Source organism: Pseudarthrobacter sp. O4 (genome assembly GCF_050157025.1).
Lineage (GTDB): Bacteria > Actinomycetota > Actinomycetes > Actinomycetales > Micrococcaceae > Arthrobacter.
The window spans coordinates 3,565,026-3,622,696 of sequence record NZ_CP189591.1; the positions used below are offsets into that span (position 1 = coordinate 3,565,026).

The window sequence follows — 57,671 nt, forward strand, 5'->3', positions numbered from 1 at the left end:
CACCCCAAGTTTGAGCCGGCCGACGCCGAAGTCCGCCAACCTGAGCTGAAGGCCGTCGTCGCGCATCTCGAACGCGCCGCAGGCGACCCTGAGCACCGCGTCCAGCTAGAAGGCGATGCGCGAAGCATCCGGCGCGTGGCCAACGCGCTCCGCGTCGGCGAAGCCACGGAGACGCACTTCCTCTTCGGTGACGACCGCTTCGGCGACTGGGGCCCGACGCTGGTACGCGGTCTGTCCCGAAACAGCGTGAATGAAGACGGCCCGGTAACTGTGGCGCAGCTCCGCGCGGTCATCGATGCCGTGGAACCAGCCCAGGGACTGCGACCGGAAGTTGCTGACCTGGTGATTCTGGGGTGGGGGCTGCTCCGCCAGCGTGCCTGGTTCAACTTCGGGGCACCACAGTCCGGGCTGCCGGTGCCTGGCACACTGCAGCCGGGGATGGAGCTGCGACCTCAGCCAATGCCGACGGCTGAGGAATGGAACAAGGCGCGCAAGCGTGCAGCCACGATCTTTGGTGTTGCCGACCGTCCTTACCTGACGCCGTCGGCGGTTGCTGCGCTGTCCGGCGATGTTCAGGAGCGCGCTAAGGCACTGTACGAACCATCACAGACTCTGGTCTCGGGCCTCGAAGGCGCCTATTCCCGGCTCGAGATCTCAACCGGAGACCGCCTCGAGATGGCGCGCCGCACATCTGTACTGGTCGGCGTGCTGCGAGACCAAAGCGGCGTCGTCCTTATCCGGCATCTGGCTGGACTCGAGCTGCCAGGCCAAGACGAAGAGGCAGCCAAATCCCTGTCATCGGCGAGTCTTGTTGCCCAAAGGCTACGGGACTTCCAATGGGAGCGACTCGGGCCACTGAGGCAGGGCAGCGCGGGTGCGGACGAGCGGTCAGCTCGGGCGCGCCGCATCCTGGACGACCTTCGGGATTCTCTGCGGGCGAACGAACAGGCGGACCGGGCTACTGCGGCTCTTGAGAAGGCTGACAGAGACGGTTTTGCTTGGGTTGCAGGAGCAGTGACACCACCAGGTCCAGGTGGGGGCGGCACAGGCGGCTCGAACGGAGGAAAGGACGGCCGAGTTGGCCACTGGGAGAAGACAGTTCTCGAGCCTGGAGATGCTTTGAGCTTGTTGGAAGTTCAACTACAGGAGATACTCTCGTCCGGCGTCAAGTCCGTTGAGGTTCAGTGGAGAGTGATCGAATGATTGCGCAGGCGACTGCGGCTGTTTCCGTCACCCCGGCCGCAATTCAAGCTATGGTCGCTAAGGCCCGCGGGACCGATGGGCGGCGCAAGGGCGGCGTTATTGGTATCCGTGCGGTCCCTGATCCGGACGGCGCCGCAACGCTCGTAGACAAAGGGCAACGAGTCGACGTTGTGCACTGCGTCTCCTCGTTGGCGATTCGGGACGCGCTGCATCAGCGACGCGACGCCGAGTGGCTGGTGATTCTCACCGACCGGACTGAGTCCGATCTCGGTCCGGGCATCCTTTCGCACTTCGTCTGGCAGCAGCTGCGCAACCCTGACCCCTGGGACGCCGTACGTCAGAGGTTCTCAGCGACTTCATTGGACCGTGCACTGCTTCGTGAAGGGAGTCGTGCGGAGATTGCCTACGGGCTTCTTAGGACGGCGCCCGAGGACGGGTGGCCGCCGGCGCCGGCCGGCGTACTTTCCCGCGACCACGCACTCGGCTCAGTGGCGAGTAAGCAGCTTGGTCTGCCGTTTCACGGGATCGATGCCTTTGCGGTGCTCTCCTGGACGTCCGGCTTTGGGGCGGCCGCAACGATCGGTGACCTTCGTCGTGACGCGGGCGATGCCTTGGCCGATGCGGTCCTCCGCTGGCTCGCTGCACGTCTCGGCGATGGCGAACGCCCAATGTTGCATCTACTGACGAGCGGACAGCCAGAACAAGTGTTGCCGCTCGGCGTCGTCCTCCATTTGTTGACGTCTGCGAAGGCAACTGGAGCGGGCGAGCGACGAACGCAGGCAGAACTCGCACTGGCGCGGCTGGAGCACCGGTGGGCCGGCGAATCCATCACCGGCGCGGAACTCCAGGCTTTCGGGGCCATGTGCATCGGCGTGGTTAAGGACATGCTGGCGCGCCCGGAGAGTTGGCGCGCAGGTCAGGCGGCACTTGCGGCCGCCGACCGCGTCTTGAAGGACGTTAATGCCCAGCCACTCGCAAACGACTCCTATCTGCTGCCGTCCTCCCTCAATCAGGCATACCAAGTTCTCAGCGGCGCCCTCGGCGGGACTATCCAGTCAGTGGAAGCGGCCTGGGATCTCGTCACGAAACACCCACTGAGCGCCGTTGGGCTCGAGGATGCTCAGGACTCCAGGCGGCAGCCGTTCCAGGCAGCGGTGCGGCTTGAGCGATGGCTGGCCGAGGATATTGCCGACGGCAATGATTTGGCTTCCTTGGCCCGACGGCAAAGCCATACCGACGCTTGGGTTGATGCTGCTATCAACACTGCTGCGCAAGGGATCGACGAACCCGAGCTGGCGCGCTCTATCGAATCAACGGTTGTCAGAGCTCAGAAGCGCAGAACGTTACATGACCGCGTGTTCGCGCAAAAACTGGCCATCGCCACATCCGCCGCGAGCCGCATCGAGGGCTTCTCCGGGCGTGAGCCCGTCTGGCTGATCGAAGATATCCTGCCCAAAATGGTCGCCAAGCTCGCGAGACAAAGCCCGACCTTGCTGCTTGTCCTCGACGGCATGAGCACGGGCGTCGCGACGCAGGTGATGGCCAGCGTCTTAGCTCGTCCGGACGGATGGGCCGAGATAGTTGCTAAGGGAACCAGCAGACGAGCCTGCGGACTGGCAGTGCTTCCGACCATTACCGAGCACAGCCGCACGTCTCTCTTGACAGGCAGACTCCTCTCCGGCGGCCAATCCGAGGAACGGACTGGGTTTGCCGCCGTCGCCAAATCAGCCGGGCTAAAGGGCTCGGTGCTCTTCCACAAGAAGCCGCTCGATTCCTCGCGTCCCGGGCACCTGCTCGCTGCCGACGTGGCGTCGGCCATCGCCGATACGGAGGGGCTTCCCCTCGTGGGATCCGTGTTGAACACCATCGACGACGCATTGGATCGCAGCGATCCCGCCGGTACATCCTGGACCGACGACGCTGTACGTCACCTGCGCCCGCTTCTGTCTGCCGCTCTAGCTGCCGGCCGAACGGTGGTACTGACCGCCGACCACGGGCACGTCGTCGAGCGGCGCGCCGGAACCCAACGGCGCTTTGACGAGATCTCCAGCGCCCGGTCCCGCGCAGCATTAGGGACCCCCGGTGAAGACGAAATCGCCGTGGCCGGACCACGCGTTCTAGACCACGGAGGAAAAGCTATCCTGGCGGTCGACGAAGGTCTCCGGTACGGGCCGCTCAAGGCCGGATACCACGGGGGAGGATCGCCGGCCGAAGCCGTCGTGCCGCTCGCCGTCTTCGTCCCGGACGGAGTGGTCCCCGAAGGGTGGGAGCTGGCGCCACCCCAGGAACCGCTGTGGTGGTCACTTTCCTCGGGTACCACTCAGGCGCAGCCCGTGCCACTTCCGCCAAAAAGCAAGAAGGCCCGCGACGAGGGCCCGGACCTCTTTTCCGAGCTGGAGGGCTCTGCGAACGCACCTACAGCCGGAAAGAACCCCTCCAACTTGGGGGCTCGCGTCGTGGCCACCGCGGGCTATAAGTCACAACGAAAAATTGCGGGGCGCGTGACGCTCCTCGATGGTCAGATCGAAGCCTTCGTGGACGCTGCGGTTACTGCGGCCGGTTCACGGTTGCCCCTTCATGCTGCTGCGGTCGCGATCGGCGTGCCGATTCAGCGCATCAGCGGCGCTGTTGCACAGTTGCAGAAGCTGCTCAATGTGGAAGGCTACCCAGTTCTGCGGCTGGACGGGAATTCACTTGTGATCGACGAACCACTGCTCCGCGAGCAATTTGAGGTCAGGGCGTGACGGCCGAGGTTTCGCCGCGCCGCCGCAGGGAGGTAATTGACGCGCTTCGCCGCGGTACCGTTCCTGCCAACGGCTTGGACCTGCTGGCCGTAGGCCTGGACCGATTCCACGTTGCGTTGAGCGACGAGCTCAGCTCTGTGGCGTCCGGAGGTGCCACTGTCAAGGCAGTGCGAGGCGAATATGGCACAGGCAAGACGTTTTTCGCCCGATACCTGTCCGAGCTGGCGTTGAAGAACGGCTTCGCCACCGCCGAAGTGCAGATCTCGGAAACGGAGACGCCCCTTCACAAGCTCGAAACTGTCTATCGACGGATTACAGAATCGCTTCGGACTGCATCGGTTGCCCCCAGTGCATTCCGTTCCGTCCTGGATGCCTGGTTGTTCACACTGGAAGATGACGCTTTGGCGGCGGAGCCCGGTCTCGCTGATGCCGGGGCAGGTGCGCTCGAAGCCGCGACGGCAAGGCTCCTGGACGATCGATTGGCATCGGTGAGTGCCAAGACGCCGGCTTTCGCGCAGGCTTTGCGCGGTTACCGTTCCGCCGTCTCAACCGGAGATGCACCCGCCGCCGACGGACTTGCAGCGTGGCTGGGCGGCCAGCCGCACGTCTCGGCAGCAGCAAAGCGCGTCGCAGGAGTCCGCGGTGACCTCGATCATTTCGGTGCGCTTGGGTTCCTTCAGGGTTTGCTGCTTATCCTGAGAGATGCAGGGCATCCTGGTCTGCTGGTCGTTCTGGACGAGGTCGAGACTCTGCAGCGGGTCCGGGGCGACGTCCGGGACAAAGCGCTGAATGCACTGCGCCAGCTCATGGATGAAGTGGATTCTGGTAGGTTCCCCGGCTTGTACCTTGTCATGACCGGCACCCCTGCGTTCTTCGACGGGCCCTCCGGCGTGCCACGTTTGCCCCCGCTGGCGCAGCGGTTAGCCACGGACTTTGCTACGGACGGTCGCTTCGACAATCCTCGTGCCGTCCAGATCAGGCTGGCCGGCTTCAACCATGATTCTTTGGTTGAGCTGGGCAAACGTGTGAGGGATCTGTACTCCGCGGGAAGTTCCTCTGGCGACCGCATCGGGGCTTTGGTGGACGACGCCTACCTCCAGGATCTGGCTTCTGCAGTGGCTGGGGGACTGGGGGGCAAGGTTGGCATTGCGCCCAGGCTTTTCTTGAAGAAGCTGGTGGGAGACGTGCTGGATCGCGTCGACCAGTTTGCTGACTTCGATCCGCGACAGCACTACTCACTCACATTGTCCCGCGAGGACATGAGTGAAGTAGAACAGAACGCGAGCAGGCTCTCAGCCGGTGACATCGAGCTGGAACTCTAGCTCGTATGAGCGGATTTGACCGGCTGAGTCCGGCAGTGCAGCATCACATTGTCAATTCCCTGGGCTGGCCGGCCCTTCGCCCGCTGCAGGACGAGGCGGTAGAACCTCTGCTAAGAGGTGACGACGCGCTGCTGCTCGCTCCTACAGCCGGCGGCAAGACCGAGGCCGCAATGTTCCCGCTGCTGTCTCGCATGTCCGTTGAGGAATGGCGCGGAACATCGGTCCTATACATTTGTCCGCTGCGGGCGCTGCTGAACAACCTGGAACCCAGGATTGGCACCTACGCATCATGGCTGGGCCGCACAGCTTCGGTGAGGCATGGAGACACGACGGCAGGCGTGAGGCGCCGGCAGCTTCTGGAATCGCCAGATATCTTGCTAACCACCCCGGAGTCACTCGAGTCCATGCTGGTTTCTACCAGCAGCGATCCGAAACGATTCTTTGCTGATCTCCGCGCCGTCGTCGTGGACGAGGTCCACGCATTCGCCGGCGATGACCGGGGCTGGCACCTTCTCGGTGTTCTCGAACGACTCACCAAATTGTCGGGCCAGCCGCTCCAGCGAATTGGTCTCTCCGCGACGGTTGGCAACGCGCCCGAATTGCTTCACTGGTTGCAGGGAGGCGCAGTAGGAAGACCGGCCACGGTGGTTTCTCCAGATACCAGCGCGGCAGCTGCCCCGCAGATGGACCTGGATTTCGTGGGAAGCACCTCGAACGCGGCGAAGATTGTCGCTGGACTCCACCGCGGCGAGAAGCGCTTGGTCTTTGCCGACTCTCGCCGAGTAGTCGAAGAGTTGGCTCTGGCACTCCATGACAATGGCGTCGAGACTCATGTCTCCCATTCTTCGCTGTCGGTGGACACCCGGCGTCGCTCGGAGGCGGCCTTCGCCGTTGGGCGTGACTGCGTCATCGTCTCCACCTCTACACTTGAGCTCGGTATTGACGTGGGGGACTTGGACCGGGTGATTCAACTGGGTTCCCCACGCACGGTTGCCTCTTTGTTGCAGCGACTGGGCCGAACCGGCCGACGAGCGGAGACGAAGCGGAACATGTTGTTCCTCGCTACCGAGGAGTCCGAGTTCCTCCGGGCTTCCGGGTTGCTGCTGCTTTGGTCTGAGGGCTACGTCGAGCCTGTGGTGCCGCCGTTGTCGCCCCGGCACGTCGCCGCGCAGCAGATACTCGGCGTCACTCTTCAAGAAAGGCGCATTGGCGAGCGTCAGTGGCCGTCCTGGTTTGGAGGACTTGAACTGGCGGCGCCGGGGGAATGGCAGTCGATACAGGAGTGGCTGCTCAACCAGGGCCATCTTGATTCGGACGGCGGGATGTTATTTGCAGGACCTGAAGCCGAAAAACGATACGGTCGCATCCATTACAGGGACCTGATGGCGGTATTTACGGCGGACCCGCAAGTGGTGATTCTTCATGGCCGCCAAGAAGTCGGGGCGGTGGACCCGATGCTGCTTCAACGGAAGGTGGATGGGCCGAGGCTCATCACTTTGGGGGGACGGCCTTGGGAAGTGACGTACGTCGATTGGAAGCGCCGGCGGGCCTACGTTGAGCCTTCAAGTCAGGGCGGTGTGGTCAAGTGGGCCAGTATGCCGCAGCCGTATTCGTTTGCGCTCTCCGACGCTATCAGGCGTGTGCTTCTCGGTGCGGAACCGCAAGGAGTCCGAACGACCAAAAGGGCCGAGAACATGATGTCGGAACTCCGGGACGAGTACTCAAACAGGGTGGACCAGGCCCGTACTGTCGTTGGATCCGGCGGAGGAAGCCGAGTTCGATGGTGGACCTGGGCTGGCGCAAGAGGCAACGCAGTCCTAGCGGCAGCGCTTTCCGCTGTCCGCCCCGAGCTTTTTGAAACGACCACCGCCTACGACAACTGGCAGATTGCCCTGCGCGGCGACGCAACCGCAGGTGCCGTGGCATCCGCTGTAAGCGAGGCCAAAGCCGAATTCGGAGCGGACTTCCGCGGAGTGGTACCCACCGTTGATGAGCGGGCCGTCAGGCAGCTCAAGTTCTTCGAAATGCTGCCGCCGGAGCTAGCGATGCGAACAGTTGCAGAGCGCATGACCGACTACGAGGCTGCAGCGTCAGTTGCTTCGCGGGGCTTCCTCGATTTGAGTTAGAGCTTGTCGATCCAGGTGTCTTCTTCTCGGAGATCCCAGGCAGAAGCTCCTTCGGGTCCCGGCATTGCCGCGGCGGTTTCTTTAATGCGCTTCAAAACGCGATGGGCTTCGGCTGCTGTGAGTTCGCGAAGCGAAGCCAAGGGCCGAACCACGCAGCTTTGAGCGATATCTTGGCGACGTTCCTGACTGTCTATCCCGGCGTTAGCGAACGCTTCGCGGATGGCGAGCACTTGGTCGTCTCGAACCGGATGCTCCGGGGGACCAGCGCTTGGAGTCGGTTCGTCGTCAGGGCCAATGTTGAAAAGTGCGTCAGTCACATTTATGAGGATACAAGCACGGACGCTGGGTTCAGTCTCCCAGCTCTTTGGAGAGCTTCCTATAACTTTGTAGCTCCGGCGATGATGGCCTTCTGCGCAAGGTACTGGAGGAGATGGACATCGAAATTTAGGGAATGCGCTTCCTTTGAGCCGGGTAGCAGGAGACCGCCAGTCCCCTGACCATCTGACTTGGTATGTACGATTCGGCATCTCAAGGAGTAGATTCTCGCCGAGCATTGGTCGACCACGGACTGTCCACGGTTTTCGAAATTGATCGTTGACACATCCTTTATGAGCTTTTTGTCAGCCATTGCTTCGGATAGCCCGGCCGTTTCGGCCATGAACTCGCAAAGAGAGGCTTCAGATGTGATGCCGTCTACTGTGGCACGCAACTGATCTACTTCTTTGGCATAGGGCCCCCCGACGGCCGCTCCGATGGTTAGTATCTTGGCCAAGTCGGCTTCGTTTGAAAAATCAAATCGCGGATCCACGAGCTCTTGCCGAATGCGTTTCAACGCACTTTGTCGCGAATATTGGGGAAAAAAGAATTCCAGGACTTGGTAGTAGGCCAAGAACTGCAGGAGGGGCAATCCCACAGCCGCCCTCGCATAGTTGTAAAGACTCAACGCTTCGCTTGAATATTCAGAGCGCGGAAGCGTAGGAGGTTGAGTGCGATTCACGTTGCGACTAATACCTCCTCGGGATCGACCGACGCTGCTTCTCGTTAGTTCCAGTAGCAGCCCGTACCGAACGTCGAATTCAAAAAGAAGGGAGCCGGCATGTTTCTCGAGCACATGGACCGCCTGATCATGATTCGCGGCCTTGATCCCCCATAGTTTCAGTGTCACAGAGGGGCGTCCGCGCCCAGTTCCCAGAATAGGGGAGGCCATGGGGTCATGCACTAGAGCGGAGAACTCGTCGCTTTGAGGGGAGAGTTCTGCCTGCCACCCTTGTTTCGGATCACTTATAGAGAGCTTCCATTCGTCCCTTAGGTCGAGGCTCTGTTGGGCACTATAGTCTATCGACTCGTCGATGGCCACTTCGTCGACTTCGGAGTTCGCGCCCGAGTCTGGGTTGTCCTTGTTTTTAAAAGTAACGCCAGGCAAATCCAATAATTCTCGTGTTCCTGCGCGAGAGCGGACCATGATTTCAAAGTATTCTCGCGAGGTGTCGCTAATTGCGAGATAGTCTCCCAAGAAGCAATAATTCTCAAATTGGAAACGTGTGAGAATCTCTGCCCGCGGCTCACCTACAAATATTTTTCGTCGATCCCTGCCGTTGGGTCCGTGTATAACTACCCGGGGTCCAGAGGTGAACCCAGCGACGCTTGGCTTGCGTATTTCAGGAGTCCATCCTGCATTAGATGCTCGCTCTCTAACGAGCTCGAGGGAAGGGCTGATCTGAACGTCGCCTGTGATATTTTCCACTGCCTACCTTGCGTGCTTCATGGGAGCCGGAAAAGGGTTTTCCGCGGATTTGCTAGTCGTAAATCTACAACAGGCGAAGCAATGGACAGCGAAAGGACCAACGTCGGACGCGATATATGGCCTCACCGTCCGTCTGACTCCGGCAATTTCCTTGGCAGCCCGCGATCCTCCGAGGTGACGGTGCGACCGTGCCCGTTCTGTCGTTTGTTCGCCGGGATCAGGCATTGAGATGAGCTTCCACTGCCGCGGCGGGCGACTCAGCGTCGTAGGCAAATGTGACGTCGGACTGCAGCCCGATGGTCGCCAGGGGATTGGCACCTGCACCCCGCGGGCTGCTGGGCAGAGCATTCGCGTACATGAGGTCCGAGAGCGCCCCTCCGCGTCGCGGAGCAAATGGCTTACACCGCCCGAACCATCGCCAGCTTGCCAGCCGGATGCAGTCGTAGGCGCCTGGGTCGAAAGGTAGCCTGAAGTAGTTCTCCAACATAGAATGCCCATTGCAGGAGGGGTGTCTCACCGAAGCAGCGCGGGCTAGTCGACGCTAGCGCCGAAGGTCGGGTCCCCCAAAAGTGCGGGACACTGGAAGTACCGACCACGAAAGAGGGCCACCTTGATTAGTCTCCAGGAGGATGCCGACGGCTTCTCCCGGCTGAGTCCATGAGACTGAGCAATGCCGGCGGCACCGGCCATCTCGATCCGCTGCTGTATCCGTGGGACCCGCCCGTGGCCTCGGGTGTCATGGACGGCGATGTATTCTGGCCCCTTGAGCTTTCAGCCGGGCTGGATGAAGCCCTCGTGCAAGCCAGTGCGGCGCCGCTGGAAGCCCGTTCCCTGGTGGTCTCCATCGGCTCGAATTCGAGCGCCGACGTGATGCGGCGGAAATTCGCCAACTACCACCAGCCTGTCAGCGCGGTGCTGCCGCTGGTCCGGGGGCAGCTACGCAACATCGCCGTTGGCCACTCCGCCCACGTGAGCAAGGCCGGCTACATCGCCGCCGCCCCGTATCCGCTGCTGGGAGAGTGTACAGCGGTGTGGCTTTCGTGGCTGGACGATGTCCAGCTGATGGCCCTCGACGAAACGGAACCCAACTACCGGCGGATCCAGCTCGACGCCGAAGCCTGCCCGCTCGTGCCGGACCACGGCGAACATCCGGAGGAGTTTTCGCTGTTCACCTCGCGCTGGGGCGTGCTGACCGACGGCGACGGCGGGATGCTTCCCTTCCTGGACCAGCCTGCCCTCTTCGGGCTGCTCGCCGGCAGCGGCACCGGGGACCTCGCGGAGGAGGGGAAGGCCGTGTTCGACGGGCCGCCGGAGCTCGCTGCCGAGCAACTCGCGATGCCGTCAGTCCAGGCATGGGCCAGGGAATGGTTCAGCTCGGCCGGCCTCGCCGCACCCGTGGACTTCGACGGGCCTTGGGCGGGGTAGCCACCCCTCTGGAACGTCGCCTTCACCGGCCCGCGATGTGCCCGGCCACGTACCGGGCGTCCTCGCCCACCAGCGCCAGCGTCGCCGAGGCGTGTCTGGTCAGCCACGGCAGCCCCACGGCGTACAGTCCCTCAACCTCAGTGACGCCGCCGGAGTGCCGGGGGTAGTTCCATTCATCGAGCACCGGGATGTCCAGGAAGCTGAAGTCCAGGCCGTAACCGGTGGCCCAGATGACGGACGTGACGTTCTCCGCGTCCAAGTTCAGCCGCGCGCCGGACTCCCCGGGAAGCCACGGATCGTCCTGGGTCGGTTCGGCGGCCGGCGCGTCGATGCCCGCCGCCTCGATGTATGCGTCCGCCATCAGCTTCAGGCGCTGGCCGAACCCGGCTTCCACCATCTCCAGGCGTCCGGGGAGGTCGTCGCTGAAGGCGAGTACGCCGTCGTCCGCTCCCTCAAAGCGGCCGTGAAGCCGCACGCCGCGGCGGCCCAGTTCCCGCAGGTGTATGCTGTGGCCGCCATCGTTGCCGGGACCAGCGGATTGCACATGAAGCGGGCGGCGGGGGAGGGGAGATGCTCCACTTGGAGTCCGTTGATGCCGTACGCGGGCCCGTCCAGGTTGATCTGCAGGATCCAGTAGAAGGTGTCCTGGCCGCGGTACCTGCGCGGTGCCTCCGGGCATGCGGAAACGGACAAATGAACCTCGCGGCCGGCGGCCAGCAAGTCCTCGGTGATCTGGCCGCCAGACTGCCCGGTGCCCACCACCAGCACGGCGCCGTCAGGCAGCTGCTGCGGGTTGCGGTAGTCGTGGCTGTGGAGCTGGTGCACACACCCGGGGAGGCCGGCGGACGCGGCAGGGATGCGCGGGCGCTGGAAGGCACCGTTCGCCAGGACCACGTTCTCTGCCGTGAAGCGCCCGTCGGTAGTCTCCACGCTGAAGCGGCCGCGCTCCCTGGCGATCCGGGTAACCTCCGTGCCCAGCTGTACCGGTGCCGCGATCCGCTGCGCATAGTCGCGGAACAGGTCAATGACGGCGTCGCGGGGGAGGAAGGCATCCGGCTCGGGACCGTCGTACGTCAGCCCCGGCAGCATGAACGAGAAGTTGGGCGTGTTCAGGTAGAACGAGTCCCATCGGTCCTGCCACGCCCCGCCCAGCGTGGCGCGCCGCTCCAGCGCCTGGTGCTCCACTCTGTGCTGGGTGAGCCAGTAGCTGGTGGCAAGCCCGGCCTGGCCTGCACCGATCACCAGGGTGTTGACTCTTTGCGGAGCCTGGCGTCGGGCGGTTGCTTCCGGGGACGGCATGGCTACTTCCTGGCGGCCTGGGCCTTTGGCGCCTTCGGCGGCAGGCTTGCGACGTTGTCAAATGCCTCGGTCTCCATGGTTCCTCTCCCGTAGCTAAGGGGCAGGGCTGGATTTGTTGGCAGGATATGCCCGCAGCGTCGCCGCGTACAGCAGTTTCCCGCAGAGCCTTCCCTACACCTCCAGCCGGAACACCCAGAGAAGTACGTCCTCGCCGGGCACGTACCAGTCGCGGGCCGGAACCCTCCGGAAGCCCAGGGATTCGTAGAGACCATGTGCCCGTTCCATAAACGTTGCACTCGTGATGCTGATCGCCCTGATAACCGACAGCGACTGGGCGTGTTCGATGACCTGACGAACAACGGCGCGCCCAACCCCGCCGCCTTGAATAGCAGGATCAACCGCGAGCATCCGAAACTCGAGCTCATTCTCAATCGCGATCTCGCTGTACGGCTGCCCCGCGAAGGTTAGCGTCACTGCCGCGACCACCGCGCCGGAGGCTTCGGCCACCCACACCTCAGCATGCTCCGCCCGGTGTTCCACGTTGTCCAACACACTCATATACGGGTGGTCGGCAGTGAAATGCCCAGCGCGGAGGTACGCCTCCCGGGTAATTGTCCGGACCTCTGCATAATCGGCCGGCCTTGCTGGCCTGAAAACCAAATTCACTGCCCAGCAACCTCGGCTCCAGCTACCCGGGCAACGTACTCCTCCAACCGAGCCAGCGCCGGCTGGGAAGAGGGATCGCCCACCGCATCCGCTCCCACGGCGTTAGCCACGGCCAGCGCCGTGGAGTAGTCGAGCCCCGCCCGGAGTGCCAGAACCAGAGCCGCGCAGAAGGCATCACCGGCACCGATGGTGTTTGCCACCGTCACAGTCGAGGCCGGAGCCTCGGCCACCCGCCGCCCGTGCTCGAACATCGCCGCCCCGTCCTTGCCGTATGTCACGGCGACAAGCTTCGCTTCCGCCAGCGCCGGAATCAGCTGGTACTCGGTCTCATTGACGATCACCAGGTCGCAGCGCTCCAGCAGCTCCGCCGGCAGGTCCATGGCCGGGGCCGCGTTCAGGACGAAGAAACCGGCGGAACGACGGGCGGCTTCCAGCACCACGGGCAGGCCCACTTCGAGCTGGCACAGCACCGTCTCGTCCGGCCCGAACTGCAGGCCCTCCACCGAGAACCTGGAGTTGGCCCCCGGGCAGACCACGATCTGGTTTTCACCATCCCGGTCCACCACGATCAGCGCCGTGCCCGTCGCGTCGCCGTCGAGCACGGCGACCGCGGAAGAGTCCACACCGGCGCCTGCCAGGGCGTCCAGCATCAGCCGGCCGGAGGCGTCATCGCCCACCGCCCCGACGATCCTCGCGCTGGCGCCCAGGCGGGCAGCGGCCACGGCCTGGTTGGCTCCCTTGCCGCCAGGCTGCTGCTGCAGACTGCCGCCGCCGATGGTCTCCCCGGCAGCCGGGAGCCTGTCCGCGGTGGCGATGATGTCGAGGTTGATGCTGCCGACGACGGTGACGGCAGGAAGTCGATTGCTCATGGGAAGTCCTATCGGGGCCAAGGGGGCTGGATTAGGAAATAGTGTACGCCATGGTTGTACTTGTTCGTCATACATGGTTGTATAACAACTCACATCCCAAGGGCAGGACCGCCCTGCAAAACAAAGGAGTTTGATGTGAACACCCCAACTTCAGTCGCCACTTCGGCGCCAGCCGCCGTCGGAAACCGGGCCGGGGAGGAGCCAAAAATTGCCGGCCGCAGCGCCGCCCTGCTGATCTCCACTCTGCTGCTCGGAGTGCTGTCCTTCCAGCTCAACGCCAGCATGGTCACGCCGGCGCTGCCGCAGATCGCGGCATCCTTCGGCCAAGGCCCCGAGAGCGCGGCCCCCGTCCAGTCCATGTTCTTCCTCGCCGGCGCCATCGCCGGGCCCGTCATCGGACGCTGGAGCGACTTCATCGGACGCCGCGCCGCCTTGCTCCTGGTCCTCGGCATCATGGGCGCAGGCACCATCCTCTGCATCGCCGCCCCCACCCTGCCGCTCCTCATCGCCGGCAGGTTCCTCCAGGGCGTCTCCAGCGCGGTCTTCGCGCTCGCCTACATCGTCCTCAGCGAAAACCTGCAGGCCCGCGTCTTCGGCACCTCCGTGGGCATCATCGCCGCCATCAACGGAGGCGTCGGCGGCGCGGACGGCTACGTCGGCGGCCTCATGGCCGAAACCATCGGCTTCCGGTCCATCTTCGTCGTCGTCCTCGTCCTGACGGCCATCGCCGCCGCCTGCATCATCAAAACCGTCCCGAGCGGACGTCCGCAGGGAGTGCGCGGCGCCATGGACTGGTGGGGAGCAGGATCCCTGTCCGTGTTCCTGGTCTTCATCACCTACTTCGTCTCCGGCGGCTCGGCCGCCGGCTGGACCGCGCCCAGCACCCTGGCCCTGCTGGCCGGCGCGGTCGCGTCCTTCGCCGCCTTCTGGATGATCGAAAAGAAGCGCAGCCACCCGCTCATCGCCGTCCACCACCTGCGCTCCCGCCAGGTTTGGCCCGTCATCGCCACTACCGTCCTGACCCTGGCCGGTATCTTCGCCGTCATCAACTTCACCGTGGTGTTGCTCAGCCAGGACACCCACCACGGCTTCGGGCTCAGTGCCTCCCTGTCGGCATTGCTGTTCCTGACCCCCGCCGCGCTGATCGGCGTCTTCGCCGCACCGCTCGCCGGCTGGCTCGCCGACCGGCGCGGCTGGATCAAAACCCTCCGGGCCGGAACCGGGCTGAGCTTGGCCTGCGCCATCGCCGCGGCCGCGTTCGCCGACAACCAGGTGGCCGTCCTGATCGCCGTCGCCGCCCTCGGCATCTTCTACAACGGCTTGTTCCTCACCGCCATCAACGGACTCTCCGTCCTGCTCTCACCCAAGGAAGCGCCCGCGGCCCTGCCCGGCATCAACGGCGCCTCCTTCGGCATCGGCGCGAGCCTCGGCGTGGTGCTTGTGGCACCGTTCGCCGCCCAGGCCACGTCCGCCGGCTACACCACCGCCCTCTGGATTTCGGTCGCCATCACCGCGGCCGCCTTCCTGGTCAGCCTCTTCGTCGCGGCACCCAAGGGCGAAAAGCTCTGATCCGACGCCGTCCAGCACCACGTCCAGCACCACCTCCAGCACCAACGAAACGAGAGACCCAGCAATGACCATGCCCACCAGCCACCCGTTCTACCTCGACTGCGACACCGGAATCGACGACGCCCTCGCCCTGGCCTACCTGCTCGCCTCGCCGCAGGCGGACGTGCGGGGGATCGGTACCGTCAGCGGCAACGTCAGTGCCGCCGTCGGCGCCCGGAACACCCTGGACCTGCTCCAGCTAGCCGGGCACGCCCACATCCCCGTCGCGCTCGGAGCCCACGACCCGCAGGCCGGCGACTTCCGCGGCGGCGCCCCGCACGTCCACGGCTCTAACGGGATCGGGGGAGTGGACCTCGAGACCGCCGACGCCGAGCTGGTGCCCGGAACCGCCGCCGAGATGCTGGTCCGGCTCGCCCACGAACACCCCGGCCAGCTGCGGATCCTGGCCATCGGGCCGCTCACCAATATCGCCGAAGCGCTGCGTTTGGACCCGGAGTTGCCGCGGCTGGTGCAGGACATCACCATCATGGGCGGCGCGGCCTTTGCTCCCGGAAACATCACTCCCGTGGCAGAGGCCAACATCGCCAACGACCCCGAAGCCGCGGCGGACGTGCTCGCCGCCGACTGGAACGTGACCCTGGTGCCGCTGGACGTGACCATGTCCAGCGTGCTTGAGGAAAGCCACCGGCAGGAACTACTCGCCGCGGGCCATCCGGTCCCGCAGGCCCTCGGCGAGATGCTCGGCTATTACTTCCGCTTCTACGAGGGCCAGTTCGGCCGGGCCTGCTCGGCCATGCACGACCCCCTCGCGGCGGCCCTCGCGGTGGGCGGCGTCAGTGCGGCGGTCGCCCCGGTGGTGACGGTCGACGTCGATACCACCGACGGTCCCGGCCGTGGCCAGACCATCTGCGACCTCCGCGGACGGTACATGGATTACCCGGAGCAGCCCGGCGCCCGCTGCCGGGTTGTGCTGGAGCTCGACGGCGACTTCGCGCCGCACTTGGTGGAGGTGCTGCAGGGATTTGCCTAGGACTGGATGGACTGCATCACGGACAGGTGTCCGGCGCGTGCCGCGATGAGGCACTTGGCCAGGTAGAAGGGCCGGTTCGCGTGTCTGACGTACTGCGTCAGCACGAGGACCGGGTCCGGGGCCCGCAGGTCCAGCAGTTTGGCCCGGCTGGGCCCCACCTGGCTCAGGCTGATCTGGCATTCGCCGGGGCCGAGGACCCGGCCGAAGCGGTTGTTCAGGCTGGCGAGCAGGGTGCTGCCGCCGTCGTCGTCGATTTCCAACGGCGCGGCGGCAGCGGAACTGCTGCCAAGGCTCACGGGCAGGGCCGGGATGTTTTCCTGCAGGTGGGCGATGGCCTCGCCGTCGCGGATCAGGACCGACTCCCACAGCCAGCAATCGGTGCCGGGCTCGACGCCCACGCCGGGGGCGACGAACTCTGAGGCGGGCTGCCGTACCACCTGGACCCGCTTGATTTCCACCTGCTGCCCGGGGCCGCCGAGGACTTCCTCGAAGGGGCGGATCCGCTCGATTCCGATGCGGGGGAGGGTGTCGGCGACAAACCGGCCGACGCCCCGGCGGGCCCGGATGAGTCCGTCCTCCTCGAGCAGCATCAGCGCTTCGCGGACCACGGTGCGGCTGACCTTCATGTCCGCGCCGAGCTCCGTTTCAGTGGGAAGCATCGAGCCGGGCGTCAGCAGGCTGTTGCGGATGGCCTCGGCGATCCGGGAGTACACCGCAACCCGGAGCGGCGAGCCGGGCTGGGCCTCCACCGGTTGGGACAGGAACCGGACGGCGTCCTCGTGCACGTTATGCCTCGCTTAGTGGTCTTCGGAAAATCCAGCCTACTCCACGGTCCGACACGTTTGTTGGACAAGTAGCGCCGATTTCCGGGGGTCCGGTTCAGGGGAGCGGCTGCCGTTCGCCGACGCTGGACGGCGCCGTCGGGCTGGACGTAGTCCCGCCGTCGTTGTTCTATTCTTTACTGCTCGCCTTCAACCAGACCTTCACCGACTTCAACGTCCCGGTGTCGTCTCGCTGGCAACGCTCCGGGCAGTACTCGCGCAGCCGGTCCCGCCACGCGTTCGACTGCCCCTTTGACCACGACCGAGACACCCACGACCGCCACCGACTTCGCAGACGTCGAGTTCGTCGTCCGCGCCATAGCGTAGACAGCGATCGTGAGGTGCCGCATCCTTGGAGCTTAGCGGCGGGGCACCGAGGCCGAGCGGCTCCGTCGGGCAGCCGCCGGGTAATGTAACGGACTGGTAACATAGGGCTGATGCGGTATCAGTCTGGTCAAACACGAGTCACTCAGCTGGATGGCCTCAGAGGGATTGCCGCCCTGGTGGTTGTCGCCTGCCATGTACTGTCAACCCTCCCGGGACTCGGGAGTGTTGTCTCTGGCAACCGTTCCGTGGGGCTCAACACTGCGGAGATGTGGGCTGTTTTCTCTCCGTTGCACGTCCTCTGGAATGGCACTCCGGCGGTCCACGTCTTTTTTGTGCTCTCCGGTTTCGTCCTGGTCCTGCCGTTCACCAGGCCGGGCGCGGTCGCCAGTTGGGCGCCGTACTACGCCAAGCGTTTTTTCCGCCTTTACTTACCGGCCTGGGCGTCCCTGGCGGTGGCTGTTGCGTTGATTACGATCATTCCCCGGTCGGCGTCGCCGTCGCAGAGCCCCTGGGCGGACATGTACGTGATCGACCCAAGCGTGGGTCAGGTCTTCAAGGACGCGCTGCTCCTGCTGAACGCGAGCACCATCAACACTCCGCTGTGGTCCCTCAAATGGGAAGTCGCGTTCTCCCTCCTGCTCCCGGCGTACGTCTTCATCGCCCTCCGGTGGAGACGCTTCTGGCACGTGAAAATCGGCATTGCCCTGCTGCTGGCCGTGGTGGGAGCGGTGCAAGACCTGGATTGGCTGTCCTATCTCCCGATTTTCGCCATCGGGGCGATCCTTGGCGCCGAACGTGAGCGGATCCGTGAACTGACCCAATCCTGGCCGCGCTTCGCCTGGTTCTTCGTGGCCGCCGCGGGTCTCTTCCTGGCCAACGCAGAATGGATCAGCCCCGAGCAGCCGATCCCCGGCGTCGAGGCCGTTGTCACAGTCGGTGCGACGCTGATCGTATTGCTGTTCGTGTCCTGCAAGTCGGCCAAGAAGCTCGGCGACACGGCCGTCGCGCAGTGGCTGGGACGCGTGTCCTTCAGTCTCTACCTGGTGCACCTTCCGATCATTCTGGCCGGCGTCACACTGCTGAGGTCAGTCTCACTTCCCCTTGCTCTCGCGGTCTCCGTGGCAGCCTCGTTCGTGGTCGCCGAGCTGTTCTACCGCTACGTGGAACAGCCCGCCCACCGGCTCTCGATGGCCGCAGGCCGTGCTGTGGGGTCCCGGATCCGCCGGGAAGCCTGCCCGGACGGCCCACCGGTCCCACCCGCGGCAGAGGCGACTTCGAGGCATCTGGTAGAGAGCTCGGCAGGCACCTGAATTGGTGTGAACCGATGGAGCCAGGGCAACCCCCGGGCACATCAGGCGGTTCAAGGCGGTGCAACCCGGGCCGCAGTTGCAACTCGCTCCCTGTGGCCCGCGTTCCCACCCCGCGATGGCCCGCTTGGGCGGACGGCTCATCCGGGGCAGACTTCTCTGGTACCCACACCGCCGCTGGAAGGCAGGAACCCGATGATCTTCATCGTCGTCAAATTCAATGTCAAGCCGGATTGGACCGACCGCTGGCTGGATCTGACCCGCGACTTCACCGAAGCGACCCGCAAGGAACCGGGCAACCTGTGGTTTGACTGGTCCCGCAGCGTGGACAACCCGAATGAATTCGTGCTGGTCGAGGCGTTCCAGGACGACGCCGCCGGCCGCCACGTCAACAGCGAACACTTCACCCAGGCCATGAAGGACATGCCGCAGGCCCTGGTGGAAACCCCGCAGATCATCAGCGAAAAAATCGGCGCGGACGGCTGGGGCCGGATGGGCGAACTGACCGTCGCCTAGGCTCAACGCCCGGCGCCCACCCCGGCGCCGACCGCGGCCTCAGCGTCCTCCTCCACCCGAGCCTCCCGGGCATCTTTCCGGTACCGCCGGTGGCCCACCGCAGCAACCGCTGAAGCGATCACCGCCGAAATCGCCAGTCCCAGCCACAGATGCACGTGCAGCGCCGCGGCGCCCGCCACCGCTCCCAGCATGATCAGGACGATCGCCAGGGTGCGCCGGACCCAGTAGACCCCGCGTCCGCCGGCCAGCCGCGAGTCGGCGGCGAGGCCGGTGATGGTGGAGGTGACCACCACGGTGGTAATTTCCGCAACCTTCAGCTTCTTCGCCGTCGCGGCCTGGATACCCATCACGAGGGCCAGCGCCGACGTCGTGATGCTGCCGTACATTTCCTCGGTCCGCACCGGCGCCAGCACCACGAAGACCGTCAGGGCCCAGAGTCCCAGGGCCACGGCCAGCAGCGCAGCCGACGTCCGGGCCGACCAGCCGTCGGTGTTCCGCCGCAGCACCCGCCCCGCAAGGGCGGCGCCCAGCATGAAGAACACCAGCGCCAGGGCCGGCCGCAGGATCGGCAGGCCCGTGCCGCCGGTGACTGCCATGCCCAGCAGCACCACGTTGCCGGTCATATTGCCGGTGAACACGCGGTCCAGCCCCAGATAGCCCACCGCGTCCACCACGCCGGTGGAAAACGTGAGCATCAGCATCAGGACCAGATGCAGGCGGTCAGGGCCGCGGGAAAGTTTGGGTTTCATATTAATTTCCTCGCTACATGCTTGAAACAAAAGTATACGAATGTAGTATCCATACACAGATTGTATTCAATACCGATGTCGTGTTCGACCCGAGGATTTGGATCCGTATGTCTCATTCGTTCCGCCCAAGCTCCGTGCCAAGCTCCGTGCCAGGCGCCGTGCCAACCGCCAGCCGGCGCAGCACCCGGACTGCCGCCCTGGTCGGGGGCCTGGCCCTCCTGGCCGTTGCCGCCACCGGCTGCCAGCCCATCCAGGCGCTCCCCGCAGCAGTAACCCGCAGCGACGTGATGTCCGCCCCCATCGGGGGCCGGCAGATCCAGGAGGGCGGCGATCTGGTGATGGCACTCTCCGCCGAACCGGACCGCCTTGACCCCACGACGTCGTCCTCGCTCTATACCCGCTACGTCATGCAGACGATGTGCCAGAAGCTCTATGACATCGATGGCAACGGCAAGATTGTCCCGCAGCTGGCCACCGCCCTTCCCGAGGTCAGCGCGGACGGCCTGGCCGTCACCATCCCGGTACGGACCGGCGCCACGTTTGCCGACGGCACCGCGTTCAACGCCGACGCGGCCCGGGCCACGATCGAGCGCGGCCTCACCCTGAAGGGCTCCGCGCGGAAGAGTGAACTGGGCCCGATCGCCAGCGTCGAGACCCTGGACGAGACAACGCTGAAGATCAACTACAAGAAGCCCTTCGCCCCGATCACCGCCGCGCTCGCCGACCGCGCCGGGATGATCCTCTCGCCCAAAGCCGTGGCAGAGGCCGGGGCCACCTTCGGCGACCACCCGGTCTGCGTGGGGCCGTTCAAGTTCGCCGAACGCGTGCCGCAGACCTCCATCAAGGTGGAACGGGACCCGCTCTACTACGACACCAAAAACGTCCACCTGGACACCATCACCTACCGGATCATGACGGATTCCAACATTCGGGCCGCCAACCTGCGCTCCGGAGACGTCCACGTGGCCGACTCCATCTCCCCGCAGGACGTGGATGCCCTCTCCAAGGAGGACGGCATCGGCGTCCTGCAGGTGGGATCGCTGGGCTACCAGGGCCTCACCATCAACCTGGGCAACACCGACGGCGTGGGCAAACCGCCCGGGGAGATCGATACCCCCACCGCCAAGGAAGCCAAGGTCCGGATGGCATTGTCCATGTCAGTGGACCGCGCCGCACTGGTCAACACTGTCTTCAACAACTGGTACGAACCGGCCTGCTCGCCGATCGCACCCTCCAGCCCCTTCGCCTCGGAACTGAGCAAGGCCTGCCCGGAGTTCAACCCCGGAAAGGCCAAACAGCTCCTGCAGGAGGCCGGCGTTCCCCTGCCGTACCCAATCGAAATGCAGGTCAGCAACACCCCCGATACGCTGCGCTATGCCCAGGCCCTGCAGGCTGCGGTGGCGGACGCCGGCTTCGCCCTGACCATCCGGCCCGTGGAGTACTCCACCCTCCTGGACGTCCAGAGCCGGGGAGCCTTCCAGGCGCTGCAGCTGGGCTGGTCCGGCCGCGTTGACCCGCACGGGAATATGTTCAACTTCCTCGCCACCGGCGCCGGCAACAACTACTCCGGCTATAGCAACCCGGAGGTGGACAAGCTCCTTACCGCAGCTGCCGGGGAGACGGACGAGGCGGTCCGCGCGGAGCTTTACGGCCAGGTGGTGCGGCAGGTCCAGACGGACAACCCGGTGATCTACCTCTACCGCGTCCGCAGCCTCACGGCCTACAGCACCGGGGTGGCCGCCGTCGACACCTTTGCCGACGGTGTGGTGCACCTCAGCAACGCAGGCTTCGTGAAGAAGTAAGGACCACACCATGATTCGCTACCTCTCCACCCGTCTCTGGCAGTCCGCGGTCACCCTGATCCTGGCCTCCGTGGTGATCTTCATCGGCATCCGGCAGCTTCCAGGCGACCCCGCCATCGCCATGGCCGGGGAGGAAGCCACCCCGGAACAGCTCGACGCCGTCCGGGCCCAGCTCGGCCTGGACCTGCCCCTCCCGGTGCAGTACTTCAGCTTCCTCGCACGGATGCTCCAGGGCGACCTCGGCCGCTCCACCCGCACCGGCACCCCGGTCACCGAACTGATCGCCACCACCCTGCCGGTGACGCTCTGGCTCGCCGCCTACGCGATTGTGCTCGCCGTCGTCGCCGGCGTCCTCCTCGGTGTCATCTCCGAACGCTTCCGCGGACGCTGGCCCGAATGGGTTTCCAACGCCGTGGCGCTGGTGGGGCTCTCGGTGCCGAGCTTCTGGCTCGGCCTGCTCGCGATCCTCTACCTCGCCGTCAACCTCGGCTGGTTTCCGGCGTCCGGCTACGTCGACGTCGGAAGGGACCCGGTCCGCGGGCTGTATTACCTGACGCTGCCGGCGATCATCCTGGGCACCGCCCTGGCCGCGGTGATCCTGCGGCAGACCCGGGCGTCCATGATCGAAACCATGAACACGGACTACGTGCGCACGGCCAACGCCAAAGGCCTCGGCGCCGGCCGCGTCCTGTTCCGCTACGGACTGCGGAACTCCCTGATCGTGGTGGTCACCATCGTGGGCCTGCAGCTGGGCGGACTGATCTCCGGAGCCGTGGTCACCGAGCGTATCTTCGCGCTGCCCGGCTTCGGAAAGCTCACCCTCGACGCCGTCTTTACCCGTGACTATCCCGTCATCCAGGCCGTGGTGCTCATCATTACCGTGAGCTACATCGTGATCAACCTCGCCGTGGACATACTGTACTCGGTCATCAATCCCAAAATCCGAGTAGGGGGCAACTAATGGCCATCACCGAAATCCGTCCGGCGGCGCTGGACTCAGCAGGACTGGGTTCCGCCCGCGGTCGCATCTGGAATTCACTGCGCAAAAACCCCCTGGGCCTCGCCGGCGGCACCATGCTGGCCCTCGTGGTTCTCGTGGCCCTGTTCGCGCCGCTCATTGCGCCCTATGACCCGGCGCAGGTGCACTTCGCCACCCCCTTCCAGAAGCCGGGAACTATCGGCTTCCTGCTGGGAACGGACGACCTGGGACGTGACATCTTCTCCCGCCTGGTGTTCGGCATCCGCGCCTCGCTGATCGTCGGGGTGCTGTCCGTCCTCCTGTCAGTCCTGATCGGCGCCCCGCTGGGGCTGCTGGCGGGCTACTGGAAATGGCTGGACGTCATCATTTCCCGGCTCACCGACGTGACGCTGGCCTTTCCGTTCCTGATCATCGCCGTGGGCCTGGTGGCCATCAGCGGGCCAAGCCTGGGCAACGCGGCGATCGCCCTCGGCATCGCCCACATCCCGGCCATGATCCGGGTGGTCCGCGGCGAGACCCTGCGGATCAAGGAAAGCGACTTTGTCCTCGCGGCCAAAACCATGGACGCCTCCGGCGGGCGGATCATCTTCCAGCACGTCCTGCCGAACACCGCCTCGGCCCTGATCGTGCAGGCCACGGTGATCATGCCGGTGGCCGTGATCGGCGAAGCCCTGCTGTCCTTCCTGGGCCTGGGCATCCAGCCGCCCTCGCCGAGCCTGGGCATCATGCTCTCCGACGCCCAGCAGTACATTTTCCGTTCCCCCACCGCGGCCATCATCCCGGGCATCGGCATCGCCGTCATCTGCCTGGCGTTCAACCTCTTCGGGGACGCCCTGCGCGATGCCCTGGACCCCGCCGCCTCGAACCGAAAGTAGCCCCATGACCTACACACCCGCAGACTCCTTCACCACCCGCCCCACCCTGCAGGGCACCTTCGGCATGACCGCCTCCACGCATTGGCTGGCGACGGCGTCCGCCCAGGCCGTGCTGGAACGCGGCGGCAACGCCTTCGACGCCGCCGTCGCCGGCGCCTTCGTGCTGCACGTCGTGGAACCGCACCTGAACGGCCCCGGCGGGGACATGACCGGCGTCTTCGTCACCGCCGCCGAACCGTCCGACCCCGTGGTCCTGATGGGACAGGGCCCGGCGCCCGCCGCCGCGACCCGGGAGCATTACCTGGCCGAGGGCCTGGAACTGGTGCCCGGCGCCGGGGGACTGGCCGCCGCCGTTCCCGCCGCCGTCGACGCCTGGCTCCTCCTGCTCCGGGACCACGGCACCTGGGAACTGTCCGAGGTGCTCTCCTTCGCGATCGGCTATGCCCGGGACGGCCACCCGATCGTGGACCGGGTGGGCAGCACCATCGCCTCCGTCGCGGAGCTCTTCACCGAGCACTGGCCGACGTCGGCCGCGCTGTGGATGCCGGACGGCAAGATCCCCGCCGGGGGTGATCTGGTCAAAAACGGCGCCTACGCCGACGTCCTGGACCGGCTCATCGCCGCCGGGGCTGCTGCGTCTGCCGGCGTGGCTGCCGCGTCTGCCGGCGGGGCAGACTCGCGCGAAACCCGGATCGACGCCGCCCGCCGCGAATGGAGCGAAGGCTTCGTGGCGAAGGCCGCCGTCGCGTTCCTGGCCACGCCGCACCGTCATTCCTCCGGGATGGACCACGCCGCGGTGATCACGGAAGCGGACTTTGCGGCCTGCCGCGCCGGCTACGACTCCGCCACCACCTTTGAATTCCGCGGGCACACCATCGCCAAGACCGGCCCGTGGGGGCAGGGCCCGGCGCTGCTGCAGACGCTCGCCATCCTGGTCGGTTTCCCGGACGAGTACCTGGACCCCTCCACGGCCCTCGGCGCCCACACCATCCTGGAGGCGCAGAAACTCGCCATCGCCGACCGTGAGGCGTACTACGGGGACGCCTCCGTGCCGATGGACTACCTGCTGAGCCCGGAGTACGCGGCGCAGCGCCGCGGACTGATCACGGAACGGGCCTCGCACGAGTTCCGCCCTGGGACCGTGCCCGGCCACGAGCCGTTCGTGCCGCCGCTCCGGACGGAGTACCGGCCGCCGTCGCGCTCCGGCCGGGGCGAGCCGATGTTGGCCGGCGTCGGTGAACCGACGGTGATGCCCACCGGGGAAACCCGCGGGGACACCTGCCATATCGATGTGGTGGACCAGTGGGGCAACATGATCTCCGCCACCCCGTCCGGCGGCTGGCTGCAGTCCTCGCCCGCCATTCCGGAGCTGGGCTTCTGCCTGGGCTCCCGGCTGCAGATGACCTGGCTGGAAGACGGCGCACCGTCCACCCTCGCCCCGGGAAAGCGGCCGCGCACCACGCTAACGCCCACGCTGGTCCTCAAGGACGGCAAACCGGTGACGGCGCTGGGTTCCCCGGGCGGTGACCAGCAGGACCAGTGGCAGCTGCTCTATCTGCTGCGGACCCTGGTGGGCGGGTACTCGCCGCAGGAGGCGGTGGATGCTCCCGCGCTGCACACCACGTCCATTCCTGGATCCTTCTGGCCCCGGACGTGGACTCCCGGCGGCGCCGTGGTGGAGGACCGCCTCGGGGACGAGGTCATCGACGAACTGGAACGGCGTGGCCACGTGGTCAGCCGCGCGGGGGACTGGGCCCTCGGCCGGCTCTCCTGTGTGGTGTCCGATCCCGAAACAGGCCTCCTGAAGGCCGCCGCCAACCCGAGAGGAGCGCAGGGCTATGCAGCAGGGCGCTAGGAATGACGAGAACACGCTGCTCGCGGTCCGGAACCTGGAGGTCAGCTACGGCGGCACCCCGGTGCTGGACAGCGTCAGCTTCGACCTGAAAAAGGGCGAGCGGGTGGCGATCGTGGGCCAGTCCGGCTCGGGCAAGTCCACCGTGATCGGCGCCATCCTGGGCCTGCTCCCCGGCAGCGGCCGGATCTCCCAGGGGTCCATCCTGCTCGACGGCACGGACCTGGCGGACATCACCGGGAAGGAGATGCGCGCCATCCGCGGCAGGCGCATCGGCCTGGTGCCGCAGGACCCGATGTCCAATCTCAACCCCTCCATGAAAGTGGGCGCCCAGATTGCCGACGCGCTGGCCAGCAACGGGCTGCGCGGCCGGGCGGCGGTCAAGAAACGCGCCGTCGAACTCATGGCGGAAGCCGGCATCCCCGACGCCGGACGCCGCTACGGGCAGTTTCCGCACGAGTTCTCCGGCGGCATGCGCCAGCGGGTGCTGATCGCGATCGCCCTCGCCGGTGAGCCGGACCTGCTGATCGCGGACGAACCGACGTCCGCGCTCGACGTCACGGTGCAGCGGCAGATCCTGAACCACCTGCAGACCCTGGTGGATGCCCGCGGCACGTCCCTGCTGTTCGTCACCCACGATCTGGGCCTGGCGGCCGACCGCACGGACCGGATCATCGTGATGGCGGACGGCCGGATCGTGGAAACCGGCTCGCCCCGGGAGATCCTGCTGGACCCGCAGGAGGACTACACGGCCCGCCTCGTCGCCGCGGCGCCGTCGGCAAGCCTCCTGCCCGGCGCCGGAGTGTCGGCGGAGCTGTTCCCCGGCGCCGCACCGGAGCCGGTCCTGACGGTCCGCAACCTCGCCAAGGAATTCAGGCTCCGCGGCCAGCGCGGCGGGGTGGTCCGTGCCGTGGACGATGTCTCCTTCACCGTTGACCGCGGCACCACCACGGCGATCGTCGGCGAATCGGGATCCGGCAAGACCACGGTGGCGCGGATCATCCTGGGCCTGGAGACGGCTTCGGGGGGAGAGGCGCTGATTAACGGCGGCAGCCTCGCCACCAAGGATGTGCGGGCCCGGCGGGCGTTGCGCCGGATCGTCCAGCCGGTCTTCCAGGACCCGTACGGATCCCTCGATCCCACGTACTCCATTGAACGGCTGATCGACGAACCGCTGCGGATTTTCGGCGTCGGGAATCCGGAAAGCCGGCGGCAGCGTGTGGGTGAGCTCCTGGACCAGGTGGCGCTGCCGCGCACGCTCGCCCAGCGCCGTCCCAATGAACTCTCCGGCGGGCAACGCCAGCGCGTCGCAATAGCCCGCGCCCTGGCGCTGGAACCCGAAGTGCTCATCTGTGATGAGGCCGTCTCGGCGCTTGATGTGCTGGTCCAGGAACAGATCCTGGATCTGCTGGGGGATCTGCAGGATAGGCTGGGCCTCAGCTACCTGTTCATTACCCACGACCTGGCGGTGGTTCGCCAGATTGCGCACAATGTGGTGGTCATGAAATCCGGCAAAGTGGTGGAAGCAGGCAGCGTGGACCAGGTCTTCCTGGCCACCGAGGCCGACTACACACGAGAACTACTTGGAGCGATACCCGGTGCAGCATTCGCTAGATAGCGGGGATCCTGCCCCGCGACAGCGCGTCCAAGACGAGATCCGGCGCGACATCATTTTCGGCGTGCTGCCGGCCGGCAGCCGCATCACCGAAACGGCCCTGGCCTTGAAGTACGGCATCTCCCGGGTGCCGGTCCGGGAGGCCCTGCGGGCGCTGGAAGTGGAGGGATTCGTTGAATCGAAGCCTTTTGCCGGGTCAACTGTCTCTGCCATCCCCGTGGACGACGCCGACGACCTCTTCGCCGTCCGCGAAGCCCTGGAATCCGCCACCGCACGGCGTGCCGCGCAAAATGCGGCGGCGCAGTTTGCCGCGGGCGGCCCGGACCCGGCCTGGTGGAAAACCCGCAAGGATTTGGCCGCGCTGTTGGAAGCGGGGGACAAGGCCATTGCAGACGGGCGGATTGATCTGTTGCCGGAACTCAACATCCGCTTCCACCTTGGCATCGCGGAGCTCAGCCGGAGCTCGTCCCTGACGGCGCTGCTGCGCCAGATCTCGGGGAAGATCGAATGGCTTTATGCTTCCGACGTCGACTCCCGGGGAATTAGTTCCTGGAGCGAACACCGGACCATCATGGCCGCCATTGACGCCGGGAACTCCCAAGAGGCGGAGCGGGGCATGGGCGCCCATGTGCGCAGCTCGAGGTTGGGCTACGTCAGCCGGTTCTCGCCGGGCGGCGCGACGGGCGGCGTAGGGGGACCCGCGCCGGACGGTGCGGCCGGCGGCTTGGCTGACGGCGTGGGGAGCTGAGGCCTGAGCCGCTCAAGCGCCCAATCCCAGTGGATCAACTCCTGTTCCAGCCTGACGGCCGGTCCATGGGCGTCGCTGCCCAGCGCGTGACCCTGGTGCCGCTGGACGTCACCATGTCCAGCGTGCTCGAGGAAAGCCACCGGCAGGAACTGCTCGCCGCGGACCATCCGGTCCCGCAGGCCCAACGGGAGCTCGTCGGAGTGCCCGGTCACGCAACACTTCATGGGGGACAGTCGACACGTAATTTGCCGGCTGCCACTATCTAGACAGTGCAGATTGAAGCAAGATGCTCCTCATGAAAAGAATCGTTATAGCTAGCTTCGCGGCGGTAGTCATAAGCTGCGGCACAATCACGTTGGCAGCCCCAAGCAACGCAGTGACCACGAGCAACGCGGCGGCCCAGTCATCACCCATCGCGGGGCAAATCATGGTTAAATTCCACGACGATCGCGCAGCTGCCGGCGTACTACGCCAGCACGGCCTCAGCGACGGCGCGAGTATCGGCAGCACCGGCGCGCACCTCATCAAAGTACCGGCCGGTAAGGAACTTCAGCTCATCGACGCCTTAAGCCGCAACCCGGCAGTTGAGTACGCCGAGCCGGACGAGCTCGTTACTGCCGCTACAGCTGACCCGTATTTCCCTCGCCAGTATGCTCTGCAAAACGATGGCCAATCATTTACTAACACCGCCAGCGCGCTAACTGTAGCCGCGGGCAAAGCGGACGCTGATGTCGACGCCGTCGAAGCGTGGACCGTCACGACCGGTAGCAGCACGAGAGTCGCCATTATCGATTCAGGTGTCGCAAGCGACAACACCGACATCGCACCAAAGGTTGTTGCACGCGCCAACTTCAGTGATGCGGCAACCGGTGAAGACAATTACGGCCACGGCACCCACGTCGCCGGCATTGTTGCCGCCACCGCCAACAACGGGATTGGTGTTGCCGGTGTGTGCCCGGATTGCACCATCCTGGATGCCAAAGTGCTCAACGACAGCGGCTCCGGCTCTTCATCACGCATTGCAAACGGCATCAACTGGGCCGTCAGCAACGGTGCCAAGGTGATCAACATGAGCCTTGGACAGCGCGTCTCATCCCGCACCCTCGAAACTGCCGTCAACAACGCATGGAATGCAGGTGCAGTGATCGTCGCCGCAGCAGGCAACGCCGGTACTCAGGCCCAGATCTACCCCGGCGCATATCCCAACGTTATTGCCGTCGCCGCAACCGACAACACCGACGCCAAAGCATCCTTCTCAACCTACGGCGCCAAGTGGGTGGATGTCGCAGCGCCCGGGGTCAATGTTTACTCGACCTTCCCGAACCACCCGTTCTACCTGGGAACTCAGAACGGCCGCTCCCAGGGTTATGACGTCGCCAGCGGTACGTCAATGGCTTCACCTATCGTCGCAGGCACTGCCGCGCTTGCCTGGAGTTCACATGCCGGCGCCACGAACACATCGGTCCGGGCAAATGTCGAATCAACCGCCGAGAACATTATTGGCACGGGCACCTATTGGGCACATGGCCGCGTGAACGCATGCAAAGCAGTCGGTTGTGTACAGCCCTAAGTTTAAACGCGGTTGCAGTCAGGACTGGATGGACTGCATCACGGACAGGTGTCCGGCGCGTGCCGCGATGAGGCACTTGGCCAGGTAGAAGGGCCGGTTCGCGTGTCTGACGTACTGCGTCAGCACGAGGACCGGATCCGGGGATCAGGACCGACTCCCACAGCCAGCAATCGGCGCCGGGCTCCACGCCCACGCCGGGGGCGACGAACTCTGAGGCGGGCTGCCGCTCCCTGAGGACGCGCTTGATCTCGAGGTGCTGCCCGGGGCCGCCGAGGACTTCCTCGAAGGGGCGGATCCGCTCGATTCCGATGCGGGGGAGGGTGTCGGCGACAAACCGGCCGACGCCCCGGCGGGCCCAGATGAGTCCGTCCTCCTCGAGCAGCATCAGCGCTTCGCGGACCACGGTGCGGCTGACCTTCATGTCCGCGCCGAGCTCCGACGGCCTCTTCGGACGTGACGTACGCCCGCCGTCGTCGTTTCAGCCCTACACGCCCGGTGCCAGTGCGGTGATCCCCGCCTCGACCGCCGCGGTAACCAACTCCTGGTCATACGCCACCAGCACGTCCGCTTGCAGCCGGATTGCGGTGGCCAAGTGGATGGCGTCGGCGCTCCGGAGCCCGCCGGGCAGTGCGGCCGCATACATGAGGTCCGAGCGAGCCAGATCCACTAGGTTGATTCCACCCAGCACTGCATTGATCACGTCGGCCGGTAGGCCGCGACGCCGGCCGGCGCAGTGAAGTTCCGTGTACAGAAGCATGGAGGCAACCAGGTGGTTGCCCTCTGCTGCGCTCCTTGTAAGGTACTCAGCAACGTCGGCCGATTCAGTCTCCTCGACCACCAGTTTGAGAGCCGCGGACGTGTCGACGTAAACGATCAACGGTCGCCACGCAGATCGGCGATTATCTCCAAGGTCCTGGCGCTGCCATTAACGCGCGGCAACGATTGGAAGTCGACGGCCTTCTTGGCTGCCAGCCGAACGTTTCCGGACAGCAGCAGGCGTTCGAACGGAGACACCGACGGCGGTATCAGCGTGGCGGCGATTTCGCCGTTGTTCGTGACGTCGATGGTCTCGCCATTCTTTACGCGTTCCAGAATCTTGCTGCTCTGGTTTCGGAGTTCGCGGTGCGGAATCGTTGTCATGATTGCCTCCGTAGCAATCGTAGCACCGCTGTCGGGGGCGTCGACAGGCTTGGTGTCGACAGGCTCAACCACCGGAGCCGCTCCAGTGCTGACGCTACGCGCGGGGCTGCAGCCCCGGGACGCCGTCGTTGATCTGAAATGATGCCTTGGTGCTGACCGGGGATCCCGGCCTCGTGACGTAGTCCAGCACCCGAAAGTCCGCTTGCAGGGAGTCCCTGGTGATCCGGGTATTCACATAGCCGCGCTGATTGTTGTAGAACTTCAGATGCGGGTTCCACGCCATGGGCGGATCGACCGTGGAACCCGAACCGTTGCCCGAGGACGTAATGGACGTGCTCACCAGCTCCGAGCCCACCACTGGCGACGCCGGATCCTTGTAATCGACCTTGAGGTCGTTGGCGCAGTGCCGGTGCACGTCCCCGGTCAGTACGACGGCGTTGCGCACGTTCGCGTCCATCCAGCCCCGGGTAATCCGACGGCGCGATGCCGCGTAGCCGTCCCAGCCGTCCATGGACACGTCGTCGATATTGACGGCCTGGTTGCGGTCGCGCTCCGCGAAGAAGACCTGCTGGCCCAGAAAATCCCAGCGCTGGGTGGAATTCTTGAAGCCGTCCAGGAGCCACTTCTCCTGCTGGGCGCCGGTGATGGTGCGGTGCTCGCCCAGCCGCCGGGTCACGTTCTTCCTCCAGCCGTCGCCGGCAAGCTGATTGTCCCGGTACTGGCGGGTGTCCATCATATGGAAGTTGGCCAGCTGTCCCCACTGGATGGTGCGGTAGATCTTCATGTCCGCCCCGGCCGGCACGGAGGACGAGCGCAGGGGCATGTTCTCGTAGTAGGCCTGGAACGCCGCGGCGCGGCGCAGCCGGAAGCGCTCAGCGGTGTCGTCCATCTCGGCCGGGTCCCTGTCCTCCGGAATTTCGCCCGCATAGTTGTTGTCGACCTCGTGGTCGTCCCAGACCACAAGCCACGGTGCGATCGCATGTGCAGCCTGCAGGTCGGCGTCGGACTTGTACTGCGCATGGCGCTGACGGTAGCTCTCAAGCGTGACGGTCTCCGGTCCGTCGAGATTGCGGCGGTTTCTGCCGGCGACGAGGCGGTTGCCGTTGCGGCGCTCATACATATAGTCACCAAGGTGCAGCACCAGATCCGGTTGGTCCTGGGCCAGGCGCGAGTAGGCCGTGAAATAGCCATCCTCATACTTTGCGCAGCTGGCAAAGGCCATCGCGAGCGCTGCCGGCGTCTCATGCGGTGCGGGGCTCGTGAGCGTCCGGCCGGTGGGGCTGATGTGACGTCCGCTGCGGAAACGGTAGAAGTACTCACGGCCCGGCTTCAGCGCCCGCAATTCCACATGGACCGAGTGGGCGTTCGCTATGTGGGCGTATTCAACGCCCCGGGCCACCACATTCTGCATAGCGGCGTCTTCGGCGACCTGCCAGGCCACCGGGACACTGCGGGAGGGCATCCCGCCGAGGCCGTCTTCGGCGAGGGGGTCGAGCGCCAACCGGGTCCAGAGCACGAAGCCGTCCGGCCACGGCTCGCCTGACGCGATGCCGAGTATGAACGGGTCTGTCCGGAGCCCGGCATCCTCTGCGGTTGAGGTGCTGGTCACGGAGGCCCCCGGCAATGAGACGAGGATGCCGGCACCGAGGCCGGCGGCAATCAGGGATCTGCGAGAAATACTTTTCATGAATCAAACGCATTCAACCAATTTTGACGGGTACTGTTACCCACTGTGTAGCCATTGTAGGCGGCGTCCTCCCCGTTGGTGCCGGGGCCGACGTACATGTTCAGACCGGCCGCTGTCAGCGTTAGGGCAGGAGCCGCTCCAGCGCCCAGTCCCAGCGGATCAGCTCCTGCTCGAGGCGCACAGCTGAACCGTAGTCATCATTGCCCAGCGACTTGTAGACGATCGATTCCTCGTCCGTCAGCCTGGTCAGTGCGGCCCGCGACGGGGACGGTTCGCTGCCCCAGGCGTCGCAGTGCGCGAGCAGTGTCGCTTCGTCCATCAGCACGCTGGCGACATGCCGATGTACCGCGCGGAGCTGATCGAGGATCCGGAAGCCATGCGTATCCAAATCGCCCCAGTAGAGGACTCGGCAGTCCCGCAGCCAGCCCGCATCCCGAAGCGCCAGAAAGCCGTAACCGCCACCGAAAATGGCCAGAGTGCGCGGACGTTGCGGCAGGGACAGGAAATTCACGAGGTTTTCGGTAACGATCACCGTGCGGACCGGCAGCCGGAGCGCGCCGAACGCCTCCGCCGTCACCATGACATCATCAGGGCCGCCAAGCAATGGGGTCTCGGGATCCAGCAAGCGAAAACGGACGCGCTCGGGCGGGTGCAGGAAGCCATGCCGCCGGTCAAACCGTGCAGCCGGCGTGCGAGCCGCCCCAGCGCCCAGCACCGTGTCCGGTGCATCTGCTACGACGGACGCATCCTCTGCTACGTCCGACGCCTCGGTGAGCGCCTCCGGCTCAGCCTCCGCCGACGCACCCTCAAGCAGCACGGCCTCCATTTCGTCAATGACCCGCCGGTGATTTTCGATGAACTTCGTGTGCACTCCGGGCAGGCTCAACTGACGCACGTAGATGCCCGGCGCAGGGTTGTCCCGAAGCCAGAGCGCCACCTGAGCTGCCGTCAACGCCGCACCGCCAAGGCCCAGCAGCTGCAGCGGCCGTTTCAGTGCCCAGCCGCGCAGGGCGGGATCCAGTTCGGATAGTCCGGCCACAAGATCGAGAAAACGGACCGATTCCCGCGTCTTTCCGGCAAAGGCAATCTCATCCTCCACCGTCGCAAACATAGCCGCGGCGGGGAGCTGGTTGGACCCAATGGTGGTGCGGCCGACGTCGACCGTTTCCAGACTGTAATGCCCCGTCGCGGCGGACAGCTCGGCTGCCCACGCCCGCGCTGCTGCGTAGTCGTTGCGCAATTCGGCCGCCGTCGGGCGTTTCAAAGAACGACGGCGAGGGTACAACCCGGTGGGTTCCACCAGTTCGCGCAGCAACTGGCCCCGGTCCCAGGCTGCACGGGCCAGTGAACGCAGCCCGGCCAGCGTAGTCCACTTCCCGCGCTCCCCGGCTGCAGCGTCAGCCGGCACGCCGGTCCCGTTCGTCCCGGTATTCCTGGATGGTCATGTTGCGCAGCTGGGAGTCGTCGCCGTTGATGTTGGCCACGAAGCCGACGTGGGCCACAAAGGGTTCGATCACATGGATTTTCTGCAGGGGCGTGACAATCAGCAGCTGGAGCTTCATCCGCTGGAACAGCTCCAGGCCGTACCGCGCGGACTCATCGGAGCCGCGGCCGAAGGCCTCATCAATGACGACGAACCGGAAGCTGCGGCCATTGCCGGCATTCCTGCCGGCGCCCTGCCCGGAGCCCAGGCCGAACTGGAAGGCCAGCGCGGCGGCGAGGATGGTGTAGGCCAGCTTTTCCTTCTGGCCGCCGGATTTCCCGCCCGAATCGGTGAAGTGTTCGAACTCCTCACCGGTCTCGGTCCACTTCTCGGAGGCGGAGAAGGTGAACCAGTTCCGCACATCGGTCACCTTGGCTGTCCACCGTTCGTCGAGGGTGGTGTAGCCGTCCCGGCCGCGGAAACGCTCGATCAGCCTCGCCACCTGCAGGTACTTCTGCTCCGAGTACTGGTCCTCGTCTCCGATGGTGCCCTCCGAACAGGCCCGCAGGTCCATGCCGAACTGGCGGACGTCCAGGTCAGTGGTGTTCTGGTGCTCCAGCTGGATGTGGCGGCCGGCGTTGTACTCAATCCCGGCCAGGGAGAGGTTGATTTCGCCGATCCGGTTCACGATGTCCTGCCGGCGGCTGTCCAGGAAGGCGTTGAACGCCACCACCTCGTGGATGGTGTTCTGGTTGAGCGAGTCCTTGAAGTGGGCTTCGAACCGGGGCAGGTCGTTGCTGACCAGCTGCTCCAGGAGGCGGTTGTAGTCCCCGGCGGCCTCGAGGGCGGCGTCGATTTCGGTGGTCTCGTTCGGGTATTTGTTGCGGAAGTCAGCCATCAGCCGCACCGTGGTTTCCGCCGTGCGGGCGATCCGTTTGACCAGCGCGTCGATGATGTCCGTCAGCCCGGCACGGACGGTGCTTTCCACCGCCGCGGTGTTCTTGTACGTCAGCGGCTTGTCCCCGAGGGCGCCGGCGGTGAGCTTTGCGACGGCGGCCAGCACGCCGGCGTCGTCCGTCAACGGCTGCTCACCCAACACGACAGCGCATTCCTCGATCGCGGCGGCGATCTCCTTGGCCGCTTCCTCATTGGCGCCGATCCGCTGCTGGAGTTTGTTCGCCTGGTCCTCCAGGCGCCCCAGCCGGGAGGACATCTCCGTTTCCCTGGCTGCCAGCTGCTGCAGGACATCGCTGGCGGACTCGAGCTCGGTTTTCTCCTTTTTGAGGTCCTCGATGCGGCGGGCGGTGAGCTGCCAGCTGATCTCGGCGAAATCCGTCACGGAACGGACCGTGCCGAGCTGCTGGTTCTGCCTCCCGAGCGCGCCGAGGTAGTGGTCCACCTTGCCGAGCCGGGCGGTGTTGCCCTGGAGCTGGCCGCGGACCTCATCCTGTTCGGCGAGGAAGCGGGTGACCTTGTCCTGGTTGTCCCAGCCGAGCACATAATTGCGCCGGTCAGCCAGGTCCCGGCGGTCGTCCTTCTCATGCCGCCCCCGGCCACCCTTGAGCTGGCCGTTGAGGGTCAGGGCCTTCGGGTAGCGGCGGAAGTCCTCCAGGTTCTCGCAGCAGAAGTAGTCGAACCGGCTGCTGAGTTCGTAGAGGAGGAAGTCGCGGAACGGCGTACCCTGCTTGATGGCGATTTTGGCCGCCAGCGTTCCCGGCTCGGCTGCCTTGGGCGAATGCGATTCCCCGATCTTCAGGTACACCAGCCGGCCCCGGAGATTGTTGGTATCCACCCACTTGCTCACCGCCTGATAGTGCTCGGAGGGCACCAGCAGCGAGAGCGCAAAACCGTGGAGGGTGCGTTCCGCAGCTCCCTCCCACTCGGCTTCGCCGTCGCGGACCCGCAACAGTTCGCCGGCGTACGGCAGCGCGTTCTCCGGAATTCCGGTTCCCTCACACAGCCGACGGCGGAGCTCCAGCTGGGGGCGCGGCAGCAGGTTGGGGCGGGACTGCAGGCTGGTCAGTTCGGCGCCGATCTCGGCGGCGCGCTCGGTGAGCGTTGTCCGCTCGATGGTCAGCGCGGTCCGGCTTTCCTGCAGCCCGCGGGAGTTCTCGCCGAGCTCCGCTTCCACCTCGGCCAGCCGGGCGCGGTTGGCGTCGAAGAGGACCCGGTCCTCCGGGACCTGCAGGCCCAGGCCGGCGGCCGCCGAAGTGTAGTTCTCGAAGCGCGCCCGCTGGGTCCGTGATTCCTCGGCAAGGCGGGTGGCCTCGGCGTCGATGGCGGCCAGCCTGCCGCCGCCGTTGCTGCGGATGTCCTCCTTGACGGCGGAGAGATCGTGGCGCAGCTGGGTGACCGCCGTGGACAGCTTGCTGCCGTCCTCCCGCAGCCGGACGCCGGTGCCCGCCAGCTCCGCCTGGTGTGCCAGGCTCAGCTTCAGCCGCTGGTCCGTGAACCAGGGGTGCAGCTGGTCCCGCTGTGTCCTGGCGAGCTCATCCTCGCCGGCCAGCCGGGCGTGCTGGACGGAGCCCTCCTTGATGGGCGTCAGCAGGCCGATCTGATCCTTGGCCCGCAGCACGGCGTCGTGGGCCTTTTTCAGGTCGTCGAAGTGGTGGATGAGGTTGCCGATCCGTGCCGCCACGTCGTCTTCCTCGAGCATGTTGGTGCGCACGAAGTGGGTGATGTTCTCCACCTGCTTCATGGACACGGTGCGGTGGAACAGCTCCATGGCCTGGTTCCCGCCGATGCCGAACTGCCGCTTGAACGCCGCGGCGTAGGGGTCGAAGGAGTCATGGACGGTCACACTCGCGGCGCGGAGCTTCTTTTTCAGCTTCGCCGGATCCTGGCCGAAGTTCGCAAAGTCCGCCGCGATGGACTGGTCCGACTCGGCCAGCGAGTAGAAGCGGTTGGGCTGGCCGGCCTCCTGCATGGCCCAGAGCGTGACGGCCAGGGTGACCGACTTGCCCAGCACCGCGTTGTGGAAGACGCCGAGCACCACGGTGAGCGTTCCGGTCCCGCGCAGTGCCACCGGCTTGGAGTATTCACCCCCGGCGCTGCGGGCGCTCTTGTGGAAGCCCCGGACGTAGGACATCAGGGTGCGTTCCTTTTTCTGCGCGCCCGCGGCCTTGTTGTACTCGATCCGGTGCGCCGGAAGCAGCAGGGTGGTGATGGCATCCACCACCGTGGATTTTCCCGAGCCGATGTCACCGGTCAGGAGGCTGTTGGCACCGTCGAGCCGGAACGTCCGGACCCCCTGGTGGAAGGTGCCCCAGTTGAGCAGCTCCAGACGCTGCAGCCGGAAGCCCGGGGGAGTACCGGCGTCGTCCGCTTGTTCATCCAGACTGAAAAGGCTGTCCTGCAGTTCCGTGTCAGCGGTCATTTGCTTTCCACCTCCGTTGCCTCTGTGCCGGTGCCGGTGCCTGTGCCGGTGAGCGAGGAGCGGTAGTCCGCCAGCCGCGCGTCGAACTCCTCCAGCCACTGCGCGTCCACGTACGCCTTGAGGATGCGGGCCACCTCGTAAGTTCCCGCCTGTCCGCGCAGTTTCCGCAGGAAACCCAGCTCCACGACTTTCTTGATGTTGGCACCGAGCTGGTCCAGAATGCGGGCCTCGTTGCTGGACTCGGGCAGGAAAACCGAGACCATGTCCGCGATGTCCTGCTCCGTCATGATGAGGCGGAGCTCGCTGCTGTTGGTGTCAAACTCCAGCATCCGGCCGCGCAGTAGGGCCAGCAGCAGGCTGACGTTGAAGGTCAGCTGGCGCCGCGGGATCAGCCGGGGGAGGGTGCCGTCCGGGTCCTCACGCGACTTCAGGAACGCGTAGCCCTCGGATTCGTCGAGAATCAGGTCCAGCCCCAGCACGGCAACATAGTCGCGGACATGGGAGGCCAAGCCAATCAGCGACTGCCAGATTTTCTCATCCGCCTCGGCGTAGACCACGCCTTTGAACAGCCTGGTGACGACGCCGGGAAGTTCCTCCGGCGTCCTGGTTTCCGGTGTCCTGGTTCCCGGTGTCCTGGTTCCGGGTGCTTCGGCGGGGTTCATGCTGGCCTTCCAAAGATGATCTGGTCGATGGTCGCCTCGCGGATGCTTCCATCCGGCAGCGACCAGGACAATTGCTGGGTGGCCTCGGGGTTGATGTCGGCCCACTCGGTCTCGGTGGCGAGCTGGTAGTAGGCAACGATCTCGGCCAGTCCCTGCGACAGCGGATACGCATCCGTAATTTCCGCGAGGGTGGCCTGCTCCGCGTGCGCAAGGACGGCGTCGATGTTGGATTTGAGCCGCTCCGTATCCACGTGGAACTGACTGAACAGGGCGCCCGCGTCCACGTCCGTGTCATCGGCGGCAACGACGTCGTCGTCCACCATCACCTTCCGGCTGGGCTCGTACAGGGGACGTTCGAAGGGCAGCGCCACGTCCACGGACGGCGCGGCGACGTCCATGAAGACGCCCGACGGCGGCGCCTCCCGGGTGCCCAGCGCGCCGGACTCGATGCTGCGGATCAGCTGCATGATGCGTTTGTTTTCCAGGAACACCTTGTCGTCGAGGAGCCGGCGCATCTGTTGGGACAGCTGGCGGACCGTCGCCTGGGTCTGTTCGACGGCGGGCAGCCAGTCCTGGTGGAGGTTGGTGACGGCGTGGAGGTTGTCCAGCCGGGACAGGGCTTCGATTTGGGTGGCGCGCTGCAGCAGGTCCCGGAGCTCGGTGCGCAGCTGCGGGGACATGAGGTAGTCCCAGAAGCCCTGGAACGTCCGGCCCTGCAGGGAGCTGCTGATGTCCTGCTGGTTGGCGAAGATCGAGGCGAGCAGCTCGCCCTGGGACCCGTCCCACGTGGCGATCTGTTCGCGGACCTGCCGGTCCAGCCGGCGGAAGTTTTGTTCGACTTCGCGGAAGTCGGAGAGCAGGTCCTTGGCCAGTGCAGTCAGCTGCTGGAAATGGTCCAGGGCTTCGGGAGCGCTCATGACCCGGACGTTTCCGTCGCGGATGCGCTGCATCTCGGCGTCGATCCCGTCCCGCTGCCGCTGGAGCTCGGCCAGGCGCACCTCCGGGTCCGTCTCGGACTGCTGGACGAGGGCCTTGAGGACGGCGAAGATGCTGGTCAGCCGTGACTGGGTGGCGACGAAGTCCCTGCCGCGCAGGCTCTCCACCCAGCGGACCACATCCTCGGCGGCGGCCGTGAGATCGTAGCGGGGCTCGTCCTGGCCGGTTACGTAGTATTTCCGCAGCCAGGCGCGTTCGGGGGCGGCCCAGTCGTCGAGGTATTCCGCGGCCGGTCGCGGGAACTTGTCCTCGCCGTAGGCATCCCGCAGCCCGAACAGCACATCATCCAGGGTGTCAATGAGCTGCTGGCGGCCGATGTTCCGCTGATTCGGCCCGGTGAACGCGGTCATGAAAAACGACACCGCCAGCGGGGCGTTCTGCGCGCGGAGCAGCGACCATCCTGCGTGGTTTTCACGCAGCGAACTGATTGCGTAGTAGTCCATCGTGTCCTTCATGCGTCGGGTCCTAAGACCTAAGTTACATGCGACCACAGACTTCCTGCGGAGAGGAAGTTGCTGTCCTTATGTTGTTGCCGGGTAGTTTTCCGCGGCCATTGTAGGGTCGTGGCTACCCAGGGGAGGCGGGTATGGCTTTGGTTGCTGTGGCTGGACGGATTCATCCGTGACGGCTTCGAAGGATTGGCCGCCCGCCACCCCGCGATGACCCGACCGCTGATTGAGAGACGCGACATGATCGCCGGATAAGGACACGACGGCGCGGTTATCCGCTGGGACTTCACCCAACCGACAGACTGGAGGCTGCTTTGGTGCACCTATGGGCTGGCATCGACGCCGGCAAAGCCCATCATCACTGCGTCGTGATCGACGCCGACGGAAACCGTCTGCTTTCGCAGAAAATCCCCAACGACGAACCGGCACTGCTCGAGCTCATCGCCAACGTCCTGAAACTCGGCGACGGGGACGAGGTCATCTGGGCGACGGACCTGAATCACGGAGGACCGGCGCTGCTGATCGCACTGCTCCTCGCCCACGGCCAGAGCATCCTTTACATCCCGGGCCGGATCGTCCACCATGCCTCCAAGCTCTACCGCGGGGAAGGTAAAACGCCAAAGACGCCGCCGTAATAGCCGACCAGGCCAGGATGCGCCGGGACCTGCAGCCCCTCCGGGCCGGGGATGAGATCAGCACCGGGCTGCGGATCCTCACCGCCCGCCGGGCGGACAAATCCGCGGACCGGGTCCGGGCGATCAACCGCCTGCAGGCCCAGCTGCTCGAATACTTCCCCGCCCTGGAGCGGGCCTTCGACTACAGCCGCTCCAAAGGAGCGCTGTTGCTGCTGACCAAACACCGCACCCCGGACGGGATCCGCCGCACCGGGCAGGCCAGACTCCATGCCTGGCTGAAGAAACACGGCACCCGCTCGTCCGCCGCGGTCGCCCAGGCCGCCGCCGACGCGGCGAAATCCCAGCACACCACCGTACCGGCCCAGCACCTCGGGGAACTGATCGTCGCAGCCCTCGCACAGGAAATCATCACCCTGAACAAGGAACTGGCCGACCTGGACGCGCTGATCAGCGAGAAGGTCACCGAACACCGGCACACGCAAACCCTGCTCAGCATGCCAGGCTTCGGACCCGTCCTCGCCGCGGAGTTCCTCGGAGCCACCGGCGGCGACCTCACGGTCTTTGAAACCGCAGACCGGTTCGCCGGCGTCGCTGGGCTCGCACCCGTACCCCGTGATTCCGGGCGGATCACCGGCAACCACCACCGGCCCCGGCGTTACGACCGCAGGCTCCTGCGCGTCTTCTACCTCTCCGGGCTTTCGGCGCTGAAAAGCTGCCCCGCTTCCCGGACCTACTACGACCGAAAACGCGGCGAGGGGAAAACCCACATCGAGGCCATGCTCTCCCTGGCCCGCCGCCGCCTCAACGTCCTTTGGGCCATGCTCCGCGACGGCACTACTTATACCCCGGTGCCGGTCCCGGCAGCTCGGTTTGCTGCCTGACAGGTGAGGGACACCTTCGCGGGGGACGATTCGTCGATGGCTTGCATCGAGCCTTCGCTGAACCTGCGGTCCGCGGGGCTGGGACGCCTATGTTGTTGAGTGTGCGGGAAGACGGCACCGACGAATTTGGGAAGCCAGGTCCGAGTCGCGGGCCGGGCCGGCGCGGCCGACTTGGGGATCAGTATGAGATCGGTTCGGCCCGGCCGCTCGTCAGGGACCGGGTGGCTGCTTCGGCGATCGCTTGGGCTTTCAGCCCGTCCTCAAGGGAGGGACTGATGGGGGTGCCGTCCTCGAGAGCATTGACGAAGGCGGCGAGGGCTGCGGCATACGTCGGTTTGACTCTCTCGAACCAGCCGGGGTGGAGCCCGTCGTCCGTGACCTTGCCGGCGGTATAGCGCGATACGTTGCCGTTGCGGTGGCGGCGCGCCTCGGCCATGCCGGTGGATCCGAGGACCTCGATGCGTTCGTCGTAGCCGTATCCGATGCGACGCGTGCAGTCGATCTGGACGAGTGCCCCGGAGGCCAGCCGGAGGGTGACGGCCGAGGTATCGACGTCACCGTAGGCGGCCAGGCGAGGTTCGGCCAGGGTGGACCCGGTAGCAAAGACTTCAACGGGATCGAATCCGGAGATCCATCGTGCGAGATCGAAGAAGTGGACTGCCTGGTCGCGCATCTGCCCGCCGGAGACGGCGATGTACTCGAGGGGAGGCATGGCGGGACCTCTGCTGGAGAGCTGGATGAGTTCAACGTCGCCGATCTCTCCGGAATCGACGATGCGCTTCAGCTCGGCGTAGTCGCGGTCGAAGCGGCGGTTGAAGTCGACCATGGCGAGGGTGTTGCGTTCCCTGGCGTAGGCGACAGTCTCGGTTGCCTCCGCGAGGTCGAGATGGATCGGCTTTTCGCACAGCACGGCGACCCCGGCATCCGCGGCGCGCCGAAGATGACCGGCGTGGGTGTCCGTCGAAGACGCTATGAATACGGCATCAATCGCGCCGGCGTCGAAGATCTCGTCGAGGCTGCCGGCCACGGCGGCCCCGTATGTGCGCGCGAGGGCATCCGCGCGGTTGGTGTCGAGGTCGTACACAAAACAGAAGTCGACGTCCGGGTTGGTTGCGAGGTTGGCTGCATGGACGGTGCCGATGAATCCGGCGCCGATGAGGGCGAAGCGTTGCATGGTCAGGCCTCCTGGCTGGTTGCGCTGGCCGGGACGGTCCAGGCGCCGTTGTTCGCGTGGGATGCGGCGACAGCTTCGACGAACTGCACGCCGATGAGCCCGTCGATGCCGGTCGGAAAGGACAACTCGCGGATTGTGCTTGCCGTGCGGTCACGTCGTGCCGTGAGTTCATCGGCGAGGTCACGGTAGAAGTTCGCGAATGCCTCGAGGAAGCCCTCGGGGTGACCGAGGCCGACGCGGGTGAGCCGGGCAGCATCATCGGACAGAGTGCTGAGTCCATGGGTCAGGATGGTCGTGGTGCCGTCGAGGTCCTGCACCGACAGGTGGTGGGGATCCTCGTGCTGCCATTCCAGGCTCCCGGCGTCACCGAAGATGCGGATGCGCAGGCCGTGGTTGTGTCCCGTCGCGGCCATGCCGGCCCAGACGCGCCCCGGAACTCCGCTGTTGAGTCGGAGCGATACCGTGGCGTTGTCGAAGACCGTGCGCCCGGGGACGAGAGTGTGCAGCTGCCCGGAGATTTCTTCCGCTTCAAGGCCGGTGATGTAGCGGGCCAGGTGATAGGCGTGGGTGCCGAGGTCGGCCACGACGCTGGGGAATCCGGCAACGTCCGGGTCGGTGCGCCAGGAAGCCTGCTTGTGCCCGGAGAGTTCCAGCGGTGTCGCCGCCCACCCGGAGGCGTGCTCGACGTCGACGAAGGTGATGCGGCCGAGCGCACCGTCGCGGACCATCCTGCCGGCCTGGCGGACCATAGCGTAGGCGGAGTAGCAGTGCGGCACGGCGAGGATCACGTCGTTCTCGGCCGCGATGCGCACGAGCTCAGCGGCCGTAGCCGAATCGCTGGTGAGCGGCTTCTCACACACGACGGAGATTCCCTGTTCCAGGAACGCCTTCGCGATTGGGAAGTGGCTGTCATTCGGGGTGGCGACGACGGCGAGGTCGATTCCCTCCGGGTGCGCTGACTCCGCCTCAGCCATCTGCTCGTAGTCCGCGTACGTGCGCTCCGGTGAAACACCCAGGTTGCTCGCGACGCGTGCCGCCTGCCCGGCATCGCGCCCGAAGACGCCGGCGTCCAGCGAGTAACGGTCATCGAGCCTCATCCCGAAGCGGTGTGTCTTGCCGATGTCGGCACCGACGCCGCCACCGACCATTCCTGCCCTGAGGCGGAGCCTGCCTGGTTCAACCATTACTTACTTCCCTTACCGCAGTTTGGACAAATGTAGACCGTTCCATATTGAGTCATGGGGAACCCGGGCGCAACCCCTAGACTGGATTCGACATGAGGAGAACGAATGCCTGAAACGGACAATGACGCACGGTCACTGCGGCAGCCGACGATCCGCGACGTCGCCGAACGCGCGCAGGTGTCCAAATCCTTGGTTTCGCTCGTCCTTCGGGACGCGCCGCACGTCAGCGACACACGCCGGCGGGTGGTCCTCGAGGCAATCGCCGATCTCGGGTACCGGCCCAATGCCCACGCCCGGGGACTCTCGCGCACTAAGAGCGACACCGTCGGCGTTCTCCTGAACGATTTGCGCAATCCCTGGTTCGTGGACCTGCTCGAGGGCCTGGCCGCCACCCTGCATGCTGCGGGACTGTCGCCGGTCCTGGTTGACAGCTACACGGACCGGCGCATCGGCAGGGACTCGGTGGACGCGATGCTCCGGCAGGGCATCGACGGGCTCGTGGTGGTCGGTACGACAACCGAATCCGATGCCATCCAGACCGCTGCCGAAACCATCCCGGTAATTCTCGCCGGAACCCGCGACCCGAACCTTCCCGGCGTCGACGTCGTAGTCAACGACGATGAAGCCGGTGCCCGCGCGGCAACACAGCACCTCATCGACCTGGGCCACCGGCACATCGCGCATCTGAGCGGGCCAGGCCGGATCGGCGAGCTTCGCCTCGCCGGATTCCGCGAGGCGATGCAGGATGCCGGGCTTGATCCGGACGAATTCGCAGAGACAGGCGGGATGAGCGAGGAGAGCGGGTACGCGGCTACCCGCCGACTCCTGACACAGGAACGCAGGCCTACAGCGGTCTTCGCCTTCAACGACATTGCTGCGATCGGCACTCTTTCGGCAGCCGCGGATCAGGGGCTGAGTGTTCCGGCCGATCTTTCCGTCGTCGGCTACGACAACACGTACCTCTCCCGCATCCGGCACCTGTCTTTGACATCCGTCGACAACGGAAACTTCGCCATTGGCGTGCAATCCGCGAAATACCTCATTGAGCGGATGGAAGCCCCTGTGCAGCTCCAGAGGATCCACCTCGTCCCCGCAACACTGCAAGTGCGAGGCTCCACTGCTGCTCCTCCAGCTGGAAACTGATCACTGTTCCGGCGTTTACGCAGGTATCCGGGCGGGCCCTCCCTAACTCCATCAGCGCGCGCGATCGGCATCGACGGACTCAGTGTCCACAACGTGCTGACCACCCGGAACCGGTCTACAAATCGTCTCGGCGGGGGCGAAGCGGGGACTTCTGAGAATGTCAATCAGACACGAGCCCACTTTGCCCTGGTATCGCAGTCTGATCGGGGACCAGCAGTGGGCCTCATTCCCGCGTGGGTCAGGAACGTCAAACGGCCCTGGCCACAACTGGCCAGGCTTCAGCAGCCCGATGAGCGACCGCGATTTCGAGCAGTGACGGAGCGTTCCGGGAGCGCTGCAGCTGAGGATTCCTAGCCAGGATTCCTGGGAGGGGCCCAGCGCGCAGGAGGGGGATAGATTTAGCTCGCGATCGTGGTTGAAACCCATCCGAGGCTGAGAACCAGCGTCAGGACCATAGCCCAAGTGATGGCCAGCGCGGTGCTGTAGTACCAGTAGCTCTTGAAGTGGCTCATGACGTTCTTCGTTCCGGTATCGATGGCCTCCTGGTGGTCCGGTGTTCTCAGGCCGGGGGACGTGGCTGGAAGTGGAGTGTTTCAAGATAGTTTTCGTCGTACTTCTCTTCCCGGGGTTCATCATTCGGGAAACCACCGGGAAGTGTGCCCTGGTTCAGGCCAGCCAGAAGGACATGCTCAAGCCCCGGCTCGGTGTTCATGGTCGTTGTCTGGACGGTTCCGGTGGCCAGACCCGGTATTTTGGCGTTGGCCATTTCATCGATTCCGGCCACGCCGGCTGCGACCAGGAGAAACGCCGCGACGGCTGCCAGCCCGGGAACTATTTTTCTTCTCCATGCGCTCATACCCTGATCATGGGCTCCCCACATGGGAACAGGGCACCGATTCCCTATGGCGAGGCTGTGATAGCCAGTCGGCCCCGATGCTGATCCAGTGCCAGACACCGGCGGTGAGATCCACCGACCTCTGCGTTGTGCCCCGTCCCCGGTGAAGTGCGCGGATACTGGGAGGCTAAGGCGTGTCAGGAGCCCGGCCCGCGGTCCAGGTCAAGGCCTTCCGCGGTCGCCAGCCTTCTTGGCTCGTGCAGGATTTCCAGTTGCTGGTTGTTGAGGTCCATCAAAAGCTCGATCTCTTCTTTTGCTTCACGTTGGTGTCGTAGTCGTGCTGCGCTATCGCCGCGGCGACCGCGTCCTTGCGCTTGGCGGCGATAAGCAGGATAGCGCCTTGGAGCCCGGCCAGCATGGAGAGCAAGAGGTTCAAAAGAATTTAGGGATACGGGTCCCAGGCGTTGTTCGCCAGCGCTCAGGTGTTGATGGCGAACGGGTGCCCCGGCCATGAACCTGCCGGGGGCACCCGGAAGGCACGCCAACATCCGTTGACAACATCATTGAGATTCCTTCGGATCATACGTGTCCGCTCCAGCCCCTCTACCCCCTCCTTCGTCGGGGCCTGCGGGCCGCACAATCGGCTCCGGCGCTCCTTCGTCGTCGCTCATTTCCTCTGCAGATCGCGCAACCCTTGCCTTCGGTAGACGGGCCTCCGTCGGCCACAGCTCCGCAAGCGCCAGCAGCCAAAAAACAACGGGGTGCTCCTATGTTTTTCGTCAAGGCGTCGGCTGCGGTTGCCCGGCTTTCGAGATGCAGGATTCGGCCGTGTCGCCCGAGTGCGTTACTTGCCGGTCGAGTAACGGGATCGAATGCGGCATGGGAGGACGGTTCCGCCATTGCCGGTGAACCGGGTTGGTTGGTCGTGACCGTTATCTGCCTAAAAAGGGGATGGTAGTAGAGGGCCGTGTTGCTCCGGCCGGCCGGTTTCGACTGCCGGGCAGTCCCAGCTTGTCTCAGGAAGGCCTTCCCTGCCCAGATCGAGCACGGAAATGGCATAAGACAGGAATGTTTGCCGGGATGTCGGACTCGTCCTGTGGTTTCCTGTAGATCGGGCGCAAATATGACGGGCGGTGCCGCAGGGTTTACGCAGCATTGTCAACATTTCGGAGTTGTCCGGGAATGTCGCTGCTATCCTCAGTATCCGTGAAGGCCCAGTGCAGGTGAACGCTTTCGGACGGGTCATTCACCGGGACTTGGCGCAGCTACGCTTCACTGCATCCTTGGAGTATCGGCGAGGGCCTCCGTCTGCGTCCCCGATCATTATTAAGGATGCAATGTTTCTAACTTTTTGGCGGTTCCGAGGCGCGATTGTTCCCTATGCATGGGCAATGGCCGGAGGCGCGCTGTTGGTTATCTTCGTCGCCGCAATGGAAGTGGCATTGCCTTGGCCGATGAAAATCATCGTCGATGACGTCCTGCAGCCGACAGGCAGTTCCGGACAGCACGGGACGCCGGCGTTCCTGGGGCTGGCCGGACTTGGGCCGCTTCAGTTACTCCTGCTGGCGGCATCGGCTCTGCTCGCGATGACAGTGCTGAACGCCTGCGCGGACTATCTGGGGACCCGCATACTCAACGGTGTGGGCGAGAAGGCCATGGCCACCATCCGGGCGGATGTTTTTACCCATCTGCAGCGCTTGTCCCTGTCCTTCCATGACAAGCAGCGCCTTGGGGATCTGGTCACACGCACCACCACGGACGTTGACTACGTGCGTGCGCTCATGGTGTCGATCCTCTCCGTGCTGCTGCCCAACGTTTTCATTCTGGGATTCATCATCGCCATCTGCGTGCTCGTCGATCCGGCCTTTGCCATGATCGGCCTGGCAGTTGCCCCGCTGCTGTTCGTGACCGTGCTGGTCTACCGGCGACGCATCAAGAGGGCCTCCCGGGAGGCCCGCAGCAAGGACAGCGACATAGCGGCAGCCATGTCCGAGACGTTCTCTTCAGTGCGGGTGATGCAGACCTACACCAGCGAAGCACGCCACGAGGAGGACTTCCGTACCCGGAATAACGGCAGGATGGACGTCGGCCTGAGGGTCATTCGGCTTCAGTCCATGTTCTCCCCGCTGGTTGATGTCATCGCCACTGTGGGCACGGTACTGGTGCTCTGGGTCGGTGCGCAACGTGTGCTGGAAGGAACCATGACACTGGGCCTCTTGCTTGTATTCCTGGCATACCTGAAGGCGCTGTACGCGCCGATGAAGGCCCTGGCGAAACTGACCACGGTGATAAGCCGCGGCCAGGCCAGTGCCGAACGTATCCAGGAGATTCTGGACACGGCTCCGGCCATCACAGACAAGCCGGGGGCAATGCCCGCCCCGTGGCTCGCCGGCGGGGTGGAGTTGCGCGGGGTCAGCTTCGGCTACCAGGGGGATCGTGATGTCCTGCACGGGATTGATCTCACAGCCCAGCCAGGCAGTGTCGTGGCCATTACCGGTCCCACGGGAGCCGGCAAGTCATCCATAGTCAGTCTGATTCCGCGCCTGTATGACGTGACTCGGGGCGCCGTGCTGCTGGACGGGATCGACGTACGGGATCTGCAGGTCGCCACCGTACGCAAACAGATTTCCATGGTGCTTCAGGAATCCATCCTGTTCCGCGGGACAATCTACGACAACATCGCTTACGGCTCCGAGGGGGTCAGTCGCGAGCAAGTGCTTGCGGCGGCTGAGGCGGCCTACGTGGACGAGTTCGTCCGGAATCTGCCGCTGGGCTACGACACACCCGTGGCAGAGCGCGGTGTCACTCTTTCCGGCGGACAGCGCCAGCGCATCGCCATTGCCCGCGCGCTGGTGCGGGACACTCCCATCGTCATCCTCGATGAACCAACATCAGGCCTGGACGCGATCTCCGAGCAATACATCATGCGTGGTCTCGACCGGCTCATGGTCGGACGGACGGTTATCGTCATCGCCCACCGGCTGTCCACGCTCCAACGCGCCGATCAAATATTCGTCCTAGACCACGGACGGATAGTCGAAAGCGGCCGGCACAGCGACCTTATTGCCTCAGGCGGTCTCTACAGCCGTCTGGATCGGCTCCAGCGCTCACGGGACACCCCAGCACGCGCCTTGGCCCTGACACAGACGGAGACAAACACATGAGCCAGACCCTTCCGGGCACCTATGGGGCCCTGCCCTGGCGAATCGGCAGTAAGGGCGCCCTCGAAGTACTCCTGATTCACCGGCCCGGCCATGGCGACTGGTCCATCCCCAAGGGCAAAGCGGAACCGGGAGAATCAGGCCGGGAATGCGCGGCGCGGGAAGTGCGGGAGGAAACCGGTTTCGAATGCCGCCTCGGGGCCGAACTGCCCAGCATCCGGTATGAAGACAGCAAGAACAGAACCAAAACGATCCGCTACTGGGCTGCGGCCGCGGAGTCAGGACACTTCACCGCCAATAAGGAGGTCGACGCCGTCCGATGGCTGACTCTACCCGCCGCCTTACGCACGGTAACCGAACCGCGGGACCGGCCAGCCATCATCGCCCTGGGCACCCAGCTGCAGATGCAGTTGGGTGTGCGCCCGGTACCTGCGCGGGAAAATATGCTGCTGCTCGTCCGCGGCGCCCAAGCCACGAAACAGGCCGAATGGAAGCATTCAGATGACAGCAGGCCGCTCGCGGAGGAAGGCGAAAAAGCGGCGCAGTCCTTGGCCGTGCTGGGATCGATGTTCAACATTGAGCGCGTTCTATCGTCCCCTCCGGCCCGTTGCGTTGAAACCGTCGCCGAACTCGCCCGGCGGGAATCCCTTGACGTGGAACGATCCGAACACTTGGCCGTAGGCCGCATCGAGGACACTCTGGGACTGGTGGCGCAGGCCCGCGGGACGGGAACCGTCCTGTGCACGCATGAGGACGTCATGGCAGGGGTCCTGGCTCACCTGATCCGCCACGACCGCACGGTGGTGAATAAGCGCTTCCGCGTCCGCAAGGGAGCAGCCTGGGTCCTGACCGGCGATGACCACCGGTACCACTCCGCCTACTACCTCCCGATGCCGGCGACGGGCGAACAGTCTCCCACTGCGGACGACAACATCTGAAACCCGGCTCCAAGGAACGGACACACCTGCGTCAGGCACGGCATGCCCGTAAATGGGGCCGAGCCAACTACATCACCCCCGGCCCATGCGCTTCATCGGGCCTGACGGAAGACAACAGGCATAGGACCAAGTCGCGCAGGCATGCCTTCACCCCGGCCGGTCAGGCATGGCTGGGGACTCGACCATTCCGGCGCCGCGCACTGTGCTGGAGATGACGGAACGCCATCAGATTGTTGACCATGAAACGCTCGCAGAGCCCGGCGCTGGCCCCGCTGCGGCGCTCCGGCATGCGGTCGCGGTTGATGACGCAGGCACCGACCTCGCTTCCATGCGCCACATCCTTAACTCAGACCGGACCTGATCAAGCTCAACCGGAAGATTATCGAGATCGGCGCCGTCCCGGTCGAGGAAAGAATCAAGACCGACGTGGAACTGGCCGCGGTCACCAGACTGGGCCTGAGGCGCAAACTGCGACCTCGGCCGGTGACGCAGCCATGAAGCCTCGGGCGGCTGATGAGCGGCATTCGCGGCCACGGCCTGCTTTCGTGGATCCCGGATCAAAGCCGGCCAGGTGCGGCAGCCCGCGGGAACAGCCCGGCCGCCGCTCTTCCCCAGCGAGACCATGCCGGCCGCCTGACAGAGCGCCAGGGCCTGCAGGAACACGTTGCCCAGGGCCGCCAGACGCCGTTGGCGGAAGCGTCCGATCGACCGGAAATCAGGGGCCTGCTGGGCACAAAGCCAACGAAACGCGACCACATCCGTGCAGGCCCTCTCCAACTCCCTCGAGGAGCGGACCCCGACGCAGTATCCGTACAGCAGGATCCGGAGCATCAGCCGCGGGTCATACGGTGGCTGGCCCTTTGCCTTGGCATAGGAGGCATGGAAACGGGTCAGGTCCAGTTCCTCATCAACGAGCTCGGCGATGAACCTGGCCAAATGGTTTTGCGGCAGCCACTCATCCAGAGACGGGGGAACCAGCATCACCGCATCCGGCTCAAACGCCTTGAATCGCTTCTTCGCGCCTGCATCGGCATCCATGGCCTCGTCAACGGGTGTCTCGACGCGCTCCACGAGCGACTCGGCGAACAAACCATCCTGCGCAGAACAACCGGTATCCATACCCCAATTCTCCCCGCCACTACCCCTGGACCCGTGTTACTCCGTCGGCGTTTTAAAAACTCCGACCGACTATTGACCCACGCACCTAGAAGCTCCAGAGGTGTCCCGGCCACCACCGGCCGGGGCACTGGAGCGGCACCGCAAACCGTTGACAACATCATTGAGATTCCCTCGGATTACCTAACGTTCAATCCCGGCGACCACCTGGACGTCGTCCTCCCTCCGGCCCAAAAGTCTCGACGCTTCGGCAGCGTGGTAATCCGTCCCGTAAATCTCCTGTATTGTTGATCCTGTTGTTGTGTTTATGCAGTTTCGTAGTTCAGGCAGTACGCATGGTTGAAAGACCATGTTCTTCTGAAGTAGCGGTTGAACACCCCACACCGGAGGACCCGAAAGTCGGGACTTTTCCTCCACCTTCACGAAGGACAAAAAATAATGGCTACTGGTACCGTCAAATGGTTTAACGCTGAAAAGGGCTTCGGCTTCATTTCCCCCGATGACTCCTCACAGGACGTCTTCGCACACTACTCCGCGATCGCCTCTTCCGGCTTCCGCTCCCTCGAAGAGAACCAGAAGGTCTCCTTCGAGACCGAGCAGGGCCCCAAGGGTCCCCAGGCCGTAAACATCCAGGCTCTCTAAGACTTAGCTTCCAGCTAACTCTTCTGAGTCCGGAACCGTAAGGTTTCGAGCAGGGCCCGTCTTTGACGGGCCCTGCTTTTGTTAACCCGGAAGTACAGATTCGGGTCCCAAGGCGGTCCCAAGTAGCGCACAATTGTTGCCGTTTTGAGCCCTGAAAACGACAACTACTGCGAGCTAGTTGGGACCAAGCTCGAGTTCGACGTCGACCTCGTCTCCGGCGAGGATGCCGGCCGCCACCCTGATGTCCTTCTTGACGGGAAGGACGAACGAGCGGCTCTTGCTGTCCGGGAAAAGCGACGTGGACCAACGCCGCCCGGCGATGGAGGCGCTTACCTTGACCGAACCGAATGCCTTGCGGAAGGGGGCGGCGTCGTCCCGGAGCTCCTCAGCCAGGTCCGGAGGCAGCGTGATGAAATGCCACGCGGATTCCCCGGGATACTGCCACAGCTCGCCGCGGAACGAGTACGACGCCGTCACATTCAGCCGGCGTCGCGGTAGTCGAAGAAGACCTCAGCCGGGGGAGGGCCCTGCAGCATCTCTGCCGTCAGCCCGTGCAGGCTCACCAGCTGCTCCCGGAACCAGACATCGAAAGGGTCCTCCGACGTCGCGAGCGTCTGGTACGCTTTCGCGAGATCTTCGGCCTCATGGAACAGGCAGACCGAATCCCCTTCCGGCGTCTGCATCAGACTGGCCACTTCCCGGGTGACGCCCATGCGCTTCCACGACCGTACCTGCTCCTCCCAACGCGGGCCCTTGATCTCCTCGACCATCGCCTTCCACTCGTCCAGTTTCCCGGGCAGGATCGGCGCGAACCACGTGATGCATTCCATGACAGATTTCCTTCCACGCAATAGTGAGCACACTGGTAACCCCATCGGTACAGGAGCATGTTGGTCCCGTGCACGACGGCGGGACAGGGCTTCCGGAAACGCCTCCGGACCTGCTCAACCACCGTGGCGCTGCGCCAGGAACGCCGTCAACGCGGGGTTGTCGATCTCCTTGGCCAGCCACGGTACGGCCTGGGCGGCGGCCTGATCCCCGAGGACCGCCCGGTGCGACTGCGCCCGGACCACGAACTCGCGCATGCCGCTGCGGCTGGCCAGCGCAGCCAGACGCTCCACGAATCCGGAAGCACGGGGCGAGCCCGTGGCGAGGGCGACTTCCGCCGCGGTGTCCAGCAGCCGGGCCGAGTACCAGAGATACCACGGCGTAGGTTCCAGGCCTCTGTCAATCCAGTGTTCGGCGGCCGCGAGGTCGCCGTGGGCCAGGAACAGCCGGGCTTCGGCGCCGGCCGCCAGTGCCATATAGCAGTGGTCGCCGGCCAGTTCGGCCATCACCCAGGACCGGTCAATCAGGGCCGCGGCCGCATCCAGCCTGCCGGCGGCAAGGTAGGTTTCGCCGCGGATGCCGGCGACAAACGGTTCGAACGCGGTGCAGTGTTCCGCCGCGATCCAGTCCAGGGCCCGGTCCAAGGAGGCGGCCGCCGGTTCCAGCTCGCCGCGGAGCAGGTGGACGCGGCCCAGCAGCGCCTCGCTGAACGCCTGTTGCCGGCGGTTCCGGACCGCCCTGGCGAGCCTTCCGGATTCCGTGAAGGCGGTCACGGCGTCCTCATAGTGTGCGGTGTCCGACGCCAGCATGCCCTGGATGGCCAGGATTCTTGCCTGTTCGTCCGGGATGCCCTCCGCAGCCTGCATCGCCCGGTCCAGCCAGCCGGCCGCGCGGTCCGGCACGCCGCGCTGTACGGACAAATAGCCAAGCTCGCGGAAGGCGGCAGCGGCAGTCCGGGAGACGCCGTCGGGCGCCTCCGCCGACAGCGCGCGGTGCAGGAAGTCGGCCACCTCGGCGCCGCGGCCGCCCGCCTGATGGATCAGAGCCCCGGCCAGCGTCACGAGCGACTCGGCCAGCAGGTGCCCGTCAGCGGTGCGCTGGGCCAGTACGACGGCGAGCCGCAGCTGATCGAGTCCGCGGTCGACGGCGCCTGCCGAGAGTGAGGCGCCGCCGGCGTCGAGATAGGACCGTACGGTGGCCGGGTTCGCGGGGATCCCGGGGGGCGAAGCTGGACCGGCATCCGCAAGGGCGCGCCGGACTTCCGCGGGCAGCGGCAGGCCAAGCTCCCGGTGGTACAAGTTCTCGAATTTGCTGACCTGCTCGCGCGCCCGCCGATGCTCGCCCTGCGCCACCAGGGCCTTCACCAGGACGGCGGTGCAGTCCGTGTTGAAGGGATCCCGGCGCAGTGCCTGCGAGCTCAGCTCGACGGCCTCGGCGGGAGTGCCCGAGGCCAGGGCAGCCAGCGACGCTTCATAGAGCAGCGACTGGACACAATTTTCCAGCCGGTAGCGCTGGTCCGCCAGCCAGGAGTCAAAGACGGGGCTGTCCCCGAAGGAGAGGCCCTCCAGCAACTGGCCGTCGAACCTTCGCGGGTCGGCGTCGTGGCTGGTGGCCGAGTCGACAAGCTCCAGGGCATCGCAGCGCCAGGGCGGCAGCAACGCCAGCCGCAAGGGGTCCCCGGTTATGGACACGCCGCCGAGGGACCGGCGCAGCTCCGACAGGTTCCAGCGCAGGGCGCCCAGCGGATCCGCGGCATCCGGAAACAGCAGTGTGGCCGTGCGGGAGCGGCTGGTGCCATCCGGTTGCAGGGCGAGGTAGGCCAACACCGCCCAGGCCTTGCGGCCCCTGGGCTGCGGGGGAGTGGCGTCAGGGGACTCGATCGCGGGCGGACCGAGGAGCCGGATCCACGTCTCGGCCATAAGACTCATGCTACGCCGGGGGATTGGCGGCGTCGCAGTGCAGGCAGCGGAAGATTCACACGCTTGCTCACACGGCTGCTGAACAGACTGGATTCATCCAATCCGCACAACACCTGAGGTGAATCAAAAATGGCATTCCTCATTGTCCTGCTCGCCGGAATCGTGCTTGTCTCCGGCGGTGCCACGTTCCGTGCAGTGCTCAAGGACGGCCACGGCCACACCCCCGAGGTGCGCTCGAATGCACCGTGGACGGCCGGCTCTCTGCCGAGCGAACCCTACACGGCGGCCCCGAATCGGATCCCTATGGCGTTGTGGCTGCGTTAGGCCGGCCAGCAGCCGTCGTCCAGTCTGGACACCGAAGAGGGGCGGTGGGATTCTGGTCGCAGGCGCCATCGGCGAGGGAGGCTGGTAGCAGGTCATGGATGAAGCACCGGACACACGTCAATTGCTTTCCACCCGCATCGAACAGAAGCAACAAGCCGTCCGCTCCTATCTGGGGCGGGAACGGCCACGGCGGAACAAGCTCTCCAACATCAGCGTCGTGGGCAGTGCCCTAGCCGCCATGCTTACCGCCGGTCCGGCGTTCGGAGGCACGGGCTTCACCGAGGCACTGCAGGGGATCTTCTCGCTGGGCGACGATTCGGTGGTGTGGCGTGTCCTTTGCCTCCTGGCCGTCCTGCTGTCCGTAGCCGCGGCGCTGGCCACGAATTTCGCCAATTCACATTCGTTGTCGGACAGGGTCAGCGCAGCAGAGACAGTGAATGCGCAGCTGGAAGGGCTGCAGGATACGTTGAGTTTTGGCCACATCGCCGTAGACGACGCGCTGAAGCTCTACCAGCAATATGTGGCCCAGGTGGCGTTCGTGGACGAAGTGCCGTCCCGCTGATCCTGGACTCCGCTGACGCGAGGACCCTTTAACCCGGGTGAGCTTCGACGTTAACCCGCGTGCGCTTCGACTCCGACGGGTATCGATTCAGCCGGGTTTCGGCAAGGCCACTGAGCCGTTCACGTCGCCGTCGCCGCTGGTTCATACGGGCGGTCAAGGATGAATCCATGACTGCTTTCACACGCCGAACCATTCTCAAAGGTGCCCTGGCCGCTGCCGGTGCCGCCGCCGTCGTTCCCGGAACTGCGCAGGCGGCCAGGCCGGCCGGCGTCGCCCTGGTCCGGAACCGTCTGCTTCTTCCCTCCGGGATCGCCACAGGTGATGTCACCGCCGATTCCGGCGTCCTGTGGTCTCGCGCGTCGGGGCCCGGACGGCTGGTGGCGAGCCTGCTGGCCGTCGCCGACGACGGATCCCCGCTCCGCGGCGGCCGCGCCTTCCAGCGGGTGCTGCGGGGGAGTGCCGCCAGCGAGGCGACGGACTTCACCGCCAAGATCAACGCACGGTACCTCCCCGCTGGCACTCGCTTTGCCCTCACGATGCATTTCGAGGATGCCGAAGGCAACGCCGGGGAAACTGCGGAAGGCTCCTTCCGCACCGCTCCCGGCCGCGGCGGCGTCAGCAAGGGTGACTCACCGCGCCGGCAGAGCTTCGTCTGGAGCGGCGACACTGCCGGCCAGGGCTGGGGCATCAACGAGGAGATCGGCGGGATGCGGGGCTACGCGGCCATGCACGCGACGCGCCCGGACTTCTTTATCCACTCCGGCGACACCATTTACGCCGACGGGCCCATCACCGCGCAGGTCACGGAACCCGACGGCAAAATCTGGCGCAACCTCGTCACCGAGGAGGTGTCCAAGGTGGCCGAGACGCTCAACGAGTTCCGCGGCAGGCACCGGTACAACCTGATGGACCGGAACGTCCGCGCCCTGTACGCGGAGGCCCCGGTAATTGCCCAGTGGGACGACCACGAGACCCACAACAACTGGTACCCGGGGCAGCTCCTCAGCGATGACCGCTACAACGAGCGCCGCGTGGACGTGCTCGCTGCCCGAGGCCGCCAGGCGTGGCAGGAGTACCAGCCCATCGCGGAGCCGGGCGGCCGGTTCCGCGACGGGAGCACCGGTTTTGAACCAGCCCGGATCTATCGCAAGATCTCCCGCGGCCCCCAGCTGGACATTTTCTGCCTGGATATGCGCACGTTCAAGGACGCCAATACAGACGGCAAGGAAACCCGGCTGACTCACATCCTCGGTCAGGAGCAGGCGGAATGGCTGATCAAGGAAGTCAGCCGGTCCAAAGCCACCTGGAAGGTGATCGCCGCCGACCTCCCGCTCGGACTGATTGTGCCGGACGGGCCCGTGAACCAGGAATCCCTCTCGAACCGCGACGACGGCGCACCCTTGGGCAAGGAGCTCGAGATCGCCGGGGTGCTTTCCGCATTCAAACGGCACCGGGTGAAGAACGTGGTCTGGCTGACTGCCGATGTCCACTACTGCGCGGCCCACCGCTACTCTCCTGAGCGCGCGGCCTTCCGCGATTTTGACCCTTTCTGGGAGTTCGTGGCCGGGCCCATCAACGCCGGCAGCTTCGGACCCGGCACGCTGGACGGCACCTTCGGACCGGAACGGGAGTTCTTCAAGGCCGGCAGCTACGCCAACGAATCCCCGCGCAGCGGCGAGAGCCAGTACTTCGGCCACGTGGACCTTGGCGATGACGACGTCTTCACGGTCAGCCTGCGTAACGCCAACGGCACGGTGCTCTGGAGCAAAGAGCTACTCCCGGAGTAGTGACCCAACGGCAGTGACCAAAAGGCAGTGACCCAGCTCATAGAACGCGGCTTTGCCGGAAAATCCAAAGTGGGTAATCCGAATGGGGACGGATTCCCCGCCGTTATTGGGTTCTCCGGGCCGCAGGACCGCTTTCGGGGTGGATTTGTGCGGGGTCCCGGCGGCGTGTAAAGTAATTCGAGTCGCCGCCGCTGATGCGGAAAGATAGCGACCGACCCCCTGATAAACAGCCTGAAAATGGTACGCAAATTTGCGCGCTAATTACGGGCGGGGACCCACTCGTGGAACTGGAAATCGCGGAAACGCTGATTTGCAAAGCTCCACGGAACCGGGTAAGTTTGAAAAGTTGCTCCGGAGCGATCCTCGACTGGATAAGTCGTGGTGGTGCCGGGTGTGTCTGTTGTTTGAGAACTCAATAGTGTGCCAAGTTTGTTGATACCAATTTGTTTATATGGATTGGTTGAATTTGCCGGATCCCGCCACCCCGTGGTGTGGTCTGGTGTTTTTGGCTGGTTTCAAATTTTGTGCAGCCTTCGCGTCCCGTTTTCCCGGGGGTGTTGGTTGTGTCTGTTTTTGTTTTACTTCAACGGAGAGTTTGATCCTGGCTCAGGATGAACGCTGGCGGCGTGCTTAACACATGCAAGTCGAACGATGACCCGGTGCTTGCACCGGTGATTAGTGGCGAACGGGTGAGTAACACGTGAGTAACCTGCCCTTTAACTCTGGGATAAGCCTGGGAAACTGGGTCTAATACCGGATATGACTCCTCATCGCATGGTGGGGGTGGAAAGCTTTATTGTGGTTTTGGATGGACTCGCGGCCTATCAGCTTGTTGGTGAGGTAATGGCTCACCAAGGCGACGACGGGTAGCCGGCCTGAGAGGGTGACCGGCCACACTGGGACTGAGACACGGCCCAGACTCCTACGGGAGGCAGCAGTGGGGAATATTGCACAATGGGCGCAAGCCTGATGCAGCGACGCCGCGTGAGGGATGACGGCCTTCGGGTTGTAAACCTCTTTCAGTAGGGAAGAAGCGAAAGTGACGGTACCTGCAGAAGAAGCGCCGGCTAACTACGTGCCAGCAGCCGCGGTAATACGTAGGGCGCAAGCGTTATCCGGAATTATTGGGCGTAAAGAGCTCGTAGGCGGTTTGTCGCGTCTGCCGTGAAAGTCCGGGGCTCAACTCCGGATCTGCGGTGGGTACGGGCAGACTAGAGTGATGTAGGGGAGACTGGAATTCCTGGTGTAGCGGTGAAATGCGCAGATATCAGGAGGAACACCGATGGCGAAGGCAGGTCTCTGGGCATTAACTGACGCTGAGGAGCGAAAGCATGGGGAGCGAACAGGATTAGATACCCTGGTAGTCCATGCCGTAAACGTTGGGCACTAGGTGTGGGGGACATTCCACGTTTTCCGCGCCGTAGCTAACGCATTAAGTGCCCCGCCTGGGGAGTACGGCCGCAAGGCTAAAACTCAAAGGAATTGACGGGGGCCCGCACAAGCGGCGGAGCATGCGGATTAATTCGATGCAACGCGAAGAACCTTACCAAGGCTTGACATGAACCGGAAACGCCTGGAAACAGGTGCCCCGCTTGCGGTCGGTTTACAGGTGGTGCATGGTTGTCGTCAGCTCGTGTCGTGAGATGTTGGG

At 64.9% G+C, this 57,671-nt stretch carries 46 protein-coding genes, 1 rRNA gene and 3 pseudogenes (2 of these 50 cut by a window edge); 26 read left to right on the plus strand and 24 right to left on the minus strand.

Features of this window, described 5'->3' with window-relative positions; genetic code table 11:
• The 4 genes in view from ACQCSU_RS16590 to ACQCSU_RS16605 are tightly spaced (at most 5 nt apart) and all read left to right on the plus strand, a layout consistent with a single transcriptional unit that may run on beyond the window.
• A protein-coding gene (locus ACQCSU_RS16590) for a DUF6079 family protein (RefSeq protein ID WP_426976361.1) crosses the window boundary here: on the plus strand, positions 1-1,203 show its 3' portion. It extends 2,517 nt beyond the left edge of the window; 1,203 of the gene's 3,720 nt are visible here — the last part of the coding sequence; the start codon falls outside the window, past its left edge; the stop codon is at positions 1,201-1,203.
• Positions 1,200-3,947: a BREX-2 system phosphatase PglZ gene (gene pglZ, locus ACQCSU_RS16595; RefSeq protein WP_426976362.1), complete on the plus strand. Its 2,748-nt coding sequence runs from the start codon at positions 1,200-1,202 to the stop codon at positions 3,945-3,947. The genes ACQCSU_RS16590 and pglZ overlap by 4 nt, the downstream gene beginning before the upstream one ends.
• Positions 3,944-5,269, plus strand: coding sequence for a BREX system ATP-binding protein BrxD (gene brxD, locus ACQCSU_RS16600; protein WP_426976363.1), 1,326 nt, complete (start codon positions 3,944-3,946; stop codon positions 5,267-5,269). The genes pglZ and brxD overlap by 4 nt, the downstream gene beginning before the upstream one ends.
• Before the next feature lie 5 nt (positions 5,270-5,274).
• Positions 5,275-7,395 carry a DEAD/DEAH box helicase gene (locus ACQCSU_RS16605; protein ID WP_426976364.1) on the plus strand — a complete coding sequence of 707 codons (2,121 nt, stop codon included), beginning with the start codon at positions 5,275-5,277 and terminating at the stop codon, positions 7,393-7,395.
• Here ACQCSU_RS16605 and ACQCSU_RS16610 read toward each other — a convergent pair.
• Together ACQCSU_RS16610 and ACQCSU_RS16615 are read right to left on the minus strand one after the other, a co-directional pair.
• Positions 7,392-7,625, minus strand: coding sequence for a hypothetical protein (locus tag ACQCSU_RS16610; protein ID WP_426976365.1), 234 nt, complete (start codon positions 7,623-7,625; stop codon positions 7,392-7,394). The genes ACQCSU_RS16605 and ACQCSU_RS16610 overlap by 4 nt on opposite strands.
• Positions 7,626-7,771: 146 nt before the next feature.
• Positions 7,772-8,908 (minus strand): hypothetical protein, encoded by a 1,137-nt coding sequence (locus ACQCSU_RS16615; protein ID WP_426976366.1) that lies wholly within the window; start codon positions 8,906-8,908, stop codon positions 7,772-7,774.
• Between the two features lie 888 nt (positions 8,909-9,796).
• Between ACQCSU_RS16615 and ACQCSU_RS16620 the strand changes: the two genes are divergently transcribed.
• On the plus strand, positions 9,797-10,564 hold the full coding sequence (locus tag ACQCSU_RS16620; RefSeq protein WP_426976367.1) for a hypothetical protein: 768 nt from the start codon (positions 9,797-9,799) through the stop codon (positions 10,562-10,564).
• A 22-nt stretch (positions 10,565-10,586) separates the two neighbouring features.
• Here ACQCSU_RS16620 and ACQCSU_RS16625 read toward each other — a convergent pair whose 3' ends face one another.
• From ACQCSU_RS16625 to ACQCSU_RS16640, 4 genes are all read right to left on the minus strand, one after another.
• Entirely contained in the window at positions 10,587-10,961 is a 375-nt protein-coding gene (locus ACQCSU_RS16625) for a hypothetical protein (RefSeq protein WP_426976368.1), read from the minus strand.
• Positions 10,931-11,863 (minus strand): flavin-containing monooxygenase, encoded by a 933-nt coding sequence (locus tag ACQCSU_RS16630; protein WP_426976369.1) that lies wholly within the window; start codon positions 11,861-11,863, stop codon positions 10,931-10,933. Before ACQCSU_RS16630 ends, ACQCSU_RS16625 begins: the two co-directional genes overlap by 31 nt.
• A gap of 171 nt (positions 11,864-12,034) precedes the next feature.
• Positions 12,035-12,529: a GNAT family N-acetyltransferase gene (locus ACQCSU_RS16635; protein ID WP_426976370.1), complete on the minus strand. Its 495-nt coding sequence runs from the start codon at positions 12,527-12,529 to the stop codon at positions 12,035-12,037.
• A complete protein-coding gene (locus tag ACQCSU_RS16640) occupies positions 12,526-13,398 on the minus strand; it encodes a ribokinase (RefSeq protein ID WP_426976371.1) in 873 nt (290 codons plus the stop codon). The genes ACQCSU_RS16635 and ACQCSU_RS16640 overlap by 4 nt, the downstream gene beginning before the upstream one ends.
• Before the next feature lie 135 nt (positions 13,399-13,533).
• On the opposite strand from ACQCSU_RS16640, the gene ACQCSU_RS16645 reads away from it, so the two are divergent.
• Both ACQCSU_RS16645 and ACQCSU_RS16650 read left to right on the plus strand, forming a co-directional pair.
• Positions 13,534-14,967: an MFS transporter gene (locus ACQCSU_RS16645; RefSeq protein ID WP_426976372.1), complete on the plus strand. Its 1,434-nt coding sequence runs from the start codon at positions 13,534-13,536 to the stop codon at positions 14,965-14,967.
• Positions 14,968-15,031: 64 nt separating this feature from the next.
• On the plus strand, positions 15,032-15,997 hold the full coding sequence (locus ACQCSU_RS16650; RefSeq protein WP_426976373.1) for a nucleoside hydrolase: 966 nt from the start codon (positions 15,032-15,034) through the stop codon (positions 15,995-15,997).
• Here the strand turns inward: ACQCSU_RS16650 and ACQCSU_RS16655 are convergent.
• A complete protein-coding gene (locus ACQCSU_RS16655) occupies positions 15,994-16,782 on the minus strand; it encodes a GntR family transcriptional regulator (protein ID WP_426976374.1) in 789 nt (262 codons plus the stop codon). The two genes, ACQCSU_RS16650 and ACQCSU_RS16655, sit on opposite strands and share 4 nt — an antisense overlap.
• A 473-nt stretch (positions 16,783-17,255) precedes the next feature.
• Here ACQCSU_RS16655 and ACQCSU_RS16660 point away from each other — a divergent pair, with 473 nt between their 5' ends.
• Both ACQCSU_RS16660 and ACQCSU_RS16665 read left to right on the plus strand, forming a co-directional pair.
• Positions 17,256-18,455: an acyltransferase family protein gene (locus tag ACQCSU_RS16660; RefSeq protein WP_426976375.1), complete on the plus strand. Its 1,200-nt coding sequence runs from the start codon at positions 17,256-17,258 to the stop codon at positions 18,453-18,455.
• A gap of 192 nt (positions 18,456-18,647) precedes the next feature.
• Positions 18,648-18,968: a putative quinol monooxygenase gene (locus ACQCSU_RS16665; protein ID WP_426976376.1), complete on the plus strand. Its 321-nt coding sequence runs from the start codon at positions 18,648-18,650 to the stop codon at positions 18,966-18,968.
• A gap of 2 nt (positions 18,969-18,970) precedes the next feature.
• Here ACQCSU_RS16665 and ACQCSU_RS16670 read toward each other — a convergent pair whose 3' ends face one another.
• Complete coding sequence (locus ACQCSU_RS16670) at positions 18,971-19,717, minus strand: YoaK family protein (protein WP_426976377.1); 747 nt, start codon at positions 19,715-19,717, stop codon at positions 18,971-18,973.
• 158 nt (positions 19,718-19,875) lie between these two features.
• On the opposite strand from ACQCSU_RS16670, the gene ACQCSU_RS16675 reads away from it, so the two are divergent.
• From ACQCSU_RS16675 to ACQCSU_RS16710, 8 genes are all read left to right on the plus strand, one after another.
• Positions 19,876-21,519, plus strand: a complete 1,644-nt coding sequence (locus tag ACQCSU_RS16675) for an ABC transporter substrate-binding protein (protein WP_426976378.1) — start codon at positions 19,876-19,878, stop codon at positions 21,517-21,519.
• 10 nt (positions 21,520-21,529) lie between these two features.
• Positions 21,530-22,480 (plus strand): ABC transporter permease, encoded by a 951-nt coding sequence (locus ACQCSU_RS16680; protein ID WP_426976379.1) that lies wholly within the window; start codon positions 21,530-21,532, stop codon positions 22,478-22,480.
• Positions 22,480-23,373, plus strand: a complete 894-nt coding sequence (locus ACQCSU_RS16685) for an ABC transporter permease (protein ID WP_426976380.1) — start codon at positions 22,480-22,482, stop codon at positions 23,371-23,373. The genes ACQCSU_RS16680 and ACQCSU_RS16685 overlap by 1 nt, the downstream gene beginning before the upstream one ends.
• A 4-nt stretch (positions 23,374-23,377) precedes the next feature.
• A complete protein-coding gene (locus ACQCSU_RS16690; RefSeq protein WP_426976381.1) occupies positions 23,378-25,228 on the plus strand; it encodes a gamma-glutamyltransferase family protein in 1,851 nt (616 codons plus the stop codon).
• Positions 25,212-26,843 (plus strand): dipeptide ABC transporter ATP-binding protein, encoded by a 1,632-nt coding sequence (locus ACQCSU_RS16695; protein ID WP_426976382.1) that lies wholly within the window; start codon positions 25,212-25,214, stop codon positions 26,841-26,843. The genes ACQCSU_RS16690 and ACQCSU_RS16695 overlap by 17 nt, the downstream gene beginning before the upstream one ends.
• Positions 26,824-27,588: a GntR family transcriptional regulator gene (locus ACQCSU_RS16700; protein ID WP_426976383.1), complete on the plus strand. Its 765-nt coding sequence runs from the start codon at positions 26,824-26,826 to the stop codon at positions 27,586-27,588. The genes ACQCSU_RS16695 and ACQCSU_RS16700 overlap by 20 nt, the downstream gene beginning before the upstream one ends.
• Positions 27,589-27,617: 29 nt before the next feature.
• The gene (locus ACQCSU_RS16705) at positions 27,618-27,854 is read left to right on the plus strand and encodes a hypothetical protein (protein WP_426976384.1); all 237 of its coding nucleotides are present in this window, start codon (positions 27,618-27,620) and stop codon (positions 27,852-27,854) included.
• Between the two features lie 110 nt (positions 27,855-27,964).
• Complete coding sequence (locus ACQCSU_RS16710) at positions 27,965-29,158, plus strand: S8 family serine peptidase (protein ID WP_426976385.1); 1,194 nt, start codon at positions 27,965-27,967, stop codon at positions 29,156-29,158.
• On the opposite strand, the gene ACQCSU_RS16715 is transcribed toward ACQCSU_RS16710, so the two are convergent.
• The 8 genes from ACQCSU_RS16715 to ACQCSU_RS16750 all read right to left on the minus strand — a co-directional run bounded on the left by ACQCSU_RS16715 (position 29,085) and on the right by ACQCSU_RS16750 (position 38,897).
• Positions 29,085-29,579, minus strand: coding sequence for a GntR family transcriptional regulator (locus ACQCSU_RS16715; protein ID WP_426976386.1), 495 nt, complete (start codon positions 29,577-29,579; stop codon positions 29,085-29,087). The genes ACQCSU_RS16710 and ACQCSU_RS16715 overlap by 74 nt on opposite strands.
• Before the next feature lie 63 nt (positions 29,580-29,642).
• The gene (locus ACQCSU_RS16720; RefSeq protein ID WP_426979821.1) at positions 29,643-29,996 is read right to left on the minus strand and encodes a type II toxin-antitoxin system VapC family toxin; all 354 of its coding nucleotides are present in this window, start codon (positions 29,994-29,996) and stop codon (positions 29,643-29,645) included.
• Between the two features lie 35 nt (positions 29,997-30,031).
• Entirely contained in the window at positions 30,032-30,298 is a 267-nt protein-coding gene (locus ACQCSU_RS16725; RefSeq protein WP_426976387.1) for a type II toxin-antitoxin system Phd/YefM family antitoxin, read from the minus strand.
• Positions 30,299-30,392: 94 nt separating this feature from the next.
• The gene (locus ACQCSU_RS16730) at positions 30,393-31,985 is read right to left on the minus strand and encodes an alkaline phosphatase D family protein (RefSeq protein WP_426976388.1); all 1,593 of its coding nucleotides are present in this window, start codon (positions 31,983-31,985) and stop codon (positions 30,393-30,395) included.
• Positions 31,986-32,106: 121 nt separating this feature from the next.
• Entirely contained in the window at positions 32,107-33,300 is a 1,194-nt protein-coding gene (locus ACQCSU_RS16735) for a Wadjet anti-phage system protein JetD domain-containing protein (RefSeq protein WP_426976389.1), read from the minus strand.
• A gap of 82 nt (positions 33,301-33,382) precedes the next feature.
• The gene (locus tag ACQCSU_RS16740) at positions 33,383-36,784 is read right to left on the minus strand and encodes an ATP-binding protein (protein WP_426976390.1); all 3,402 of its coding nucleotides are present in this window, start codon (positions 36,782-36,784) and stop codon (positions 33,383-33,385) included.
• Positions 36,781-37,446, minus strand: coding sequence for a DUF4194 domain-containing protein (locus tag ACQCSU_RS16745; protein ID WP_426976391.1), 666 nt, complete (start codon positions 37,444-37,446; stop codon positions 36,781-36,783). The genes ACQCSU_RS16740 and ACQCSU_RS16745 overlap by 4 nt, the downstream gene beginning before the upstream one ends.
• Complete coding sequence (locus tag ACQCSU_RS16750; RefSeq protein WP_426976392.1) at positions 37,443-38,897, minus strand: DUF3375 domain-containing protein; 1,455 nt, start codon at positions 38,895-38,897, stop codon at positions 37,443-37,445. The genes ACQCSU_RS16745 and ACQCSU_RS16750 overlap by 4 nt, the downstream gene beginning before the upstream one ends.
• A gap of 308 nt (positions 38,898-39,205) precedes the next feature.
• On the opposite strand from ACQCSU_RS16750, the pseudogene ACQCSU_RS16755 reads away from it, so the two are divergent.
• Positions 39,206-40,407, plus strand: a pseudogene (locus tag ACQCSU_RS16755) (IS110 family transposase).
• 178 nt (positions 40,408-40,585) lie between these two features.
• Here ACQCSU_RS16755 and ACQCSU_RS16760 read toward each other — a convergent pair.
• The gene (locus tag ACQCSU_RS16760) at positions 40,586-41,581 is read right to left on the minus strand and encodes a Gfo/Idh/MocA family protein (protein ID WP_426976393.1); all 996 of its coding nucleotides are present in this window, start codon (positions 41,579-41,581) and stop codon (positions 40,586-40,588) included.
• Positions 41,582-41,583: 2 nt separating this feature from the next.
• Positions 41,584-42,765, minus strand: coding sequence for a Gfo/Idh/MocA family protein (locus ACQCSU_RS16765; protein ID WP_426976394.1), 1,182 nt, complete (start codon positions 42,763-42,765; stop codon positions 41,584-41,586).
• Between the two features lie 105 nt (positions 42,766-42,870).
• Here ACQCSU_RS16765 and ACQCSU_RS16770 point away from each other — a divergent pair, with 105 nt between their 5' ends.
• Complete coding sequence (locus ACQCSU_RS16770; RefSeq protein ID WP_426976395.1) at positions 42,871-43,908, plus strand: LacI family DNA-binding transcriptional regulator; 1,038 nt, start codon at positions 42,871-42,873, stop codon at positions 43,906-43,908.
• 559 nt (positions 43,909-44,467) lie between these two features.
• On the opposite strand, the gene ACQCSU_RS16775 is transcribed toward ACQCSU_RS16770, so the two are convergent.
• Both ACQCSU_RS16775 and ACQCSU_RS16780 read right to left on the minus strand, forming a co-directional pair.
• A complete protein-coding gene (locus tag ACQCSU_RS16775) occupies positions 44,468-44,764 on the minus strand; it encodes a hypothetical protein (protein ID WP_426976396.1) in 297 nt (98 codons plus the stop codon).
• Between the two features lie 176 nt (positions 44,765-44,940).
• Positions 44,941-45,218 (minus strand): annotated as a pseudogene (locus ACQCSU_RS16780) (DUF1003 domain-containing protein); the annotation flags it as partial.
• 934 nt (positions 45,219-46,152) lie between these two features.
• On the opposite strand from ACQCSU_RS16780, the gene ACQCSU_RS16785 reads away from it, so the two are divergent.
• Together ACQCSU_RS16785 and ACQCSU_RS16790 are read left to right on the plus strand one after the other, a co-directional pair.
• Positions 46,153-47,907 carry an ABC transporter ATP-binding protein gene (locus tag ACQCSU_RS16785; RefSeq protein ID WP_426976397.1) on the plus strand — a complete coding sequence of 585 codons (1,755 nt, stop codon included), beginning with the start codon at positions 46,153-46,155 and terminating at the stop codon, positions 47,905-47,907.
• A complete protein-coding gene (locus ACQCSU_RS16790) occupies positions 47,904-48,842 on the plus strand; it encodes an NUDIX hydrolase (protein ID WP_426976398.1) in 939 nt (312 codons plus the stop codon). Before ACQCSU_RS16785 ends, ACQCSU_RS16790 begins: the two co-directional genes overlap by 4 nt.
• Before the next feature lie 609 nt (positions 48,843-49,451).
• Here ACQCSU_RS16790 and ACQCSU_RS16795 read toward each other — a convergent pair.
• Positions 49,452-49,880 (minus strand): annotated as a pseudogene (locus ACQCSU_RS16795) (transposase); the annotation flags it as partial.
• A 516-nt stretch (positions 49,881-50,396) separates the two neighbouring features.
• Here ACQCSU_RS16795 and ACQCSU_RS16800 point away from each other — a divergent pair.
• Positions 50,397-50,600, plus strand: a complete 204-nt coding sequence (locus ACQCSU_RS16800) for a cold-shock protein (protein WP_024365339.1) — start codon at positions 50,397-50,399, stop codon at positions 50,598-50,600.
• A gap of 174 nt (positions 50,601-50,774) precedes the next feature.
• Here ACQCSU_RS16800 and ACQCSU_RS16805 read toward each other — a convergent pair whose 3' ends face one another.
• The 3 genes from ACQCSU_RS16805 to ACQCSU_RS16815 all read right to left on the minus strand — a co-directional run bounded on the left by ACQCSU_RS16805 (position 50,775) and on the right by ACQCSU_RS16815 (position 53,347).
• Positions 50,775-51,077 (minus strand): DUF1905 domain-containing protein, encoded by a 303-nt coding sequence (locus ACQCSU_RS16805; protein ID WP_426976399.1) that lies wholly within the window; start codon positions 51,075-51,077, stop codon positions 50,775-50,777.
• 2 nt (positions 51,078-51,079) lie between these two features.
• Positions 51,080-51,430: a hypothetical protein gene (locus tag ACQCSU_RS16810; protein ID WP_426976400.1), complete on the minus strand. Its 351-nt coding sequence runs from the start codon at positions 51,428-51,430 to the stop codon at positions 51,080-51,082.
• Between the two features lie 114 nt (positions 51,431-51,544).
• On the minus strand, positions 51,545-53,347 hold the full coding sequence (locus ACQCSU_RS16815; protein WP_426976401.1) for a tetratricopeptide repeat protein: 1,803 nt from the start codon (positions 53,345-53,347) through the stop codon (positions 51,545-51,547).
• A 129-nt stretch (positions 53,348-53,476) separates the two neighbouring features.
• On the opposite strand from ACQCSU_RS16815, the gene ACQCSU_RS16820 reads away from it, so the two are divergent.
• The 4 genes from ACQCSU_RS16820 to ACQCSU_RS16835 form a co-directional block, all read left to right on the plus strand.
• Entirely contained in the window at positions 53,477-53,671 is a 195-nt protein-coding gene (locus ACQCSU_RS16820; RefSeq protein ID WP_426976402.1) for a hypothetical protein, read from the plus strand.
• 94 nt (positions 53,672-53,765) lie between these two features.
• On the plus strand, positions 53,766-54,233 hold the full coding sequence (locus tag ACQCSU_RS16825) for a hypothetical protein (protein ID WP_426976403.1): 468 nt from the start codon (positions 53,766-53,768) through the stop codon (positions 54,231-54,233).
• 167 nt (positions 54,234-54,400) lie between these two features.
• Positions 54,401-56,020, plus strand: coding sequence for an alkaline phosphatase D family protein (locus tag ACQCSU_RS16830; protein WP_426976404.1), 1,620 nt, complete (start codon positions 54,401-54,403; stop codon positions 56,018-56,020).
• Positions 56,021-56,603: 583 nt separating this feature from the next.
• Positions 56,604-57,671, plus strand: a 16S ribosomal RNA gene (locus ACQCSU_RS16835); it runs 458 nt beyond the window's last position.

Excerpts from the sequence above, each read along its gene's own strand:
- pglZ (WP_426976362.1), top strand. The coding sequence starts at position 1,200 with ATGATTGCGCAGGCGACTGCGGCTGTTTCCGTCACCCCGGCCGCAATT.
- ACQCSU_RS16605 (WP_426976364.1), top strand. The coding sequence starts at position 5,275 with ATGAGCGGATTTGACCGGCTGAGTCCGGCAGTGCAGCATCACATTGTC.
- ACQCSU_RS16620 (WP_426976367.1), top strand. The coding sequence starts at position 9,797 with ATGAGACTGAGCAATGCCGGCGGCACCGGCCATCTCGATCCGCTGCTG.
- ACQCSU_RS16625 (WP_426976368.1), bottom strand. The coding sequence starts at position 10,961 with ATGGTGGAAGCCGGGTTCGGCCAGCGCCTGAAGCTGATGGCGGACGCA.
- ACQCSU_RS16630 (WP_426976369.1), bottom strand. The coding sequence starts at position 11,863 with ATGCCGTCCCCGGAAGCAACCGCCCGACGCCAGGCTCCGCAAAGAGTC.
- ACQCSU_RS16640 (WP_426976371.1), bottom strand. The coding sequence starts at position 13,398 with ATGAGCAATCGACTTCCTGCCGTCACCGTCGTCGGCAGCATCAACCTC.
- ACQCSU_RS16650 (WP_426976373.1), top strand. The coding sequence starts at position 15,032 with ATGACCATGCCCACCAGCCACCCGTTCTACCTCGACTGCGACACCGGA.
- ACQCSU_RS16660 (WP_426976375.1), top strand. The coding sequence starts at position 17,256 with ATGCGGTATCAGTCTGGTCAAACACGAGTCACTCAGCTGGATGGCCTC.
- ACQCSU_RS16665 (WP_426976376.1), top strand. The coding sequence starts at position 18,648 with ATGATCTTCATCGTCGTCAAATTCAATGTCAAGCCGGATTGGACCGAC.
- ACQCSU_RS16670 (WP_426976377.1), bottom strand. The coding sequence starts at position 19,717 with ATGAAACCCAAACTTTCCCGCGGCCCTGACCGCCTGCATCTGGTCCTG.
- ACQCSU_RS16680 (WP_426976379.1), top strand. The coding sequence starts at position 21,530 with ATGATTCGCTACCTCTCCACCCGTCTCTGGCAGTCCGCGGTCACCCTG.
- ACQCSU_RS16685 (WP_426976380.1), top strand. The coding sequence starts at position 22,480 with ATGGCCATCACCGAAATCCGTCCGGCGGCGCTGGACTCAGCAGGACTG.
- ACQCSU_RS16690 (WP_426976381.1), top strand. The coding sequence starts at position 23,378 with ATGACCTACACACCCGCAGACTCCTTCACCACCCGCCCCACCCTGCAG.
- ACQCSU_RS16695 (WP_426976382.1), top strand. The coding sequence starts at position 25,212 with ATGCAGCAGGGCGCTAGGAATGACGAGAACACGCTGCTCGCGGTCCGG.
- ACQCSU_RS16715 (WP_426976386.1), bottom strand. The coding sequence starts at position 29,579 with ATGAAGGTCAGCCGCACCGTGGTCCGCGAAGCGCTGATGCTGCTCGAG.
- ACQCSU_RS16725 (WP_426976387.1), bottom strand. The coding sequence starts at position 30,298 with ATGACAACGATTCCGCACCGCGAACTCCGAAACCAGAGCAGCAAGATT.
- ACQCSU_RS16730 (WP_426976388.1), bottom strand. The coding sequence starts at position 31,985 with ATGAAAAGTATTTCTCGCAGATCCCTGATTGCCGCCGGCCTCGGTGCC.
- ACQCSU_RS16740 (WP_426976390.1), bottom strand. The coding sequence starts at position 36,784 with ATGACCGCTGACACGGAACTGCAGGACAGCCTTTTCAGTCTGGATGAA.
- ACQCSU_RS16745 (WP_426976391.1), bottom strand. The coding sequence starts at position 37,446 with ATGAACCCCGCCGAAGCACCCGGAACCAGGACACCGGGAACCAGGACA.
- ACQCSU_RS16750 (WP_426976392.1), bottom strand. The coding sequence starts at position 38,897 with ATGAAGGACACGATGGACTACTACGCAATCAGTTCGCTGCGTGAAAAC.
- ACQCSU_RS16760 (WP_426976393.1), bottom strand. The coding sequence starts at position 41,581 with ATGCAACGCTTCGCCCTCATCGGCGCCGGATTCATCGGCACCGTCCAT.
- ACQCSU_RS16765 (WP_426976394.1), bottom strand. The coding sequence starts at position 42,765 with ATGGTTGAACCAGGCAGGCTCCGCCTCAGGGCAGGAATGGTCGGTGGC.
- ACQCSU_RS16770 (WP_426976395.1), top strand. The coding sequence starts at position 42,871 with ATGCCTGAAACGGACAATGACGCACGGTCACTGCGGCAGCCGACGATC.
- ACQCSU_RS16775 (WP_426976396.1), bottom strand. The coding sequence starts at position 44,764 with ATGAGCGCATGGAGAAGAAAAATAGTTCCCGGGCTGGCAGCCGTCGCG.
- ACQCSU_RS16790 (WP_426976398.1), top strand. The coding sequence starts at position 47,904 with ATGAGCCAGACCCTTCCGGGCACCTATGGGGCCCTGCCCTGGCGAATC.
- ACQCSU_RS16800 (WP_024365339.1), top strand. The coding sequence starts at position 50,397 with ATGGCTACTGGTACCGTCAAATGGTTTAACGCTGAAAAGGGCTTCGGC.
- ACQCSU_RS16810 (WP_426976400.1), bottom strand. The coding sequence starts at position 51,430 with ATGGAATGCATCACGTGGTTCGCGCCGATCCTGCCCGGGAAACTGGAC.
- ACQCSU_RS16815 (WP_426976401.1), bottom strand. The coding sequence starts at position 53,347 with ATGGCCGAGACGTGGATCCGGCTCCTCGGTCCGCCCGCGATCGAGTCC.
- ACQCSU_RS16820 (WP_426976402.1), top strand. The coding sequence starts at position 53,477 with ATGGCATTCCTCATTGTCCTGCTCGCCGGAATCGTGCTTGTCTCCGGC.
- ACQCSU_RS16825 (WP_426976403.1), top strand. The coding sequence starts at position 53,766 with ATGGATGAAGCACCGGACACACGTCAATTGCTTTCCACCCGCATCGAA.
- ACQCSU_RS16830 (WP_426976404.1), top strand. The coding sequence starts at position 54,401 with ATGACTGCTTTCACACGCCGAACCATTCTCAAAGGTGCCCTGGCCGCT.